A 57289-nucleotide genomic window follows, 5' to 3' on the forward strand; every position below is an offset into this window, starting at 1 on the left:
CGGTGATCATCGATGACGGCTCGACGGCAGGAGGCATTGCGCGCCATCTCACCGATCTGCGGCCGCTGACGGTGATCTCCAACAATCTGGCCGTCATCCAGGAACTGGCCGGCGCCGGGGGGATCAACCTGATCGCGCTCGGCGGCCAATACAGCAAGAAGTTCCACGGCTTCTTCGGCCTGCTGGCCGAGGCTTCGCTCAAATCGCTGCGCGCCGACGTCGCCTTCCTGTCGTCTTCGGCCATCCATGGCGCTTCCGCCTTCCACCAGGATCAGGAGGTGGTGCAGGCCAAGCGGCTGATGATGGCGGCGGCGACTCGCAAATATCTGCTGGTCGACCACGGCAAGTTCGGCCGCACGGCGCTGCATTTCCTGACTGATCTCAGCGCATTCGACGCGGTCTTCACCGGCCGCGCGCCGGAGCCGGGCGTGCGCGCGGTGCTGGATGCCGGCGGCGTCTCGCTGACGGTCATCGACAAGGGATCATGATCCCGGCATCGGGAGATCGTGATCAGCAAAATTAAGGAGCAGTACGCGTGGTCTACTGGGTCGGTACAAGCTGGAAGATGAACAAGACGCTCGCCGAGGCGCTGGATTTCGCGCAGCGCCTGGCCGGCTTCATTCCCGGTTTCGATGACCGCATCCAGCCCTTCGTCATACCGCCCTTCACGGCGGTGCGCGAGGTCAAGCAGGCGCTGTCGTCGACGCACATCAAGGTCGGTGCCCAGAATATGCATTGGGCCGACGCCGGCGCCTGGACCGGCGAGATCTCGCCGCTGATGCTGAGGGATTGCGGGCTCGATCTGGTCGAACTCGGCCATAGCGAACGGCGCGAGCATTTTTGCGAGACCGATCGCACGGTTGGCCTGAAAACGGCGGCGGCTGTGAAGCACGGGTTGATCCCGTTGATCTGTGTCGGCGAGACGCTGGCCGAGCGCGAAAGCGGGCAGGCCGATGCCGTGCTGGGCGCCCAGGTCGAGGGCGCGCTGCAATTCCTTGAAGGCGAGGCGAAGGGCGCGAAAATCCTCTTCGCCTACGAGCCGGTCTGGGCGATCGGCGACAAGGGCATTCCGGCCAGCGCCGACTATGCCGACAAGCAGCAGGCATTGATCAAGACAGTGGCCGGCGCCGTGCTGCCGTCGCTGCCGCCGGTGCTTTATGGCGGCAGCGTCAATCCCGGCAATGCCGCCGAGCTGGTCGGCCAGCCCAATATAGACGGCCTCTTCATCGGCCGCTCCGCCTGGCAGGCGGACGGTTACATTGGCATTCTCGGCCGCGCCTCGGCGGCGATCTGAAACCATCCGAACCGCAAAGGGAAAACCATGAAAATAGCCATTGGAGCCGACAGCGCCGGCAAACCGCTGCTCGACGTCATCGCCGCCCACCTTGCCACCAAATCCGGCCTGACGGTCAGCGATCTCAGCCAGGCCGGCTACTATGCCGACCTGTCGCAAAAACTCGCCCAGACCATCGTCGACGGCGAGAACGATCGCGGCATCCTGTTCTGCGGCACCGGCATCGGCGTCTCCATCTCGGCCAACAAGGTGCCGGGCATCCGCGCCGCGCTCACCCACGACACCTATTCGGCCGAGCGCGCGGCGAAATCCAACAACGCGCAGATCATCACCATGGGCGCCCGCGTCATCGGCCCCGAACTGGCCAAGGCGATCGTCGATACGTGGCTCGCCTCCGAGTTCGACGAACAAGGTCCCTCGGCCGGCAATGTCCAGGCGATCGACAGGCTCGATGCGGCGAAGCGCTAGCTCAAGCTCTTGCGCATCGCGCCGATCACGGTGACGGCCGACGCCGCGCCGGGGTCGATATGCCCGAGCGATCGCTCGCCGAGCCGCGAGGAGCGGCCCTTGGCGGCAATCATGTCCTTGGTTGCTTCCGCCCCACGCGCGGCGGCGGCAAGGGCCGCCTCGAGACACTGAGCCAACGTCTTGCCGGCTACACTGGCCGCGGCGGCCGCTTCGGCCGCCGGTTGCCAGGCATCGACCATCGTCTTTTCGCCCGGTTCGGCCTTGCCGCGATCCTTGATGCCTTGTGCCATGGCCTGGAACAGGGCGGTGAAGTCCGCGTCCGCCAGCGCCGCGTTGCCCTTGACGGCAGCACCGGCGCGCATGAAGGCCGTCGCATAGAGCGGGCCAGAGGACGCGCCGACGGCGTTGAGGAACGATTTCGCCGCCGTGTTGAGCAACGCCGTCGGCTCGGTCGCCGCGAGGTCGAGCGAGGCCAGCGCATCGCGCACAGCATTGAAGCCGAGCGCCATGGCAATGCCGTGATCGGCGTCGCCAATGACGCCGTCGAGCTGGCAGAGCCGGTCCTTGTCGGCCTCGATCGCCACCGCGATCGTATCGAACATTCTTTTCAGGTCAGCGGTGTCGATGGTCACGGGAACGCTCTTTCGTCAGCCGGCACGGAACATGGCGCAGTCGCAGGGGTGGTCGAGCATGGTCTGCAAATCCTCGTCGAGATGAAAAAGCGTCACCGAGGCGCCGGCCATTTCCAGTGACGTGCAGTAATTGCCGACCCAGGTCGCGTGGATGGAAACGCCGATGTCGTCGAGCCGCTGCTTGACCCGCCGGTTCATGACGTAGAGCTCCATCAGCGGCGTCGAGCCGAGCGAATTGACCAGCACCGCGACCTTGTCGCCGCGCTTCGGCGCCATCTCGGCGAAAATCTTGTCCAGCATCTCGTCGGTGATCGCGTCGGCGGTCCCGAGCTTGCCGCGGGCGATGCCGGGTTCGCCATGGATGCCCATGCCGATCTCCATTTCGTCCGCGCCGATCTCGAAATTCGGCCGCCTTGTCTGCGGCAGCGAGCAGGGCGACAGCGCAACACCCATGGTGAAGGTGTGGTCGTTGGCCTTGCGGGCGACGCGCTCCACCTCGTCCAGCGAGAACATCCGGTCGCAGGCCGCACCGGCGGCCTTGAAGATGAAGAAATTGCCGGCGACGCCGCGCCGCTTCTGCCGCTGGTCGCGCGGCGCCGAGGCGACGTCGTCGGTGGTCAGGACGGTGCGCACCTCGATGTCGTCCATCGCTGCCATCTCGGCCGCCATGTCGAAATTCATCACGTCGCCGGCATAGTTGCCATACATGAACAAGACGCCGGCGCCGCCGGTGACCGCCTTGGCGCATTCGAGGATCGGATCGGGCGGCGGCGAGGCAAAGACATTGCCGATGGCCGCCGCATCCGCCAGTCCCTTGCCGACAAAGCCGAGAAAGGTCGGCTCATGGCCGGAACCGCCGCCGATCACCAGCCCGACCTTGCCGGGCCGTGGCCCGTCGCGGGCGATGATCGAGCGCGGGCTGCCGTCCGCGCTCCTGAGGTGGCGAGGATGCGCGGCGAGGATTCCTTCGAGCATTTCGTCGACGGCGCGGTTGCCGTCATTGATGATCTTCTTGGTCTGCACCGGCATCCTCCCCGAACTCGGTATTTCGCAAATACTACCGGGTGTTATCGCGATTTCCACCCGGCCGGGAAGATTTCATGCCGCGATCTTTTCCCGCGCGGCGAGAATTTCCACGCAGGCCCTGGCCGCTTCCTTGCCCTTGACGGTGAAGTGCTCGAAGAAGAAGCGATGGTGGTCGGCGCTGTCGTGATAATTGTGCGGCGTCAGCACCGCCGAAAGCACCGGAACGCCGGCTGACAGCTGCACGTTCATCATGCCGTCGATAACGGCGCTGGCGACGAACTCATGCCTGTAGATGCCGCCATTGACGACGAAAGCCGTGCCGAGGATCGCGCCATAGCGGCCGGTCTCAGCCAAGGTCTTGGCGTGCAGCGGGATTTCGTAGGCGCCGGGCACATCGAAGACATCGACAGCGAACCGGTCGCCTCCGATGCCGGCCAGTTCCGCTACGAAGGCGTTGACGCACTGATCGACGATATCCGCATGCCAGCGCGCGCGGATGACGGCGATGCGAACAGTTTCATAGTCTTTGCGGGAATGCTGATTCATGGGTCCATCCTTCCGTTTCGAACCAGAATCAGGACGCACGATACGCAATCCGGCCCGCCGGAGCGGCCCGTTTTCCGTTTCGTTCTCTTTCATCCGGACTGTAACCGTCGGCTCCGGAATCACACCGGATCTGCTGACCTTTCCGATTTCGGAAAGCGCTCGCGGGCTTTGGCCGAAACCATTACCGCCGGTGGGGATTTTCACCCCGCCCTGAGAACATTAACGCCTCTGTATGGAAGGGCAGGGGTGCCGCTGTCAACCAGGCGACAGGCCGGTGGCCAATCACGTTCTGTCGACTGGCGCAATTCTGTGAAGAGCCGCTCTATCGCGTGCGCCACGCCGCAGCCGCTGCTGCAACCAGCATCAGCAGCGCCGCAACCATCGCGCAGACGGCAAAGCCGAAGCTGGAATAGATCGGCCCGAAGCCGGTGGTGCCGATAAAGACCGCGAGATAGGTCACGGCGCTGTTCAGGCCCATGATCGTACCGCGCTGTGAGGGATCGAGCGCCGCCAGCCGCATCACCAGAACATTCAATCCGAAATGATTGGCAAGCCCCCAGATAGCCACCATGGCGAGCGTCAGGCCGAAACTGTTGCTCGTCGCGGCAATGGCGACATAGACGGCCGCGACAAGAAGATAGGCGAACGGCATGACGCGGCGGGCGCCCAGGCGATCGATCGCGCCATCGAGGAGAGCAGCCGTGCCGAAGCCAATGCCGTAAGCGAGCGCGGCCCAGCCATTGGCGCTCACCGGCTTGCCCAGTCCGCTGTGCAGGTGGTCGCCGAGATAGCCATAGACACCGTAGAAGGCGGTCATGAAGGCTGCGCAGGCGATGAGAAGCGGCACAATGCCGGGAATGCCGAGCGCCGCCAGCGGCGTTGGTGCCGGGCCGCTCTTCCTGATGTCGCTCAGCGACGTCATGCTGAGGCTGGTCAGCGCCAGCACTGCCAGCACCGCGACGGCGGCGAACACGGCGCGCCAATGCACGAGATCAGCAAGCACGGCCGAGAGCGAAACGCCGGCCACCATGCTGAGCGTCCATCCGGTCAGCACCACGCCGATAGTGCCGCTTTCGCGGCCGGGCGGCGCGATCGCCGCCGAACTCGCATAGATCGCCGGCATGGCGACGCCGGCGGCGATGCCGGCGATGAATTGCGCCGCGACAAGCATGATCAGTACCGGTGCGGCCGCGCTGGCGACGAGAGCAATGGCCAGCAACAGCAATGCCCCTTGCAGCATCCGGCGGGCGCCGAGCCGGTCGATGTAACGGGCGAGGAACAGGGCGCTCGCCGAGGTGCCGAGGCCAAAGGCGGCCGCCGCGATCATCACGGTCGGGACGCTGCTCGAGAAGGACGATGCCACGGCCGGGGCTATGGGCCCCAGGACCAGCGAATTCGAGCCGATCACGGCGATGCATCCGGTCAACAGATAGGCGAGGGCCGGGATCGCCGGCCTGGCGTCTGCTGCTAGGGCGGTGGCTTGATTGCTGTTCGACATATCGTCATAATGGCCGTATTAAATTCCGTGGCAATCAGGATTATCGACATGGATGAAGAAACAGATGGCATTCTGCAGAACAGGCCGGCGCCCCGCGATGTCGATGCAATTGACCGAAAAATATTAGGTGTTCTCGTTGACGACGCGACGGTCAGCTACGCCGAACTCGGCGATCGGGTCGGGCTTTCACCGCCAGCCGCGCATGAGCGGGTCAAACGTCTTCGGCGCAGCGGCGCCATTCGCGGCACGGCAGCGATCATCGACCCCAAGGCGGTGAAGAAGCCGCTGCTCGCCTTCGTGCATATCGACACCAGGGGCTGGGGCAAGACCCCGGAGCTGATGGCGGTTTCGCAATATCCGGAAGTCGAGGAGATCCACACAGTCGCCGGCGATACCTGCATGCTGCTGAAGGTCCGCACGGAAGACACGAGGGCGCTGGAAGGGCTGCTTGCTCGCCTCTACGAAACGCCCGGCGTTACCTCGACGCGCAGCTATGTGGTGCTGTCGACCTATCTCGAGCGTCCGGTGCAGCCCGGCATCACCGACACGTGGCCGACGCCGGGGCACATGAGCAAGCCGTTGTACTAGCCGGCATCGGTGCTATGCCCGTTCGGGGAACATCGCCTTCAGGCCGTCGCGCGAGGCCTTGGCGATGCCGCGTTCGGTGATCAGCCCGGTCACAAGCCGTGCAGGCGTCACGTCGAAGGCCGGGTTCCTCGCCGGCGTCGCTTCGGGCGACACGCGCACCTGGGCGATCTCGCCCTTGGCGGTCTTGCCCCAGACCAGCGACACCTCGTCGCCGGAGCGTTCCTCGATCGGGATTTCGGCAAGGCCGTCACGCACCGTCCAGTCGATGGTCGGCGAGGGCAGCGCGACATAGAACGGTACGTCATTGTCGGCGGCGGCGAGCGCCTTCAGATAGGTGCCGATCTTGTTGCAGACATCGCCATCGGCGGTTGTGCGGTCGGTGCCGACGATGACCATGTCGATCGCGCCGCGCTGCATCAGATGGCCGCCGGCATTGTCGACGATCAGCGTGTGCGGCACGCCGTGGCCGGCCATCTCCCAGGCGGTAAGCTGGGCGCCCTGGTTGCGCGGCCGCGTTTCGTCGACATAGACATGGACCGGGATGCCGGCTTCGGTTGCCAGATAGATCGGCGCGGTGGCGGTGCCGTAGTCGACGGTCGCCAGCCAACCGGCATTGCAATGGGTCAGGATATTGACCGTCTCGCCCGGCTGCTTGCGCGCCGCGATCGCCTGGATGACGGCAAGTCCGTTCTCGCCAATGGCGCGGTTCAGTCCGACATCCTCGTCGGCGATCTCGGCGGCGCGACGATAGGCGGCTGCGGCGCGTTGTTCCGTCGGCAGCGGCTTGAGGAAGCGCCGCATCTCGTCCAGCGCCCAGCGCAAATTGATCGCCGTCGGGCGCGTCTCGTGCAGCGTCTCCCACACGGCATCGAGCGCTGCGTCGGACGGATCATCCGCCATCTGCATGGCGACGCCGTAGGCCGCGGTGACGCCGATCAGCGGCGCGCCGCGCACCCACATGTCGCGGATGGCGGTGGCGATGCCGGCAACCGTGCCGATCGTTTCGATGCGGAAATCATGCGGCAGCCAGCGCTGGTCGATGATCTCGACCGAACGCCCGTCATCGCTCAGCCAGATGGTGCGGTAGTGGCGGTCGCCGACGTTCAAATGCTGCTCTCCTGTTCGATCAGCGCGGCCAGGGTGTTGACCTCGTCGATGCTGTGTATCTGGCGCCGGTTGACGGCGATGTGACGGCCGAATTTTAGCGCCTTTGCCTCACAACTGGCGCGAAGCTCTTCATCGGCAATGGTCTCAAAATCGGCATTGTGGGCGAGGCCGAGGATACGCCTGTGCACCTCGATGCCGGCAAAGCCGAGCAGGTCGGTCCAGATCTGGTGCAGCACATGGTCGAGCGCCTGTTCCGCACCCAGCCTGTCGCCCTGATCCTCGAACAGGCTTTTTTGATAGAGCATGCCGCTGCGTTCGCTGCGCCACAGATGCGAGAATTCGGCGCGGAACACCGCCCATGTCTCTGCGGTAACCCCGAGCAGATAGGCGCGCATGGCATCGCGCTTGCCCTTCTCCTCATGTCCACGCTGCGAGAAGAAAGACATCCAGAAATTGGCGAGCAGCATGCCGACATCGAAGGCCATTGGTCCGTAGAAGGCGAACTCCGGATCGATCATCCGGGTCTCCGTGTCGGTGACCATGATCGAGCCGGAATGCAGATCGCCATGCAGCAATGTCTCGGCATTGGCGGCGAAAATGTGCTTCAGCCGCTGCGCCTCGACCTTCAGGTCGCGATCGGCGCGCAGTTCGGCAACGACTCCCTCGAGCTGCGGCGTATGCCGATTCATCTTGGCGTCGAAATAGGGATCGGAGAACACCAGGTTCTCGGTGATGTCGCAGAGCTCGACATTGTCGGCGAACAGCGCCAGATCGGCCTTGCGATCCTTGGCCACCATCGACAGGTCGGAACCGCGAAACAGCGTGCGGGCCATGAACAGGCCGATATCCCTGGCAATGTTGGGAAGCTGGCGCCCGTCGATCAGGGCACGCCTGAGAATGACGTGTGGCGGCGCCAGATACTCCATGATGATCAGCGCCTGGCCTTCATCGAAATGATAGATCGCCGGCACCGAGCCCGGCGCGCGCGCCTCTTGCCTTGTCAGCGCGTGATACTCGAAGAAGGAACGTTTCAGCGGCAGCGGCCAGCTATCGCCGACCAGGCGGACATAGGGCAGGGCCTGCTTGACCACGGCCGCGCCGCCGGCGCCCTCGACGATGAAGACGAGGTTGAGATTGCCGTCGCCGACCTCGCGTACCTCCCAGTGTATCGTGTCCCTGCCGATCTTGGCGCACAGCGCCGCGTTCGTGCCGAGGCGCGTTGCAAGCGTCTCCACCGACAGTGCTTCGAACGGCAATTTCCCGGTCATTCGTGTCCCTCCCGCCTGTGCGCTCCGATCATAAGGGAGCCCTGACGGCGGGGCCAAGCTAGGAAGCGATCTGGCAATTGTCAATCGTGTTGACAATTGCCGATGTAGCCCATAGCGTCATGGTCAGGGAGGAACGCATGGTCGGCAATGCCGTGTTCCGTGTAGAGGGACTGAGGAAATCCTTTGGCCGCAACGAGGTGCTTGGCGGCATCTCGCTCGAGCTGCATTCCGGTGAAGTCACCGTGCTGATGGGCGCCAATGGCGCCGGCAAATCCACCCTCGTCAAGATCATCAGCGGCGTCTACGAGTGCGGCGGCGGTACGATGACCCTCGCGGACCAGGATTTTGCGCCGAACACGCCGGCGGAGGCGATCCGCGCCGGCGTTGTCACGGTGCACCAGAATATCATTGACGGCGTGGTCGCCGACCTCGATGTCGCCACCAATTTGACGCTCGACAGGCTCAGCGGCAAGGGCGTGCCGACCCTGTTCAATCCGGCCCGGGTGCGCCGCGAGGCCAAGGCCGTCGCCGACCGCATGGGGTTGGCCATCGATCTCAAGGCCCGAGTGAACGACCTTTCGCTGGCCGATCGCCAGATGGTGGCGATCGCGCGCGCCTTGGCGCATCAGCCGAAGGTGCTGATCCTCGACGAGCCGACGTCCTCGCTCTCCAGCGCCGAGGCCGACCGGCTGTTCGCGCTGGTCGACAGGCTGCGCGAGCAAGGCGTGGCGATCCTCTATATCTCGCACCGCATGTCCGACATCAGGCGGCTTGCCGATCGCATCGTCTCGATGCGTGACGGCATTATTTCGGGTGTCTTTGACACCAAGCCGCTCGACTATGAAGGCGCGGTCAATGCCATGCTCGGCCGCAAGATCCATCTCGACCAGATCGTTGCCAGGAGTTCCGCTAAACCGGTCCTGACGGTCGAAGGCCTGCGCTTCGGGCATGGGGCCAGGCCGATTTCGCTGACGCTTGGCGATGGCGAGGTCGTTGCCATCACCGGCCTCGTCGGCGTCGGCAAGACCGCGTTTGCCGAGACGCTGTTCGGCGTGCGCAAGCCGCTGGCCGGCACGATGACGATGAACGGCAAGCCCTATGCGCCGCGATCGGCCGGCGATGCGATCGCCGCCGGCGTGTTCCTCGTCGCCAAGGATCGCGCGACCAGCGGCATCGTCGGCGGCTTCAACATCGAGCGCAATGTCAGCCTGCCGTTCCTCAAGCGCATGTCGAATCTTGGTGTGCTCAAGCGCCGCCTCGAACGCGCCACCGCGCGCCGGCAGATCGAGGAACTCAGCATCGTCTGCCGCTCCGAGAAGGACGAGATGTCGGCATTGTCCGGCGGTAACCAGCAGAAGGTCATGGTCGCCCGCTGGATGGCGCAGAATGCAGCGCTGTTCATCCTCGACGAGCCCTTTCAGGGCGTCGACATCTCGGCCAGGCGCGACATCGCCGCCAAACTGAGGGCAAGCGCCAATGGCCGCGCGACGCTGTTGTTCGTCACCGAACTCGACGAGGCGCTGGAGACGGCCGACCGCATCCTGGTGATGTCGGAACACACGATCGTCGGTGAACACCGCAACGCCGAGGTCGATCTCGATCGCCTGCTGGCCGAGGTCGCCGGCGGGCCGCTGCATAGCGCCGCCTAAGCCGCGCGGCGGGTAGAATTGGAATGGAGAGACTATGGGTCCGAGTTGGATAAGAATGGCTGCGTCGCGCGGGTGGGCTGAATGACGCTGCGCGACTACGCCATCCGCTATGGGTTCATCGTCCTCTTGTTCGGGCTGGTCGCCTATTTCGCGATCGCCGCCGACGGGTTCGTCTCGCCGCAAAGTGCCGTCTTCATCTTCCAGTCGGTGGCCATCACCGGCGTGCTGGCGCTCGGCGTCACCGCCACGCTGGTCGTCGGCGGCTTCGACCTGTCGATCGGTTCGGTCGCCACATCGGCCATGATGGCGGCTGCCTATGTCATGGTGGTGCTCGAGCAGAACGCTGTCGTGGCGGTCGTCGTCTGCCTGCTGATCGGCGCCATTGTCGGCCTGATCAATGGCTGGCTGATCGTCTATATGCGCGTGCCCGATCTCCTGGCGACGCTCGGCATGATGTTCCTGCTCGTCGGCCTGCAGCGCATCCCGACCGAAGGCCGCTCGATCGCCACCGGCATGACCATGCCAGACGGTTCGGTCGCCAATGGCAAGTTCGGCGACGCCTTCCTGGCGCTCGGCCGCCACCGCTTCGATTTCTTTATCCCGAACCTCATTCCGGTGTCGGTGGTGGTGCTGCTGGTTCTGGCCGTGCTGATCTGGTTCTTCCTCGAATACACCCGCTTCGGCCGCATGATGTATGCGGTCGGCTCCAATGAGCGCGCGGCCGAACTCGCTGGTGCGCCTGTCAAGGCATACAAGATCTGGGCCTACGTTATTTCAGGAGTTTTTGCCTCGATCGGCGGCATTTTGCTCGCCGCACGGCTTGGACGCGGCGATATCGCCTCGGGTAATAATCTGCTGCTCGATGCGGTTGCCGCGGCGCTGATCGGCTACGCGGTGCTCGGTGCCGCCAAGCCGAACGCCTTCGGCACCGCCGTCGGCGCGCTGTTCGTCGGCATCTTGCTGCAAGGCCTGACGATGATGAACGCGCCTTACTACACGCAGGATTTCGTCAAGGGCGTGGTTCTGGTCGTCGCCCTTGTCTTCACCTTTGCCCTTTCGGGCAGGGGCAGGGGGTAGTCTCGACCGGACAGGATTTTTGGGTTCAACAAGAGTGGAGGAAACAAGGTGAACATCACGAGAAGACTTCTGGGGAAGGTGGCGCTCGGGCTGGCCGGCGCAACCATGCTGATGCAGGTCCCGGCTTTTGCCGCGGACAAGCCGGCCCCGTTCGACAAGCCCGGCGTCAAGATCGCGCTGGTGCGCTATCTCTCGACCGGTGACTTCTTCCAGGCCTATCTCTCGGGCGTCGAGGCGCAGTCCAAGGCGCTCGGCATCGACCTGCGCGTGCTCGACAGTCGCCAGGATGCCGCCCTTCAGTCCGACATGGTCGACCAGGCCATCGCGCTCGGCGTGCAGGGCATCATCATCCAGCACGGCCTGACAGAATCGATGAAGGATGCGGCCCAGCGCGCGGTCGACGCCGGCATCAAGGTCGTGGCCTTCGACGTCAATGTCGAAAACCCGAAGATCCCGCAGATCGAGCAGTCGGACAAAGACCTTGCCCGCCTCGCGCTCGAACAGGCGGTGAAGGACAATGGCGAGAGCTGGAATGCCGGCTATGTCTACGTCGCCGGTATCGCGCCGCTCGACCGCCGCAACGAGACCTGGGTCGACGTCAAGAAGAAATATGCGGGTGTCAAGGAAGTCGCGATGTTCGGCACGCTCGACAACCCGATCGCCAACTCGGTCGCCAACCAGGCGCGTTCGGTGCTGTCGGCTCATCCCGACATCAAGGTGATGTTCGCCCCCTATGACGAGTTCGCCAAGGGCGTGAAGATCGCCGTCGACGAAGCCGGCCTGAACAAGGGCATCAAGATCTATTCGGCCGATATCTCGACATCGGACATATCGGCGATGCGCGAGCCCGACAGCGCCTGGGCGGCGACCGCCGCCACCAACCCGGCCGTCGTTGGCCAGGTCTCGGTGCGCGCGCTGGCGCAGTTGCTCGCCGGTGAAGACCCTGGCCACAACGTCATCGTGCCGCCGACGCTGATCACCCAGAAAGAGCTGATCGACAAGGACATCAAGAACATGGAAGACCTGTCGGCCAAGCTGCCGCAGTTCGCCCATGCAGATGTCGCCATGCCGGCCTGGATGCCGAACCCGAACGCGAAGTAGGGGTCGTCGTAGCACATATGAAAAGGGCGGCCTGCGAGCCGCCCTTTTTGTTATCTGCCGGAAACCCTACCGCAGCGCCGCCGCGATGTTGCCCCCATCCACCGTTGTCACGTCGGCGGTGGTGCGCTCGGCCAGCGCGTGATGCAGGAAGGCCTGCGCCACGTCCTGCGCCGTCACTTCCTGGCCGAGCAGGTTGCCGGACATGTATTCCTTCTCCGATACGCCGCGCGCGCCGGAGCGGCTGGCGATCATGGCGTCGGTCAAAAGGCCGGAGCGGATGCGGTCGGCGTTGACGGCGTTCGAGCGGATGCCATGGGCGCCGTAGTCGAGCGCATATTGCCTGGACAGGAACAAAGTCGCCGCCTTCGGCACGCCATAGGCGCCGAATTTCGGACCGGGATTGACCGCCTGCTTGGAGGTGTTGAACAACAGCACACCGCCGGTGCCCTGTTCCAGCATGATGCGCACGGCGTTCTGCGCCACCGACTGGTGGGCGAAGAAATTGAGCTCGAAGCTCTTGCGCAGCAGCGCATCGTCGAGCTCGCCGATCCGGCCTTCCCAGGCCGCGCCCGCGTTGGAGACAAGGATGTCGACGCCGCCGAACACGGCCACAGCTTTGTCGAAGGCCGCGCGCACCTGGGCCGGGTCGGTGATGTCGGCGGCGACGCCGATCGAATTGTTGCCGGCTTTCTTGGCGGCATCGGCGGCCTTCTCGGCATCGAGATCGACGACGACCGCATGGGCGCCATTGTCGGCGAACAGCTTTGCCGCTGCAGCCCCGATCGCGCCGGCGCCGCCGGTGATCAGCACCACCTGGCCGGTCAGCGGCTTCTGCTTGTTGGAGGCAAGCTTGGCCTGTTCGAGCGACCAGTATTCGAGCGGGAACAAATCGGCCTTGGACAGCGGATGGAAACGGCCGACGGCTTCGGCGCCGCGCACCGCCTCGATCCACATCTCGCCGACATCGGAGGCGATCCTGGCATCCTTCAGCGTGCGGCCGTGGCCGAACATGCCGAGCCCCGGCACCAGCGTCAGCCGCGGCATCGGGTCGAGCATGGTGCGCTTGACGTCGTCGAGTGCGTCATTGGTCTCGAAATAGGCCCGGTACTCCTTGGCGAAGGCGTCGACATGGCTCTTGATGACGGCCTTGTAGTCGCCGACCTTGTCGGCATCGGGCGCCGGCACCGCCATCGGCCCGGTCTTGATGCGGATCGACAGATCCGGTGTCGACACGCCGCGTCCGGCATAGTCGGCGATGGCGGCCGAATTGATGAAATCGACGATCCCGTCGGAGGTGCGGAAGTCAGAGATCATGCGGTCGAAGCGGCCTTCGCCGCGCGCCACCGCAACGGCGCCGCGCAGCATCGGCGCGATGGACGCCGGCGTCGCGAGCCTTGCCGGCAACGCCGCCTTGGCAGCCTTCGGCTTGGCGTTCCTGGCGACGTACTCCTCGGCGACGTTCACATAGTGGATCATCCGGTCATAGGCCTGTTTGGCATCGTTACCAAAGGTGAAGATGCCGTGCTTGTCGAGGATCAGTCCTTCCACCGTCGGGTCGGCATCGAAGACGTCGGCCGCCGCCTTGGCAAGGTCGAAGCCCGGCATGATGTAGGGCACGTAGCCCATCTTCTCGCCGAAGACCGTCTTTACCAGCGGCTTCGAGTCTTCCTGGTCGACGATGGCCAGGATAGCGGTCGAATGGGTGTGGTCGACGAATTTATGCGGCAGGAAGGCATGCAGCAGCGTCTCGACCGAGGGATTGGGCGAGGACGGATCGATGAGGTTTGCCCGCTGCAGCGCCACCATGTCCTCGTCCGCGAGCTTGTCCAGCGCGCGCGCCTTGAGCAGGGCGCCCATCTTGACCGCCGGCAGTCCCTGCGGCTCGATGACGGCCATGTCCCAGCCGCTGCCCTTGACGCACAGCACATCCCATTCATCGCCGACGAGGTCGGTCGCCTTGATCTTGCAGGACGTGTTGCCGCCGCCATGCAGGACCAGCTGCGGCACGCCGCCCAGCAGCCGCGTCGTGTAGACGCGCAGCGCGAGGTCGCGGCCGACGCCCTTCTTGGCATAGTCGGCGACGAGTTTCTCGGCCGTGTCGTCGTTCCACAAATTCTTCATGTTCGCTTCGTCCAGTTGCTGACTTGGGTGGTGAAACAGGAATGCCGCGACGCCTTGATGACAATGCGCCGGCGAAGGGTGCCTTTTTCAGGATGCTTTATGTGGTGTCGCTCCGGCATGATCGAGCAGCCGTTGCGCCATATGCGCGCCGACCACGAGATGCGTGCAAAGCCCGCCCGCAAGCGCCGCGAGCAATGGCTCGAACTTGCTGTCCTCCTGCACCACCATCAAGCGTTTTTCGATGGCGCGCAGCGAGCCGAGTTCAGCCGAAATGACCCGGCGGTTGTAGCTGCAGTCGAGTGCCTCGCCCCTGGCGTCGATGATCTGTCCGGCAATCACCCCGGCGGCGCCGATGCCGCGCAGCGCGGCCATTTCGTCCGGGTTGAGCGCGCCGCATTTGACGACATGGCTGTCTGCATCGACGGTGCCGACGGAGAAAAGCGCGAGATTGCAATCGCTGATGCCGGCCAGCTGTTCGCGGATCACCGGCTCGGCGCGCAACGCACGCGCCAGCTCTTCCGTCGACAGCACCAGCGGCGCATAGAAATTAAGCCCCTTGGCGTTGAGCCGGCGCGCGATTTCCATGGTGCACTGGTCGGGCCGATAGGAGTAGGGCGCGCCAAGATTGCCGCAGAGCTGCACCACCGTGACATCCTGCAGGTCGGCATAGGACATGATGTCGGCGATCGTATAGACGGTGCGGCCCCAGGCGACGCCGATGCGGTCGCCCTTCTTGACCAGTTCGAGAAAGACGCTCGCCGCCAGCACGGCGATATCAGTCGACTGGTCCGGGTTATAGCCGTTCTCCGGCGCGATCCAGACCGCGTCGAGCTTCAAGGCATCCTCGAGCCTGCGCGCCATCACGTCATCGGTGAACAGCTGCGTCGAGGTCGAGATGTTGACGATGCCGGTCTCGCGCGCCTTGCGCAGATACATGGCCACCGAAGCACGCGAAATGTTAAGCTGGCTCGCAACCTGGTCCTGCCGCAGGCCATGCGCATAGTAGAGCCAGGCGGCTTTGTGAATGAGTTGTTCTGCCGGTCGGATCGCCATGCCGTCTCCTCGGCTGACATTAGTCATGGCTCTCGACAAAAGTCAAATTGGCATGCGTGAGTGCGATCGCCTCTAAGCAAAACGCATCCGGGATGGTCGTTCTACAAAGTCCGGACAGCATAGCATTTTCGACCATTCAGGGGGATGGCCTGACGAGAGCCCTAAGGTTAGAAAGCTCGAAAAGGACTTGGGGAGGACGGGATGGGCAATTCCTATGAACAGGATCTGGACAGGAACGCGGCCAACCACCAGCCTCTGACGCCGCTCACCTATCTGGAGCGCGCGGCAAAGACCTATCCCGACCACATCGCCATCATCCACGGCCGCCAGCGCATCAGCTACCGCGATTTCTGGCACCGCTCGCTGAAGCTCGCATCGGCGCTGCAAAAGCGCGGCATCGGCAAGGGCGACACGGTCACCGTGATGCTGTCCAACACGCCGCCGATGCTGGAGGCGCATTTCGGCGTGCCGATGACCAAGGCGGTGCTGCATTCGCTCAACACCCGCCTCGACGCCGCGGTCATCGCCTTCCAGCTCGACCATGCCGAGACCAAGGTGCTCATCGTCGACCGCGAATTCTCCGGCGTCGTCCGGCAGGCGCTCGATCTGGCCAAGGTCAAGCCGCTGGTCATCGACTATGACGATCCCGACTACGCCGCCGACGCCCCCTATCCGAAGGGCGAACGGATTGGCGGGCTCGACTATGAGGATTTTGTCGCCGGCGGCGACGAGGATTTCGCCTGGTCGATGCCCGACGATGAATGGGACGCCATCTCGCTCAACTACACCTCGGGCACGACGGGCAATCCGAAGGGCGTCGTCTATCACCATCGCGGTGCCGCCCTGATGGCCTACACCAACACCATCCATGCCGGCATGGCCAAGCACGCCGTCTATCTCTGGACGCTGCCGATGTTCCACTGCAATGGCTGGTGCTTTCCGTGGACTCTGGCCGTCCAGGCCGGCACCCATGTCTGCCTGCGCTGGGTGCGGCCGAAGCCGATCTACGACGCCATCGCCGATCACGGCGTCACCCATCTCTGCGGCGCGCCGGTCGTCATGTCGGTGCTGATCAACGCCCGGGATGAGGACAAGCGCACGTTCGCGCAGACGGTGACCTTCAACACCGCGGCCGCGCCGCCGCCGGAAGCCGTGCTGTCGGGGATGGCCGATGCCGGCTTTGCCGTCACCCATCTCTATGGCCTGACCGAGACCTATGGCCCGGCCGTGGTCAACGAATGGCACGGCGAATGGGACGATCTCGCAAAGGGCGAGCGCAGCGCCAAGAAGGCAAGGCAGGGCGTGCGCTACGCCGCGCTCGAAGGCCTGACCGTCATGGACCCCGAAACGATGCAGGCGACGCCGGCCGACGGCGAGACCATCGGCGAGGTCATGTTCCGTGGCAACATCGTCATGAAGGGCTATCTCAAGAACCGCAAGGCCAGCGACGAGGCCTTCGCCGGCGGCTGGTTCCATTCCGGCGATCTCGGCGTCATGCATCCCGACGGCTACATCCAGCTCAAGGACCGCTCCAAGGACATCATCATCTCGGGCGGCGAGAACATTTCCTCGATCGAGGTCGAGGATGCGCTCTACAAACACCCGTCCGTCGCTTCCTGCGGCGTTGTGGCGCGCCATGACGACAAATGGGGCGAGGTGCCGGTCGCCTATGTCGAGCTGAAGCCCGGCAAGACGGCGAGCGAGGCCGAGATCATTGAGCACTGCCGTGCGCTGCTTGCCCGCTTCAAAGTGCCGAAAGCCGTGATTTTCGCCGAGATTCCAAAGACCTCGACCGGCAAGATCCAGAAATTCCGGCTCCGGGAAATGGCCAAACTCGCCTGAAGAGCGACTGCCTCTCAAAAAATATTTCGAGTTGCCCGCATCCTTGGGCCGCTTGGTGACGTCTGTTGGATGTCACCATCTGTCACGATATTGAACGCGTACGTCGATTTCGCGTTGACATCCCACCTTCTTCAATTTACGACTGACGAAAATTGAAATTCGTCACTTGTCAAACGAAAGAGCCATGTCCGAAGCCGCCAACATCATGGTCGATACCGCCAGACAGGAGAATGTGACCCGCATTCTCGACTGCGCCGAGCGCCTGTTCCGGCACTATGGCTACGGCAAGACCAATGTAGCCGACATTGCCCGCGAGCTTGGCATGTCGCCGGCCAACATCTACCGTTTCTTTGCCTCCAAGGTCGAAATCCACCAGGCGGTGTGCGGCCGGATGCTCGGCGCCAGCTACAAGATGGCTTACGAGATCATGCACCTGCCGATCGGCGCGGAGGAGCGGCTGCGGCGCTACATTCACGCCCAGTACAAGATGACGCTGGAGACCATGCTCGATGCGCAGAAGGTCCATGAGATGGTCATCGTCGCGCTTGAGCGCGATTGGGGCGTCATCGACAAGCACGTCGACAGCATCCACGATCTCTTCGCGGAAGTGATCCGCGAGGGTATCGAGGCCGGCGAGTTCGCCAAGCAGGACCCGGTGACCGCGTCACGCTGCTTCGGCGCCGCTACAATCATCCTTTGCCACCCGCAGATGGTGGCGCAGTGCCTTGCCAAGACCAACCGGGCAATGCCCGACGAACTTATCGACTACGCCATCAGAGCCTTGAAATAGCCGCCGGTCGCCGGTGTCGGCAGTCCGCCTCCAGTCGGGAGTATTACTATGTCCTTGTCCCATTCCATCATCCGCGGGTTGCCGGTCGCGGGCCTGGTCGTCGCGGCGCTCGCGCTTGCCGGCTGCAGCCAGGAGAAGGCCGAGGTCAAGGAGATCATCCGCCCGGTCAAGGTCGTCGAGATCGCCCAGGCGCATGACTCCCGCACGCTCTCCTATTCGGGGTCGGTGCGGGCCCGCACCGAAAGCGCCCTGGCTTTCCGCGTCAACGGCAAGATCACCGAACGTCTGGTCGACATCGGCCAGCATGTGGTGCCGGGCGATGTGCTCGCCCGCATCGATCCCACCGACTACGATCTGTCGGTCAAGAGCGCGCAGGCAGCGCTCGATGCCGCCGAACGGCAGGTCGAGACGACAGAGCTTGCGCGCAAGCGCGCCGAGCAGCTTTTCGCCAAAAACTTCGCGCCGAAATCGCAGCTCGAACAGGCGACGCTGACCCATGACCAGGCGGTCGCCACGCGCGACTCCGCCCGTTCCTCGCTCGACCAGGCCAAGAACCAGGTCGGCTATACCGACCTCAAGGCCGACAGGGACGGCATCGTCACGGCTGTCAACGCCGATGTCGGCCAGGTGGTCGGCTCCGGCACGCCTGTGGTCACTGTCGCGGTCGACGGCGAAAAGGAAGTTCTGATCGCGGTGCCGGAAATGGAGATCGCCGAGTTCAAGCCCGGCAAGTCGGTCAAGGCCGGGTTCTGGTCCGACAGCGCGCTGGCGCTGGACGGCAAGGTCCGCGAGGTTGCCGGCAGCGCAGATCCACAGTCGCGCACTTTCGCCGTCCGTGTCAGCCTGCCCAATGATCCACGTGTGCTTCTCGGCATGACCGCCAATATCGAGGCCTCGGCCGCCAACGAAAAGCAGCTGGTTTCGATCCCCTTGAGCGCGTTGGCGGAGAAAGACAGCCAGTCGATCGTCTGGACCGTCGATCGTGACGCCGACACCGTTCATGCCCGTCCGGTGAAGGTTGCCAAGTTCGCCGCCGATGGCGTGCGTGTGGCCGAAGGATTGAAACCCGGCGATGTCGTGGTCGCCGCCGGCACCCAGTTCATGACCGAGAATCTGAAGGTCAAGCTCGCCGGCGGCGTGGCGCAGCAATCCGCGTCCGCCGAGGGCGACGACGCCAGCCGGCTGCGCTGAGGACAGATAGGTCGGCCGCGCGTTGCCGCGGCCGCAGGTTTCCGGGCGGCGTGCGCCCGAAGGTTGAGACGTCACGGCCGATGTACCCCCGCATCGACCTAGCGTCCCACCGCGATGAGTGTCTCTCCGCTCGGAAAGCCTCGCCGCCCGGAAGCCAGATTGAACACGGATGATTTCGTTTCGCGCGCCCTGCTTCTTCGAAGCGCCAGGCGCCGGCAAACAAGCAAAGTGGACCTGCAACGATGACGACCTCCACTGAAGAAAAGCGGCCCTTCAACCTGTCGCGCTGGGCCATCGGTCATCCCTCCATCGCGCGCTTCCTGTTCGGGCTGATCATCATCGCCGGTGCGCTCGGCCTGATGCGCATGGGCCAGAAGGAAGACCCCGATTTCACCTTCCGGGTGATGGTCGTCCAGGCGATCTGGCCGGGTTCCTCTATCCAGGAGATGGAGGACCAGGTCGTCAACAAGATCGAGCGCAAGCTGCAGGAAACGCCGCATCTCGACTTCGTGCGCTCCTTCACGCGCGCCGGCAGCGCCATCATCACCGTGCAGATCAAGGGCGACACCAACGCCGCCGAGGTGACGGACGCCTTCTATCAGGTGCGCAAGAAGGTCGGCGACATTTCCGGCGACCTGCCGCAAGGCCTGCTCGGCCCCTATTTCAACGACGAGTTCGGCGACACCTTCATCACCCTGCATTCGATCAGCGGTGACGGCTTCTCCTATCCAGAGTTGAAGAAGTTCGCCATCCAGGCGCGCGACATGCTGTTGACCACGCCAGGCGTCGAGAAGGCCGTCATCATCGGCGACCAGCCGGAAAAGCTCTATATCGATGTCTCGTCCAAGGCGCTGGCCGAGCGCGGCCTGACGCTGACAGACCTGCAGAACGCCATCAAGGGCCAGAACAATGTCGATCCGGCCGGTGCCGTCGACACCGGCGTCAATTCGGTGCGCATCTCCGTCGAAGGCGACGTCACCAAGGCCGCCGACATCAGGGAATTGCGCCTGCGTGCCGGTGGGCAGGTAACCCGTCTCGGCGACATCGCCACCGTGACCTCCGGGCTCGAGGATCCCTTCCAGCGCAAATACCGCTTCAACGGTCATGACAGCGTGCAGCTTGGTGTCGTCATGGCGAAGGGTTTCAAGGTCACCGATGTCGGCAAGGACGTCGAGGCGACCTACAAGCGCTTTGAAGAAGCGCTGCCTTATGGCGTGTCGGTCGACCAGATTTCCGACCAGCCGGGCGTCGTCACCGATGCAGTGGCCGAATTCATGCATGCGCTCGGCGAGGCGCTGCTGATCGTGCTTGTCGTCTCGTTCCTGTCGATCGGCTGGCGTTCAGGGCTGGTCATCGCCATCGCCATCCCGCTGGTTCTGGCCGCTACCTTCGCCATCATGTACGAGCTCGGCATCGACCTGCAGCGCATTTCGCTGGGCGCCCTGATCATCGCGCTCGGCCTGCTCGTCGACGACGCCATGATCGTCGTCGAGATGATGGAGCGCAAGCTTGAGGAGGGGCTGGTCAAGATCGAGGCGGCTAGCTTCGCCTATACATCGACCGCTTTCCCGATGCTGACCGGCACGCTCATCACCACCGCCGGCTTCATCCCGGTCGGCTTCGCCGCTTCCACGGCTGGCGAATATGTGCGCACGCTGTTTTATGTCGTCGGCATCGCGCTGATCGTCTCGTGGTTCGTCGCGGTCTATTTCACGCCGTGGCTCGGCAACATGATCCTCAAGCAGCGCAAGCATGCCGGCAGCCATCACGATGTCTTCGACACGCGCTTCTACCGCCGGCTGCGCTCGACCGTCGGCTGGGCCGTGCGCCACCGCATCATCGTTCTCGTCATGACGCTGGTGACTTTCGGCACCAGCCTGTGGGCGTTCCAGTTCATCCCGCAGAACTTCTTCCCGCAATCGTCGCGGCCGGAAATCCTCGTCGACCTCTGGCTGCCGGAAGGCACCAGCATCAAGGAGGTCGAGACGCAGGCCAAGGCGCTGGAAGCCAAGATGATGGACGACAAGGACAAGCGCTTCATCGCCACCTATATCGGCGAGGGCGCGCCGCGCTTCTTCCTGCCGCTCGACCAGCAGCTGCGCAACCCGAACTTCGCCCAGATGCTTGTCATGGCCAATGACGAGCCTGCGCGCGAGCGGCTGATCGTCAAGCTGCGCACGGTTCTGGCCGAGGATTTCCCCTCGATCCGCGCCAAGGTCGATCGCCTGTTCCTCGGACCGCCGACCGGCTGGCCGGTGCAGATGCGCGTCATGGGTCCCGATCGCCAGGAGGTGCGCCGCATCGCCGACCAGGTGAAGGCGAAATTCCGCGAGGATCCGCTGCTGGGCGCGGTGCATGACGATTGGCTCGAGCCGGTGCCGGCAATGAAGCTGGTCATCGACCAGGATCGTGCCCGGGCGCTCGGCGTTACCTCGCAGCGCATCCGCCAGATGCTGCAGGCGACCATGGCCGGTGCGCCGCTCGACGACTTCCGCGACGGCGAGGAGACGGTCTCCATCGTTGCCCGCGAGCCGGATGCCAGCCGCAGCCTGCTGTCCTCGGTCGATTCGGTCTACATCCCGACCGATTTCGGCGGTTTCGTGCCGCTGTCGCAGGTGGCCAAGGTGGTGCCGGTGCTGGAGCAAGGCATCGAGTGGCGCCGCGACCGCCTGCCGACGATCAGCGTGCGTGCAACGCTTCCCGATGGCGTGCAGTCCAACGACGTCGTCACCAAGATGTACAAGGACATGCAGGGCCTGCGCGACGGCCTGGCGCCCGGCTACAAGATCGAGATCCAGGGCGGTGCCGAGGATTCGGCCGAAAGCCAGGCGTCGATCGCCGCCAAGGCGCCGGTCATGCTGGCCATCATCGTCGTGCTCCTGATGATCCAGCTGCAGAACTTCGGCAAGGCGATGCTGGTGCTGGCCACCGGTCCGCTCGGCATCATCGGGGCTGCCGCCGCGCTTTTGATCAGCGGCGCGCCGTTCGGCTTCGTCGCCATTCTCGGCGTCATCGCGCTGCTCGGCATCATCATGCGCAACTCGATCATCCTGGTCGACCAGATCGACCAGGACATCGCCAGAGGCATGGAACGTTCGGAGGCCATCATCGGCTCGGCCGTGCGTCGTTTCCGGCCGATCGTGCTGACGGCGATGACGGCGGTGCTGGCGCTCATCCCGATCTCGCGCGCCGTGTTCTGGGGGCCGCTCGCCTACGCCATGATGGGCGGCATCGTGGTTGCCACCGTGCTGACCATCCTGGTGCTGCCGGCTGGCTACGCCCTGTTCTTTGGCCGCGAGCCGAAGAAGGTGGTGAACAATGAGCAGGCGCCCGAGCCAGAGTTGGCGACCGAGCGGCCGCAACTGGCCCTGGCCGCGGAATAAGGAGGTTTCATCGCATCATCCGCCGTCAGCTATGGCGGATGATGCGGTGTGACGGCTGGTCCGTCGCACCGATGAAAATGCTCCCCGCTGCCGATTTTGCAAAACAGAATTCCTTCCCAGGGCCGCAATGCGGTTCCATGTTGAGCGACACCGGAGCGGCAACGCTCGTCCTCATCAGGATGTCTTCCATGGCAGAAAAACGGCAATTGCGGCTTGGCGCCTTCATGCGCCCGGTCAGCTTGCACACCGGCGCCTGGCGCTATCCCGGCGCCTATCCTGACGCCAATTTCAACTTCGCGCATCTGAAGCGCTTCGCCCAGACGCTGGAGGCGGCGAAGTTCGACGCCTTCTTCATGGCCGACCATCTGGCCGTGCTCAACATGCCGATCGAGGCGCTGCGCCGCAGCCACACCGTGACCTCGTTCGAGCCGTTCACGCTGCTGTCGGCGCTGGCCGCCGTCACCGATCACATCGGGCTGGTCGCCACTGCGTCGACGACCTTCGACGCGCCCTATCACATTGCTAGGCGCTTCGCGTCTCTCGACCATATCAGCGGCGGACGCGCCGGCTGGAACATCGTCACCACGTCCAACCCCGATGCGGCGCTCAACTTCGGGCTGGACGAACATGTCGAGCATGACGAGCGCTATCACCGGGCGCGGGAATTCTACGATGTCGTGACCGGCCTGTGGGACAGTTTTGCCGACGACGCCTTCATCCGCGACGCCGAAAGCGGGCTCTATTTCGATCCCGCCAAATTGCACGTGCTGGACCATAAGAGCGAACACCTCTCCGTGCGTGGCCCGCTCAACATTGCGCGGCCGGTGCAGGGCTGGCCGGTCATCGTCCAGGCCGGCGCCTCGGAAGCCGGGCGGCAACTGGCCGCCGAGACGGCCGACGTGATTTTCGCCGCCCATGGCGATCTTGCCGCCGGGCAGCGCTTTTTTGCCGACGTCAAGGGCAGGGCACAGAAGTTCGGCCGCTCCCGCGACGACATCAAGATCCTGCCTGGCGCATTCGTCATCGTCGGCGACAGCGTCGAGGATGCGCGGGCCAAGCGGGCGAAGCTCGACAGCCTGGTCTATTACGAGAGCGGCATTGCCTCACTGTCGATCGCGCTTGGGCATGACGCGTCGGCCTTTGATCCCGATGCAACGCTGCCGGACATACCCGAGACCAATGCCTCGAAGAGCAGCCGCGAGCGCGTCATCGAGCTTGCCCGGAACGAAAACCTGACCATTCGCCAGCTTGCCCAGCGGCTGGGCGGTTATTCCGGGCTCGCCTTCGTCGGCACGCCGCAAACCATTGCCGACGAGATGGAGGAATGGCTGGTCTCCGAGGGATCGGACGGCTTCAACATCATGTTTCCCTATCTGCCCGCCGGGCTCGACGATTTCGTCGAGAAGGTGGTGCCCGAGCTGCAGCGGCGCGGCATCTTCAGGCGGCAGTATGAGGGCTCCACGCTGCGCGAGAATCTCGGCCTGAAGCGGCCGCCCAACCGGTTCTTCGAGAAGACGACGATCCGCAAGGCCGGTTGACGAAAAGCATCGGGCGCGCCGAAGCGCGCCCGATGCTTCATAAATCGGCCTGTCAGATGACGAATACCCAGTTTGCGATCAGCATCACCGCCACACCGGCGATCAGCGTCAGATAGGGCAGCATGCCCGCTTTCTTAACCGCGAGGTCAGCTCCCGTCATGCCGAGATCGGCCAGCATGTGGTCGGGGAATTTGCCCTTGTCCTGGATGTAGTGGCGGTAGCAGAACACTGGGATAATCAGTGCCGCGGTGATCAGCCCGGCCCACAGCGCCATCGGGTTCCATACCTTGGCGCCGGCGCCCATGAAGATCGCGTTGACATAGGCGAAGATCGCCCCGATCCCGAGAAGCCAGGTCGGCGCTTTCCACGGCCGCGCGATATGGCCGTTGTCGATGCGATGGATCCAGCCGGCATTGAGGTTGAGGAAGTTGAAGATGATGTAGCCGCAATTCGACACGGCGAGGATGAAGAAGAAGCTCGTCGCGTCGGCCGAGGCGATGGCCAGCACGATCAGGTTGAAGCAGAGGTCGGTCCACATCGCGCGCGTCGGCGCGCCATGTTCGTTGACGTGGCTGAGATAGCGCGGCAGCCAGCCGTCGACCGAGCCCTGGTAGAGTGTGCGCGAGGAGCCGGCCATCGCCGTCATGATGCACAGCACCAGCGCCAGGATCATCAGCATCACCAGCAGGCTGTGGATAATCTTGCCGCCGCCGACCATGCCGGCCAGCGCATCCGCCACACCCGAGCCGTCGACGATCGGTGTCGCCAGCATGCCGTTCAAGCCCAGCACACCCTGGAAGGTGAAGGGTACCAGGATGAACAGAAGCATGCAGAGCAGGCCGGAATAGAAGATGGCCTTGAACGTGTCGGTGCCGGGGTTCTTGAACTCGGAGGTGTAGCAGACTGCGGTTTCAAAACCGTAGGTCGACCAGGCGGCGATGAACATGCCACCGAGCACCAGCGTCCAGCCGGCGATGTTCCAGGCGCCCGGGTCCGGCGCATAGGCGGCCGCCAGCGGCACCAGCGGCGAGAAATTGGCCCAGTTGATCTGTCCGGTGAAGATCGGCACGACGCCGACGATCAGCATCGGGATGATGACCAGCAGGCCAATATATTTCTGCACATTGGCCGTGCCGAGGATGCCGCGATGCTGGATCGAGAAGATGATCAGCATCAGCACCGCGCCGATGAAGAAGGTGGCGTTGAGCGTGAAGGAGACCGGACCCAGCGTGTGGCTGTACAGCGTCCAGTTGCGGATCGCCGGTGTCGCGGCCGCGGTCACCGCCGTGATGGCGTCCGCGGGCGCCGTTCCGGCATGCGCCGCTATATAGGCGACGACATCAGGCGAGGTCTCGGTGAACAGCGGCACCGGCGCCAGCGCGTTGAGGATATAGGCGGCGGCTATCGAGCAGCCGAGAGACAGCACCGGCGACCAGGCGAACCAGTTGCACCACACCGACAGCGGCGCGATGAACTTGGAATAGCGCAGCCAGGCGGTGGCGCCGTAGATAGAAGCGCCGCCAGACTTGTTTGGGAACAGGCCGGCGATCTCGGCATAGGTGAAGGATTGCAGGAAGCCCATGATCATGGACACCGTCCAGATCAGGAAGGCCAGCGTCCCGGTCGTGCCGGCGATGCCGCCGATCGAAAACAGGACCAGTGCCGGAACGCCGCTCGCCACCCAGAAGGCGCCGCGCCAGTCGATATGCCTGAGCAGCTTGCTTTCGGCAGGCTGCTCGAGGGCCGTGCTTATGGTGCTCATGTCAGTGACTTCCCCTTTTTCTCGTGTTCCCCGCCAGCGATGCCTCGGCTTTGCGAAGCTTGCTCCCCGGCACATGACCTTACGACTCCGGTGTTTCCACTCAGTCGTATTTTTTTCTTAGGAGTGAAGATTGATCCGGCGCGCTTTCACGTCAAGCGTTTTGTGGCGCCGTGCACATCACGCTTGCGCGCGCAGGCGGCAATACGTCTCGCGGCACCTCTGACGCGCGCGGTTTTACCTGTCCGGAGGGCAGCAATCAGGAGCGCGGCCGGGTCTTCTGCGGATCGTAATGGGCGAAGGCGACGACACGCGCCGGCAGCCGTTTGGCGTGGCCGTCGAGCTTGCCGATCTCGACCTCGGTACCAACAGCCGCGTGGGTGACGTCGAGCCTGGCCAGCGCGATGTTCTTGCCAAGCACCGGCGACCGCATGCCCGAGGTGACGACGCCGATCTGGGCGCGGCCGACATGCACGCAATCGCCATGGCCGACCGCGACATTGCTGTCGATGTCGAGCCCGACCAGTTTGTTCTGCGCGTTCTCTTTGCGGCGGATCAGCGCCTCGCGGCCGATGAAATCGTCGGTCTTGCTTTTCAGCGGCACGGTGAAGCCGATGCCGGCCTCGAACGGATCGGTCTGGTCGGAGAATTCGTAGCCCGCGAAGATCAGCCCGGCCTCGATGCGCACCATGTCGAGCGCTTGCAGGCCCATCGGCTTCAGCCCATGCGGCTGGCCGGCTTCCCAGATGGCGTCGAACACTTTTTCGGCGTCGCGCGGATGGCACCAGATCTCATAGCCGAGCTCACCGGTATAGCCGGTGCGCGAGACGACGACCGGAATGCCGTTGCCGCCGCCGATGCGGGCGACCGCGAAGCGGAACCATTCGAGCTCGTCGATCGAAGGCTGCAGCGGCGAAGTCCAGATCACTTCTCTGAGGATATCGCGGCTTTTTGGGCCCTGTACGGCGACATTGTGCATCTGGTCCGTGGAGGAGCGCACCAGGACATTAAGCCCAAGCTTCTTGGCGGTCTCTCGCAGCCATTCGCCGGACAGATCGTCGCCGCCGACCCAGCGGAAATTATCCTTGCCGAGCCGCAGCAGCGTGCCGTCGTCGATCATGCCGCCATGCTCGTAGCACATGGCGGAGTAGACGACCTGGCCGACGCCGAGTTTTTTCACGTCGCGGGTCAGCGTGTATTGCAGCAGCGCTTCGGAATCCGGGCCGGTGACCTCGAATTTTCTGAGCGGCGACAGGTCCATGATCACGGCGTCCTGTCGGCAGGCCCAGTACTCGGCGATGGGGCCCTCCTTGGCGAAGGAGTTGGCCAGCCAGTAGCCCCTGTATTCCGAGAAATTGCGGGTGTGCTTGGCAAAGGACGAATGGAAGGAGGTCTCGCGGGTCATTTTCGGTTCCGAATCGGGCGTCATGCGTCTGGCGATCGCTCGCGAGAATTTGTGCTGGCCGGAATAGGTCCGCACATGGATGTCGGTGAGATCCCAGCCATTGGCCGGCGTCGTGTCGTCGGGGCAGGCGGAGGAGACGCAGACGATGTCGGTCAGCGCCCTGAGCAGCACATAGTCGCCCGGCCGCGACCATGGTTCGTCGGACACCATCACGCCATGCGCGTCGATGGCGGTGTTGAAGAAGAAGTTGATCGCCATCCACCCGGTGCGGGGATTGATGCCCTTGCCGGCCAGGGCGCCATTGAAATTCTCCGAGCAGTTGGTGTGGCCGGGATAGCCGATGTCGTCGTAATATTTCGCAGCACAGGCCAGCGCGAAGGCATCATGCCGGCCGCATGTGTCCTGCACCACCTCGACCAGCGGCTCCATGTCCTGGTCGTAATATTTGGAATGCAGGCCAGGCATCGGATAACTCGACCCCATCAGCGTGCGCGTCGTCGTCACGTCGAGCGGATGGTCGAGGCCCTTGTCCAGCTTGCGCGCCGAAAAGCACTGGAAGTCGGTGCATTGCCGGCCGTCGACATCGATGATCTGCAGATAGTCGCCGGCCTTGACGAAATAGGATTCCGCCGTTGCTGAATGGACGCGCAGGTCAAGCACCGGATCGGCGAGGGGATCGGCCACCTGCGATTTTGTTTTCAGGCGGATCGTGGCGCGGCGCACGATGACGGTGAGCGGCGTCGCCGTGTCATGGCTGTCGACCAGCATCGGTCCGCCGGGCGCGGCGATGACCATCGAGCCGTCGCGCGTGACGGTGAAAGCCTGTTCGGTCCCGGCGGGCGTTGTGCTGCCGAACACGCGCAGCGCCTTTGCCTGATCGAGCACCACTTGCCGGCGCGCCAGCCCGCGGCGTAGGGACGCGAGACTGTCATCGCCCTCGGCGAGGAGCGCCTTGATGCCGGCGGCATTGCTGTTGGATTTTTCGCCGAAGATGCCGGGATCGGTGGTGCCTGTGGTGTCCCAGGCCAGAACTTCGCAGGCCTGGCCGCCTTCGACATTGCGTACGGTGATGATATCGCCGGCCTCGACCTCGATCAGCAAAGCCCCGTTGCCTTGGATCGTGTAGCGCTCCATGCCCGGCGGCAGCGCGATCTGACCGGGCCTCAGGATGAGGCTCGGGCGCGGCGGTCCGGCCATGACGGTTGGGTAGGGCGACTGGCTCATCTCAGCCTTGCGGTTCGAGAAACAAGTTTGCCTGTGTGTAAAATTATTTTAGCAGCAAGAATAGCAGCGCGGTTGCGTTTGGCAAGGCAGACCACCCCTTCTTCCTTCTCCCTTGTGGGAGAAGGTGGATCGGCGCGCAGCGCCGAGACGGTTGAGGGGTGGGTGACGGAGTGCCGCCTGTGCCAAGCTGGAGCACCCCTCATCCGACCTCGCTTCGCGAGGCCACCTTCTCCCGCAAGGGGAGAAGGGAAAAGCGCGCAAGGGCTACGCCAGTTGCTCTGAATGCGCGATCGCCAGGCCGTACTCCGCAGCCGAGTCCAGCATCGTGTGCCACAGGCTCTCGGCGAAGGTCGCGAACACCAGAACGTTGAACACCGCCAGCCCATCCGCCAGGTCATTCCCACGCCAGAGCGTGACGCTAGTGTGATCCATCGACGTGGCCGCCGCCGCGCCGACGGCGAACACACCCGAATGCAGATCGATCGACGACAGCTTGGCCAACATCGCCCGCGCCTTGACGCCAGAAACGCTGATCAGCACACGGGCATGCGACTGGTCCGAGAGCGAAGCCGATTGCGCGAACGCTTGGCCAAGCGCCCCAATCGCGTGCTTGCCGCCCTTCGACAGGACAAAAAACTGATCAGGTCCCGACCAGATCAGCGTGGCATCCGAGCCTTGCACCGCCTGCGGCGTTTTCGGAGCCGCACTGCCGAAGCGTGCCTTCGCGGCCTTGGCCATCTCCGCCGCCTTGCCGCGCCGCGCCATCACCTGGACGAGGTCGAAATTGCGGATCTCGGTCAGCGTCACGCCGGCATCGCCACGCGCACCATACCGCCCCACCGCGAGCGCGCGATCGAGCGGACTGCGGACGTCCCAGGAAAACTCAGCCACGCTGGCGCCCTCCATCTGGATCGTAGAAGACGGGATTGCAGAGCTCGACGTCATAGTCCTCGGCGCGTATCGGGTCATGCGCATGGACGATCTCGCCGATGCGCTCGCGTCCGCGCTCGACAAGCGCGAGCCCAATCCACTGGTCTGATGTCGGCGAGAAGCAGACCGAGGTGACGTAGCCCTGGTCGTTGCCTGGCCCGGGCGTCTGCCCCTTCGGGATGATGTGCGCGCCCGAGCGCAGCCGGCGCGCTCTGTCCGTCGGCTTGACGCCGACGACGACCTGCCGGTCAGGCGCGACAAGCGCCTCGCGACCAGCCATGACGCGGCCGATGAAATCTTTCTTGGTCGACGTCATCTTGCCGAGGCCAAGATCGGCCGCCGTCGTCGTGCCGTTCAGTTCCGGTCCGGCTACGTGGCCCTTTTCGATGCGCATCACGCCGAGCGCCTCGGTGCCGTAAGGCGTGACGCCGAACGGCTCGCCGGCCAGCATCAGATTGCGCGCCATCGCCTCGCCGTAGCGTGCCGGCACGGAAATCTCGAACGCCATCTCACCGGAGAAGGAGATGCGGAACAGCCTTGCCTTGATGCCGCCGCGCAATGCGACTTCCCGCGCGCCCATGAAGGGAAAACCTTCATTGGAAAGGTCCTCCGCCGGGTCGACGATCTCCTTCAGCAGGTCGCGGGTTTTAGGGCCGGCGATCGAGAATTGCGCCCACTGGTCGGAGACGGAGGTCAGCTGCACGTCGAGTTCGGGAAACAGCACCTGCCGGCAGAATTCGAGGTGCTGCATCACCAAACCGGCCTTGGCGGTGGTGGTGGTCAGGAAATAGTGGTCCTCGGCCAGCCGCGACGTCGTGCCGTCATCATAGACGATGCCATCCTCGCGCAGCATCAGCCCGTAGCGCGCCTTGCCGACGGCGAGGTTGGAGAAGGTGTTGATGTAAACGCGGTCGAGGAAGGCGCCGGCATCGAGACCGTGCACGTCGATCTTGCCGAGCGTCGAGACATCGCAAAAGCCGACGCCGCTTCGCACGGCCTTGACCTCACGGGTCACCGATTCCAGCCAGTCCTTCTCGCCAGCGCGCGGATACCATTGCGCGCGTTTCCATAGGCCGGTGTCGACGAAGACAGCCCCCTGTTCGGCGGCCCAGTGATGCGACGGCGTCAGCCGCGTCGCGTGGAACGTCTCGTCGCGATGATGGCCGGCAAAGGCGCCGATGGCGACCGGCACGTAAGGCGGCCGGTAGATGGTCGTGCCAGTCTCTGGAATGGATTTTCCGGTCACCGCTGCCATGATGGCTAGGCCGGCGACATTGGACGTCTTGCCTTGGTCGGTCGCCATGCCGAGCGTCGTATAACGCTTCAGATGCTCGACCGATTCAAAACCCTCGCGCTGCGCCAGTTCGATGTCGGAGGCGGTGACATCGTGCTGGTAGTCGACGAAGGCCTTGCCCTTGCCGGCGACGTGCCAGAGCGGCGTCAGCGAGAATGCCTCGTCGTTGGCAACAGGCGCGGTGCCTGCCTTGCCACTATGTCCGGCACCATGTGCCGCTGCCACGCCGGCGGCAAACCCTTTGGCGAGGCAGGCGCCAAGTCCGAAGTCGCCGTTGGCCGCACCGGCTGCGACCATGCCGGGAGGCGCGCCGTCGGGCACGAAGGCAGCAATGTCGTCGCGCCATTTCGGTCGGCCGCGATGATAGGAGGTGAGCCCGACCGCCGGATTCCAGCCGCCGGAAACCGCGAGCCCGTCGGCCTCGACTTCGGCGCGCGCGCCGCCGGTGAGCGACACTGCGATTTTCCGAACACCGTCCTTGCCGCCGTCAACGCCGCTGACGGAGCCGTGCAGCACCGTGAAGCCATTCCTGGAGGCCAGCGATCGATGTGACGGCGAAACGTCCGGCCGCGCGTCGATCACCGCCGCGATCTGCAGCCCGGCACCAAGCGCGGTCTCGACCGTGCGCCAGCCATCCTCATTGTTGGTGAACAGCGCGATGCGCTTTGCTGGAACAGCGGCATAGCGTCCGACATAGGTTCGCATCGCCGAAGCCATCATCACGCCGGGCGTGTCGTTGCCGGCGAAAACGATCGGCCGCTCAAGGGCGCCGGCCGCGACCACATAGCGCTTGGCCACGATGCGCCACATCCGCTGGCGCACTTGATGTTCGGGCGGCGAGGGCATATGGTCGTTGACCCGCTCCAGCGCGCCGTAGGTGCCGCCGTCATAGACGCCGAACAGCGTCGTGCGGGTCAGGATGCGGACATCGGGCATTGCCGCCAGTTCAGCTAGCGCCCGCGACAACCATTCGGCGGCCGGCAGGCCATCGATCGTGCCGCCATCCGACAGCAACCGGCCACCGAACGCAAAATCCTCTTCGCACAGGATGACGCGGGCGCCGCTGCGGCCGGCGGCCAATGCTGCCGCCAGACCGGCCGGACCGGAGCCGGCGATCAGCACATCGCAATGCGCCCAGGCCTTGTCGTAGTGGTCCGGGTCGGCAACACCGGCGGCACGGCCAAGACCGGCGGCGCGGCGGATCGCCGGCTCGTAGATGGCTTCCCAGAATTTCGCCGGCCACATGAAGGTCTTGTAGTAGAAGCCGGCGACGAAGATCGGCGAGAACAGCTGGTTCACCGACATCACGTCGAAGCGCAGCGACGGCCAGCGATTCTGGCTGGCGGCCTCGAGGCCTTCGTAAAGCTCGGCCGTCGTCGCCTTGGTGTTCGGCTCGCGCCGGGCACCGGTGCGCAGTTCGACCAGCGCGTTGGGTTCTTCCGAGCCCGCGGTCAGGATGCCGCGCGGGCGATGATACTTGAACGAGCGCCCGACCAGCTTGACGCCATTGGCAACCAGCGCCGACGCCAGCGTGTCGCCCTCGAAGCCGGAAAAGCTCTTGCCGTCGAAGCGGAAGTTCAGCGGCGCCGAGCGGTCGATGAGGCCGCCATTGTTCAGCCGGTTTGTCTGCCCACCGGCCATCACGCGCCAACCTTCGCCGCTCCGGCACCCGCTGCCGGTTCGATCGCCGAAATCTCATGCGTCAGCGTGTTGCGGGTGACCTTCAGCCAGGCCCGGCAGCCGCCGCCGTGATACCAGTTCTCGCTCATCACGCCGGCGATGTTGTCGCGCAGATAAACATAATCGTAGACGGCATCTGCACCGGCCCCCGCCGCCGGCCGCACCGGTTTGGCGTCGCCGAGATAGGTGAACTCACCGAGTTCGCGTTCGCCGCAGAAGGGACAGACAATGCGCATGATTTTCCGGCCGTCCTCAGTGCAGGTTCGGTTGGGCGCCCTGGCCCTTTTCGTCGATCATGGCGCCAGTCCGGAACCGGTCGAGGCGGAACCGTACAGCTTCCTCATGCGGCGTGTCGCGGGCCAGCAGATGGGCGAAGACGAAGCCTGAGCCTGGCGTCGCCTTGAAGCCGCCATAGCACCAGCCCGCGTTGAGATAGAGGCCGTCGACCGGCGTCTTGTCGATGATCGGCGAGCCGTCCATCGACATGTCCATGATGCCGCCCCACTGGCGCAGAAGCCGCACGCGGCCGATCATCGGCATCAGCGCCATGCCGCCCTCGCAGACATCCTCCATCACAGGCAGATTGCCGCGCTGGGCGTAGGAATTGTAGCCGTCAATGTCGCCGCCGAAGACAAGGCCGCCCTTGTCCGACTGGCTGACATAGAAATGGCCGGCGCCGAAGGTCATGACATTGGGGATCAACGGCTTGATCGCCTCGGAGACGAAGGCCTGCAGCACATGGCTTTCGATCGGCAGGCGCAGGCCCGCCATTTCAGCGACGCGCGACGAGGAGCCGGCGACCGCCATGCCGACCTTGCCGGCGCCGATCCTGCCGCGCGAGGTTTCGACACCGGTCACCTTGCCGTTGGCGTCCCTGACAAAGCCGGTCACCTCGCAATTCTGGATGATGTCGACGCCGAGCCCGCTCGCCGCATGGGCGTAGCCCCAGACCACGGCATCGTGCCGCGCCGTACCGCCGCGCCGCTGCAGCAATCCGCCTTGCACGGGAAAGCGCGCATTGTCGAAGTTCAGGAACGGCATCATCTTCTTGACCGCAGCGAGGTCGAGCAGTTCGGCGTCGATGCCGTTGATGCGCATGGTGTTGCCGCGCCGCGCATAGGCGTCGCGCTGCGCGTCGGAATGGTAGAGGTTGATGACGCCGCGCTGGCTGACCATCGCATTGTAGTTGAGGTCCTGCTCCATCCGCTCCCACAGCTTCATCGACAATTCGTAGAAGCCGGTGTTGCCGGGCAGGCCGTAATTGGAGCGGATGATGGTGGTGTTGCGGCCGGCATTGCCCGAACCGATCCAGCCTTTTTCCAGGACAGCGACGTTCTTGATGCCGTATTCGCTGGCGAGGAACCAGGCGGTGGCCAGGCCATGGCCGCCACCGCCGATGATCACCACGTCGTAGCGATCCTTCGGCGTGGCGTCGCGCCAGGTGCGCTGCCAGTTCTTGTGGCCGGAAAGGGCGGCACGGGCGAGCGAGAAGATCGAGTATTTCATACGTTCATTCCGAGGTCGCTCGCACCGGCAGGACGGCTATATGTCCAGCGTGTGGTCGCGCTCCCATTGCGTGAAGTGCGAAGCATAAGAATTCCATTCCTGGTGCTTCAGCTTTAGGTATGCCGACGAGAATTCCTCACCCAGCGCCGCCTTGAGTGATTTGTCCTTGTCGAACTCGCGCAACGCATCGAGCAGGTTCAGCGGCAGTTTCGGCGCGCCCTTGACCGTGTGGCCGTGCTGGTACATGTCGATGTCGTAGCGCTTGCCGGGATCGGCCTTCGAGCGGATGCCGTCGAGGCCGGCGGCAATGATCACAGCCTGCAAGAGATAGGGGTTTGCGGCACCGTCGGGCAGGCGCAGTTCGAAGCGGCCGGGGCCGGGCACGCGCACCATGTGGGTGCGGTTGTTGCCGGTCCAGGTCACCGTGTTCGGCGCCCAGGTCGCGCCCGAAATCGTGCGCGGGGCGTTGATGCGCTTGTAGGAATTGACCGTCGGGTTGGTGATCGCGGCAAGCGCGGAGGCATGCTTCATGATGCCGCCGAGGAAGTTCTTGCCCTTGGCCGACAGCCCAAGCTCCATCGAATTGTCGGCGAAGACATTGGTCTTGCCCGCCTTGTCCCACACCGAGATGTGGGCATGGCAGCCATTGCCGGTCAGGCCCTGGAAGGGTTTCGGCATGAAGGTGGCCCGCAGGCCGTGCTTCTCGGCCACCGACCTGACCATGAACTTGAAGAAGGAGTGCTTGTCGGCGGTGGCGAGCACGTCGTCGAAGGCCCAGTTCATCTCGAACTGGCCGTTCGCGTCCTCATGGTCGTTCTGGTAGGGCCCCCAGCCGAGCGCCAGCATGTGATCGCAGATCTCCGCGATGACGTCGTAGCGGCGCATCACCGCCTGCTGGTCGTAGCAGGGCTTTGAGGCCGTGTCGTATTGGTCAGAGATGACGCCGCCGTCCGGCGAGATCAGGAAGAACTCGGCCTCGACGCCGGTCTTGACATGCATGCCGTCGCCGGCGGCCTCCGCGATCAGCCGCCTCAACGTATTGCGCGGCGTCTGGTCGACCTCCTTGTCGTCCATGACGCAATTGGCGGCGACCCAGGCCACCTCCTTTTTCCACGGCAACTGGATGACCGAGTCTGGATCCGGCACCGCCAGCATGTCGGGATGCGCCGGCGTCAGGTCCAGCCAGGTGGCGAAACCGGCAAAGCCGGCGCCATCCTTCTGCATGTCTGATATCGCCTGCGCCGGCACCAGCTTGGCGCGCTGGCCACCGAACAGGTCGGTGTAGGAAATCATGAAATATTTGACGCCGTTCTTTTTGGCGAAAGCGGCGAGATCGTTCCCCATTATAATTCCTCGCTTATGTCTTTGGATGCTGTCTTAGAAGCCGTTCTTCCCCGGTATCCAGTTGGTGCCGGCCAGCGGCACGCCGGCCATGGCGGCTGCCTCGATCGTCAGCGCGACGAGGTCCTCGGGTTCGAGATTGTGCAGGCTGTTCTTGCCGCAGGCGCGGGCGATCGTCTGAGCTTCCAGCGTCATCACCTTCAAATAGTTCGCCAGCCGGCGCCCGGCGGCGACCGGATCGACCCGCTTCATCAGCTCCGGGTCCTGCGTGGTGATGCCGGCCGGATCGCGCCCCTCGTGCCAGTCGTCATAGGCGCCGGCCGTGGTGCCGAGCTCGTTATATTCCGCCTCCCAGCGGGGATCATTGTCGCCGAGCGCGACGAGCGCCGCCGTTCCGATGGAGACCGCGTCGACGCCGAGCGCCAGCGCCTTGGCGACATCGGCGCCATTGCGGATGCCGCCCGAGACGATCAGCTGCACCTTGCGGTGCATGCCGAGATCCTGCAATGCCTGCACTGCCGGCCGGATGCAGGCGAGCGTCGGCTGGCCGACATTCTCGATGAACACTTCCTGCGTGGCGGCCGTGCCGCCCTGCATGCCATCGACGACGACGACATCGGCGCCGGCCTTCACAGCAAGCGCGGTATCGTAATAGGGGCGGGCGCCGCCGACCTTGACGTAGATCGGCTTTTCCCAGTCGGTGATCTCGCGCAGCTCGAGGATCTTGATCTCGAGATCGTCCGGGCCGGTCCAGTCGGGATGGCGCGAGGCGGAGCGCTGGTCGATGCCTTTCGGCAGGGTGCGCATCTCCGCGACGCGGTCGGAAATCTTCTGGCCAAGCAGCATGCCGCCGCCACCCGGCTTGGCGCCCTGGCCGACGACGACTTCGATGGCATCGGCACGGCGCAGGTCGCGCAAATTCATGCCGTAGCGCGACGGCAGATATTGATAGACCAGTTGCTTGGAATGGCCGCGCTCTTCCTCGGTCATGCCGCCATCGCCCGTCGTGGTCGACGTGCCCGACAGCGTCGCGCCACGGCCGAGCGCCTCCTTGGCCGGACCGGAGAGCGAACCGAAGCTCATGCCGGCAATGGTGATCGGAATCTTCAATTCGATCGGCTTCTTGGCATGGCGCGAGCCGAGCACGACGCTGGTGTCGCAGCGCTCGCGATAGCCTTCGAGCGGATAGCGCGAGATCGAGGCGCCGAGGAACAAAAGGTCATCGAAATGCGGCAGCTTGCGCTTGGCGCCGGCGCCCCGGATGTCATAGATGCCGGTCGCCGCGGCGCGGCGGATTTCGGAAAGCGTGTAGTCGTCGAAGGTCGCGGATTTGCGCGGCGTCGTCGGCGGGTTGCGATAGGTCATGCTGCCTCAATACGCGTCGGCGTTGTCGATATTGAAATTGTAGAGGGTGCGCGCCGAGCCGTAGCGCTTGAACTCCGATGGCTTGACGCCGGTGACGCCGGCGCGGTCGAGCAGGCCCTGCAGCAGTTCCAGATGCTCGGGCCGCATCTCCTTGGCGATGCAGTCGGCGCCGAGGCTGTCGACCTTGCCGCGCACGAACAGCCGCGCCTCGTAGATGGAATCGCCCAGCGCATCGCCGGCATCGCCGAGCACCACCAGATTGCCGGACTGCGCCATGAAGGCCGACATGTGACCGATATTGCCGTGCACGACGATGTCGATGCCTTTCATCGAGATGCCGCAGCGCGACGAGGCATTGCCTTCGATGACCAGCAGGCCGCCCTTGCCGGTGGCGCCGGCATATTGGCTGGCATCGCCTTTCACGATGATCGAGCCTGACATCATATTCTCGCCGACGCCGGGACCGGCCGAGCCGTGCACGGTGATGGTGCTGCCGGAATTCATGCCGCCGCAATAGTAGCCGACACTGCCGCGCACATCGATGGTCACGGGCTGGTCGACGCCGACGGCGACCGAATGACTGCCCTTCGGGTGCAGCACTTCCCACGCCGTTTCGTTCGAGCCGGGCGTCAGATTGTGCAGCGCCTGGTTGAGCTCGCGCAGCGACGACACATCGAGATCGAAGATCCGCGAGGCGTGGTCGTGGGTCGCCGCCTTTGAAAGTTTGGTTGCCGTCATGAACTCAATGCTCCCAGAAATAGACGGTTGCGGGTTCCGGTTCCCAGACCCTCGCATTGTCTATGCCGGGCAGTTTGGTCAGCGCGCGATATTCCGAGCCGAAGGCGACATACTGGTCGGTTTCGGCCATGACGGCGGGCTTGCAGGCGATCGGGTCGCGCACCACGCCAAAACCGTTCTTGGTGCCGACGACGAAGGTGAAGAAGCCGTCGAGATCCGAGAGCGTGCCTTCCAGGGCTTCGCCGAGGTTCTTGCCATGCGCCATCTGGGACGAGAGATAGGCGGCGGCGACCTCGGTATCGTTCTCGGTCTCGAATTTCATGCCTTCGCGGATCAGCTCACGGCGGACATTGTTGTGGTTCGACAGCGAGCCATTGTGCACCAGGCACTGGTCGGCGCCGGTCGAGAAGGGATGAGCGCCCATCGTCGTCACCGCCGATTCCGTTGCCATGCGGGTGTGCCCGATGCCATGCGTGCCGGCCATCTTGCGGACGTCGAAGCGATCGACCACCGCTTCCGGCAGGCCGACTTCCTTGTAGATCTCGACGACGTCGCCGGCGCCCATGATGCGGATGTCGGGGCGAAGTGCCTGGATGGTCTCGCGCGCTTCGTCGATCTTGGCCGGCGTCGTCCGCACGACGGCGTGCGTCGACTTGACCGCAATGCTCACCGGCGCACCGATGGCCTTGGCAAGCTCGGTATCGAGGTCGCGAAAATCGCGCGCGGGCTTCGCCGACTGGATGGTGATCTTGGCTTCATTCCTGGAAGGCGCGCCATAGATGGCAATGCCTGCGCTGTCGGGCCCGCGATCGCTGAGCGATACCAGCATCTCCGACAGCATCGCGCCGAGCTTCGGCTCCAGCGACTTGTCTTTCAAAAACAGTCCGACAATTCCACACATGTCAGCCTCCCGGCATTTGTAGCTAGAAGATGATGTATCGAATGAGTCCCGCAAATTCAATCATATGAAAAAAATTTTCCTCTAGTTACGTATGGGGCGTAATGCCGCCATGCGAGTTATCGCTGCCCTGCGTGGCATTGTGAACCCACGTGGCATGGCGGATACGGGCGAGCTTGTAGGCGTCCAGGATGGATAGCGCATAGATCAGGAAGCCGCCGGCGTGACGGCCGATGAAGCTAGCGTCGGGCAGCGCGATCTTGGCGGTCACCCATGCCAGGATAACCATGAAGAAAAGGAACTGCAGCCCGCGCACCGGAACGCCCAGAATGACATGGCCGCTCGCCGGCAGCACGATTGACGCGCCGAGGACGAGATAAGGGCTCACCGGCGCCGGCTGCGTGTTCGAACCGGTCATGCGGCTTGCCGTTCGCTTCGGTTGATGGCGTCGCGCAGCGCCGAGAGCGAGGTGAGCAGCCGGTCGATCAGCGCTGGATCGATCTGTGCCTCACCGAACGCGGCCTGCCGGAAAACGCCGTAGCGCGCCCGTTCGGCCTCGGCCAGCAGCCACACGATGCGCACCCCGTTTGGCGTGATCAGCAGCTCCTTGGCGCGCCCTTCCGAAAAGGGTTCCAGATGTTCGGCGATGATGCCCTGCGGGAACCGCGTGCCGCGGCGGTCGGTCCGCAGCACCGCCTCGGGGGGAAATCCCGGAGCCTTGGGCAGCGTATGCTGGAGATGGTCGAAATTGGAGAAGGTCGTCGGCGAGCCCGGCCGCATCATCATGTCGAAGGTCGCTGGGACGGCGACCTTTTCGGTGATCGAAACGCTGAGCCAACGCGCCGGCAGTTTTCGTGTCGCCAGCGTGTCGACGATGGTACGCAACTGAACGCGTTGGCCGTTCCACGACCCTTCCCAGGTGACGACACCGGCGGTGCCGTCCGAAACATCAGCGGCGTCGGCGACAATGGTGCGTATGCCGGCCTCCTCGGCGGCGAGCGCCGCCAAGGCCCTGTTGCGGCTGCGCCGTGCCAGCCACGCAAGATGGAGAGCGAGAACCAGGACAATGGCCCCGGCGAACAGTGCTGATGTCACGTCGGACATTTTGTCATGTCCGGCCCGCCAAGGATCGGGGCGGGCCGTCTCCCATCAATAGCCCTGCGGTTTCGGCCACGGCATGGTGAACTGGTCGCCGCGCCGTACGAATTTGTAACGGTAGAAATGGAACCACAGCGAGATCAGGAAATAGAAGATGGTCATCGCGATCAGCTGTGAGCCGAACCCGAGGAAGATGGCGAAGAAGGTCACCACGCAAAGGCAGAACAACACGATCGCCGGCAGCGGATGGAAGGGATGCGTGTAGCCGCGGCGGATCGTGCCGAGCGGCCACTTCTTGCGGAACATCATGATGTTGATGCTCATGAAGGTGTATTGCAGCACGCCCGACAGGATCGAGAACGTGATCGCCTGGTTGAGGTCGGCAATGAAGGCGAAGGCGAGCCCGATCGGCAGCAGGAACAGGATCGAGCGGTAGGGCGTGCGATATTTCGGGTGCACGGCCGAGAACCAGCTCGGCAGATAACGGTCGCGGCCGAGCGAGAACCATGCGCGCGCCGCATCGTTGATGCAGCCATTGGCGGAAGCCAGCGCAGCCAGCAGCGTCGCGATGAACAAGAGGTTTTCCAGCAGCGGACTGCCGGTGAGCTTGCCGGCGTCCCACAGCGGATAATAGGTGATGCCGAGATATTCCCAAGGCATCAGCGAGGCGCAGACATACCAGGTCATGGCGGCGGCGATCAAAAGCGTGATCATGCCGGCCATCGTGCCGTAGGGCAGCGAGCGGGCCGGCGAACGCACTTCCTCGGCCGCCTGCGTGGTGCCTTCGATGCCGAGATAATACCAGATGCCAAACTGGAAGGCGGCGATGACGCCGATCCAGCCATAGGGCAGCGCATTGCCCGGCGTCACCAGCTCGTTGAGCTTCAGCACCGCGCCTTGCGTCCACGGGCTGACCGAGAAGAACAGGATGACGATCGAGATATAGGCAATTGCGGTGATGACGAAGTTGACGTTGAGCGTCATCAGCACGCCGCGATAGTTGAGCCAGGCCAGCACGACGATGGTGGCGGCGATGAATGAATTGTGGGTGAGCCCTTCGACGCCGGCCTTGGCGACGATGGTGTCGCCGAGCAGGATGGCGTCGGAGACCTCCAGCATCGTGTACGCGAAGACCAGGAACAGCGCGACGTTGAAGGCCATCAGCGGCCCGACAATATGCTTGGCCTGCGCATACTGGCCGCCGGCAGCCGCCACCGTCGACGTCACTTCGGAATCGATCATGGCGACCGAGGTATAGAGCAGCCCGACGATCCAGCAGACGATCAGCGCGGCGAGCGCGCCGCCCTTGTCGGCCGAAAAATTCCAGCCGGTGAATTCACCGACCAGAACGATGCCGACGCCGAGTGCCCAGACATGGGCCGGGCCGAGCACCCGCAGCAGTGAAACCCTGTCGCCGTGAATTGCCGGTTCAAGTACGGTCGTCGTCATTGTTCGTCCCCACTCAAATCCGGTGTTTCTCGGAAACGGCTTCAAGCTCGCCTTCGCGTGACGAGGTCAGAACGTCTTCGGAATAGGTCGTGTCGACCTTGAACCAGTCGTAGAGCATCCACAGGGCGAGCACGATCGAGATGCCCCAGCATGCGTAAGAGAGTGAAATCCACATGGTGCGTCCCCGATTGCTTGCCTTCGGAACTCTTACTTGTCGTTGAATTTTTCGTTGATGACGTCGCGATATTCGCGGTCGGAGGCTCGGAACAGGAAGACGAAATAACCGATCAGCACCGCCGCCATGATGATCAGCGTCGGCCAGTCGATGACATAGTGGAAGCGATTCTGGATGATGTCATGCGCAGTCTCGGGTGTGTAGCCGAGCTTCTCCCAGATGGCTGCCATGGTCGGGTTCTGGCCAAGCGCTTCCCAGGTCTTGGCATCGAGCGCGTCGATGGATTTGGCGGCTCCGGCAAGGCCGAGCTTCAGCGGCAGCCACAACGCCACGAAGATGGCGACAACCACGACGACGATATCGAAAACCTGGCCGGCCTTGCTCTGCTCCGGCGGCGTATAGCGGGACATTTCTTGTACCCCTCAGGACTGGCGGTTGCGGGATGCGTCGGCGTTCTTGATGTCGAGGCCGTAGATGAAGTCCTTGTCTTCCTTGTAGTGTTTGACCATCGCCAGGATCGCGGCCGTGTTGAAGATCAGCACGGCGGCGGCGGCAATCGCGACGACGGCCTTGATGCCGGCGTGCGGGATGTACGGCCATGTCATGAACAGGACGAAGAGGATCGTCGCCCACAGGCAGACGATCAGCAACGCGGATCCGCGCAAATCGGAACGGTACAGCGCCTCGATGCGCTGCTGCAGGTCTGACATCGGTTTGTCCCCTTTTTTCGACGCCCGGTTCCGAATCCACCTTGCGTCGCTCTCTTTCAAGAGAGTGAAATTTTTTTCATAAATTCAGGCCGTTTACCGCAATTGTCAAGACGAATTTACGCTGAGTTAACTGTTTGCTTGGGGCGGTCAATTTTGCCTGACAATGAAATTATTTGCTTTCAGGGGATTGCGGCTCTCCCGCGTTTGCGGTCAATATTCGCTCCAAAGCTCCGGCCACCGCGCCAAGGAGCGGGGAACAGTGGATTTTTGAACGGAGGACGAGCGGATGACGGCATCCTGGAGATTTTCGACCCTGGCGGATCGCCATCGCGCGCTGGGTTCGAAGCTCGAAGACTGGAGCGGCATGGGCACCGCCTGGACCTACGACAAGGATGCCGACGAGGAGTACATCGCCATCCGCACCAAGGCCGGGCTGATGGATGTGTCGGGCCTGAAGAAGGTGCACATCACAGGGCCGCACGCCTCGCATCTCATCGATCTCGCGACCACCCGCGACGTGGAAAAGATCTACCCCGGCAAATCGGCCTATGCCTGCATGCTGAACGAGGCGGGAAAATTCACCGACGACTGCATCCTCTACCGCACCGGCCCGAACAGCTGGATGGTCGTGCATGGCTCGGGCACCGGCCATGAGGAATTGCAGCGCGCCGCGATGGGCCGCGATGTCTCGCTACGCTTCGACGACAATCTGCACGATCTGTCGCTGCAGGGACCGACCGCGGTCGACTATCTGGCCAAGCATGTGCCGGGGATTCGCGACCTGAACTATTTCCATCACATGCAGACGCAGCTGTTCGGCTTGCCCGTCATGATCTCGCGCACCGGCTACACCGGCGAGCGCGGCTACGAGATCTTCTGCCGTGGCCAGGATGCTGGCACGATCTGGGACAGGATCCTCGAAGAGGGCAAGAGCGCCGGCATCATTCCGTGCCGTTTCACCACGCTCGACATGCTGCGGGTCGAAAGTTATCTGCTGTTCTATCCCTACGACAATTCGCAAAAATATCCGTTCGAGAATGAAGGCCCCGGCGATACGCTGTGGGAACTCGGCCTCGACTTTACCGTCAGTCCCGGCAAGACCGGCTTTCGCGGAGCCGAGGAACACTACCGTTTGAAGGGCAAGGAGCGCTTCAAGATTTTTGGCGTGCTGCTCGACGGCAAGGAGCCGGCCGACGAAGGCGCGCCGGTCTATCGCGACGGCAAGAAGGTCGGCGTGGTGACCTGCGCCATGTATTCGCCGCTGGTCAAGAAATCGATGGGCATCGCCCGCCTCGACGTCGACTGCGCGGTCAAGGACACCAAGCTCGAAATCCGCAACAAGAGCGGGTCGATCAAGGCGACGGCGCAGCCATTGCCGTTCGACGATCCCAAGAAGACCAAGCGCACGGCGAAAGGCTGAGGCATAATCAACAGCGAGGGGTTCGAGGCACGAAGATTTAAATGGCAGCAAAAAGCATCATCAGCCGGCCGGTCTACGGAACGCTCTCTCCGCAGCCCGGCAAACACCATCTTTTCATCGCCGATGCCGAAGGTGCGCTCGCTATTTCAGACATGGCCGCAAAAGCGCCTGCCGGGTTTTTCGATGGCGCCGAAATCGACTTTATCCCGGGGCCGGACAACAAACACGTCGCCGCCCTCGAAGCGCTGAGGCCGGCGCAGTTTCATCAGGCGCCATCCTTCGCCAGCCTGCTGCCGAGGCTGAAGCAGACGCTGGGCAATGCCCATATGGGCTTGCGCCTCTACCTCGCCGGCACCGAGGGACTGATCGGCCAGGCCATGCAGGTGGCGCTCGAAGCCGGCATCGACCACACCTCCATGCAGACGGAGCATCGTGGCTCGCTGGCCAGGCGCATGCAGTGCGTTCACTGCAAGGGCATCACCGAGAACGTCACGACACAGCCATCGACCTGTTCGCATTGCGGCTTGCTGCTTCTGGTGCGCGATCACTATTCGCGGCGCCTCGCCGCTTTCCAGGGCGTCTGCATCAATGCCGAGGATCGCTCGGAGATTCCTCCAATGGAGGAGGCCTTCCCATGAGCACCGGCACCACAAAACTCGATGTCGTCGTCAGCGACGTCGTTCCGGTCAACGAACTGGTCACCCGCTTCCATTTCCGCAGGCGCGACGGCGAGCTGTTGCCGACCTTTTCCGGCGGCGCCCATGTCGTGGTCGAGATGCGCGACGGCGACCGCACCCGGCTCAATCCCTATTCGCTGATGGGTTCGCCGCTCGACACGCGCGAATACACGATCTCGGTGCGCCGCGACGATGTCGGGCGTGGCGGCTCGCTGTTCATGCACCGGTCCGTCAAGCCGGGCCTGGAGATGGTGATCAGCTATCCCGTCAATCTGTTCTCGCTCGACTTGCGTGCCAAGAAACACCTGATGCTGGCCGGCGGCATCGGCATCACGCCCTTCATGGCGCAGACAGCGCAACTGGCGGGCGAGGGCGGCAATTTCGAACTGCACTACACCTGCCGGACCGCCTCTCTGGGTACCTATGCCGACGTACTGCGAGAGCGCTACGACAGGCGCATCCGGCTCTACCATGACGACCGCGACGAGCGCATCGATCTCGACCGGCTGCTGTCGACGCAGCCGCTCGGCACGCATCTCTATGTCTGCGGCCCGGCCGGCATGATCAACTGGGTGCGCGACCGCGCGGCCGCCTTGGGCTGGCCGTCCGAGGCCGTGCATTTCGAGCATTTCGCCGCGCCCCAGCCCGGCCTGCCTTTCGATGTGACGCTGGCAATCAGCGGCAAGACCATCCGCGTCGATGAACAGCAGAGCCTGCTGGAAGCCATCGAGGCGGCCGGGGTCGACCCGCCCTATCTCTGCCGCGGCGGCGTCTGTGGCCAGTGCGAAACCAATGTCATCTCTTACGATGGCAAGTTCATCCACAACGACCACTGGCTGAGCGAGGAAGACCACCGCTCGGGCTGCAAGATCATGCCGTGCGTGTCGCGCTTCGAGGGCCGGTCGCTGGTGCTGGAAAGATAGGAGGCGAGCTTGGGCATCACCTTTCGCAAGGAAACCTTCCGCGACGACTTCACCTTCAGGAACAGCCCGGAGCACATCAGGCGGTTCCCGTTCCCGTTCCATGAAGACGCCTACATGTATGCGGTCAACATCGAGCCGCATGTCGTCGGGCCGAGGGGCAGCGTGCTGGAGAATCTGATCGATGTCGACGAGCACTACGTCGCCGAGATGCAGGACCGCGCTTTGGTGCTGGCCGAGGATCCGCTGCGCTGCCAGTCGCTGCCGCATATGACGCTGGCCGGCTGGGATCTGCTCGAACTGCTGATGGAACAGCAGGCGCTGGGCTATCCCGAGCATTTCACGCTGACGCGGGACGGCGACCGCTGGCGCTGGATCAACCGGCCGCTCGGCATCGACGACACCTTCACCTTCGGCGACACCTCGACCCTGCCTTATGGTCCGATGGAATACATCACCCGCCAGAGCCAGGGCGATTTCTGCATCCTCGACCAGCGCGACGGCAATCTGTGGATGGATGCCGGCATGGTCACCACCCAGGCCGACTGGTCGCTCGATTTCGACATCGGCATGAATTTTTTCGAGTGGCACGCACCGGTGCCGCTGGCGCATGAGAAGGGCATTTTCACCAGGGCGCTGAAATTCCTCACCAACATCCAGCAGGGTAAGCCGGCGCGGCGCCTCAACTGGACGATGACCATCAATCCGCGCCTCGATACCAGCCCGGAAAATTACCACAAATGGGGTCCGGACCGGACAACCGTGACGCCCGAAAATGTCGGCGACAAGGTGCATCTGCGCGTCGAGCTGCAAAGCTTCTGGCGGCTGCCGCGCTCCAACGGCATCGTCTTCCCGATCCGCTGCTACCTGATCAAGATGGACGAACTCGTGACGCAGCCGAAATGGGCGCGACGCCTGCACCGCGTCATCCGCGACCTGCCCGAGGAACTCGCCACCTACAAGGGCCTCACGCGCTATCGGCCGACGCTGGTCGAATGGCTGTCGAAGCTGGACGACGGGAGCGCGACCAGCCCGGGCTTTGGGCCTGATTAGCCCGCGCTGTTCTGCGGATAGCAGATGATCGACAAATACCGCATTGGCAGTTTCGTCAGTTGCTCCGGCCCGTGCGGCGCGTCGGCATCGAAGAACAGGCTGTCGCCGGGCTTCATCGGGTAGAGGTTGCTGCCGTGCCGGTAAACGACTTCGCCCTCCAGCATATAGAGGAACTCCATGCCCTCATGCTGGAAAGTCGGGAACACGTCCGAATCTTCGGTCAGGGTGATCAGGTAGGGTTCGACGACGACGCCGCTGGTGTTCGACCCGATATGGCCGAGCAGATTGTATTGATGGCCGGCGCGCGTGCCGCGGCGCTCGACATCCAGCCCTTCGCCGGCCTTGACGAAGACGGCGCTGCGCTCCTCCTCGAAGCGGCGGAAGAAGGCGGTGACCGGAACGCCGAGCGCCCGCGACAGCGCCTGCAGCGTGGTCAGCGACGGCGAGGTGATGCCGTTCTCGATCTTCGACAGCATACCCAGTGAAATGTCGGTCGCGACGGCGAGATCGGCGACGGTGATGCCGAGCTTCTTGCGGAACGCCCGCACCTCGCGGCCGATGGCCACCTCCAGCACCTTCTCGCGTGTGTCGCGGATGGCGTGCGGGTTCTGCGTCAGTGGTGCGCGGATGGTCTTGCCGTCCGCCGAGACCTTTGGCTGGGGCTTCGGCTTGGCGCCGGCAAGCCCGGCCTTGGAACTGTCTTTCGCCATGTCGCCCCCGGACTTCGCGGATTTATTTCACTCAAGGTGAACATGTCAGGTGGCGATACAGCAGCGCGGCTGTGTCGGCAAGCTGTCTTAAGTCCATCGGACGATCCCATGGATTCTGTCCGCGAAGGTTTTTTCGCCAGGAATCCTTTGCGGGCAAACGCCGTTCCCGCAGATGTCTGTTGACAGCACCGAAGGGCCAATTAGTGTCACTGTCAGTGAAATTTGTTTCGCTGGGGAAATCAAAAATGAGGAGGCCCTGGAAATGAAAACTCGTGTTGCCGTCATCGGCGCCGGACCGTCCGGCCTGGCACAGCTCAGGGCCTTCAAGTCGGCTGAAGACAAGGGCGCCGACATCCCCGAAATCGTCTGCTTCGAAAAGCAGTCGGACTGGGGTGGCCTGTGGAACTACACCTGGCGCACCGGCCTCGACGAGCATGGCGATCCCGTGCATGGCTCGATGTACCGCTACCTCTGGTCGAACGGCCCGAAGGAATGCCTGGAATTCGCCGACTACACTTTCGAGGAGCATTTCGGCCGGCCGATCGGCTCTTATCCGCCGCGCGCAGTGCTGTGGGATTACATCAAGGGCCGCGTCGAAAAATCGGGCCTGCGCAAATGGGTGCGCTTCAACAGCCCGGTGCGCATGGTGACCTTCTCGGACGAAACCAAGAAATTCACCGTCACCGCGCATGACCGCGCCAACGACGTCACCTATTCCGAAGAGTTCGACAACGTCGTCGTCGCCTCAGGGCATTTCTCGGTGCCCAACGTTCCCTATTTCGAGGGTTTCGCCACCTTCAACGGCCGCATCCTGCACAGCCATGATTTCCGCGACGCCATGGAATTCAAGGGCAAGGATATCCTGATCATTGGCCGCTCCTATTCGGCCGAGGACATCGGCTCGCAATGCTACAAATACGGCGCCAAGTCGATCACCTCCAGCTACCGTTCGAAGCCGATGGGCTTCAGATGGCCGGAGAATTGGAAGGAAGTGCCGCTCCTGCAGAAGGTCGTTGGCAAGACCGCGTACTTCAAGGACGGCACGTCAAAGGATGTCGACGCCATCATCCTGTGCACCGGCTATCTCCATTCCTTCCCCTTCCTCACCGACGACCTCAAGCTCAAGACCGCCAACCGCATGTGGCCGCTGGATCTCTATGAAGGCGTGGTGTGGGAAAAGAATCCGAAGCTGTTCTATATCGGCATGCAGGACCAGTTCTACACCTTCAACATGTTCGACGCGCAGGCCTGGTTCGCCCGCGATGTCATCATGGGCCGCATCAAATTGCCGTCGGCCGAGGCGATGGCAGCGCACGGCGCGAAGTGGCGGGCGCGCGAGGAAACGCTGGAAGACGCCGAGCAGATGATCTGGTTCCAGGGCGACTACACCAAGGAACTGATGGACCAGACCGACTATCCCGGCTTCGATGTCGAGGCGGTCAACCAGACCTTCATGGAGTGGGAACACCACAAGGCGGAAGACATTATGGGCTTCCGCGACCATGCCTACCGCTCGCTGATGACCGGCACCATGGCGCCGTTGCATCACACGCCCTGGCTGCAGGCGCTGGACGATTCCATGGAGAGCTATCTCGAGGTGAAGGGCGTCGCGGCGGAGTAGCCGCGACGCATCTTCTGCCTATCCCAGCCTTGCCCGCGCCTTCGCCGTCCAGGCGTTGAACAGCCGGTCGGCGACGATGCCGATGAAGGCGATGGCCAGGCCCGCGACGATGCCGCGGCCGGAATCGGCCTTGGACAGCGCGATGAACACCTCCTGGCCGAGATCGCGCGTGCCGACCATGGCGCAGATGATGATCATCGCCAGCGCCATCAGGATGGTCTGGTTGACGCCGAGCATGATCTCCGGCAGCGCCAGCGGCAATTGCACGCGAAAGAAGGTCTGGCGCGGCGTGCAGCCCGACACCTTGGCCGCCTCGATCAGAGCCGGCGGCACCTGTCTTATCCCGTGATTGGTGTAGCGGATCGCCGGCACCACGGCGAAGGCTATTGTTGCAATCATGGCGGTCACGTCGCCGACGCGGAACAGCATCACCACCGGGATGATGAAGCAGAAGGACGGCAGTACCTGCAGTGTGTCGATGATGGGCGTGACGATCTTCTCGAAGCGGTCGCTGCGCGCTGCCATCAGCCCGATCGGGATGCCGATCAGGCAGGCGATGAAGGCCGAGATGCCGCAGAGATAGACCGTCGCCATGGTCTTTTCCCACAGCCCGGTGATCGCGCAGAAACCTGTCAGCGCGGCGACCAGGGCGGCCAGCCGCAGGCCGCTAAGCTGATAGCCGGCAAGGCCGAGCAGGAACACCGCGCCTAGCCACGGAAAGCCTTCGCAGAAGGCGCGCACCGGGTTGAGCACGTTGAGGATCAGCGCAACGCGAAAGGCTTCGATCGCATCGAAGAAATTGATCGTCACCCAGTTCACCGCCGCCTTCCACAGCGGCGCGGTGGTGAAGGTGATCGCCTTCGGCACCGCCGCGAAGGCCGGCACGAACAGGCCGAGCAGCGTGGTGACGGCAAGGATGGCGATGGCCAGCGACAGATTGGGATGGCGCCGCCAGAAGCTCGGGCTCACCGCCTGATGAACATGGCCCTTCGCCTGCTTATGCGCGATGGCCTGGCTCAGCCGGTCAAGCGCGATCGCCAGCGCCACAATGGCGAGACCAGCCTCCATCGCCTCGCCAACCTTCAGCGCCCGCAGCGCCAGAAGCACGTCGTAGCCGAGGCCGCCGGCGCCGATCATCGAGGCGATGATGACCATGTTGAGCGCCAGCATGATCACCTGGTTGACGCCGACCATCAGCGTCGGCCGCGCCGAGGGCAACAGCACCCGCCACAGTTTCTGCCGCGCCGTGCAGCCGGCCATGTCGCTGAATTCGCCGATCTCCAGCGGCACGCGGGTGAGGCCGAGCATCGTCGCCCGCACCATCGGCGGCGTGGCGAAGATGGCGGTGGCGATCATCGCCGACACCGGACTGTTGCCGAACAGGAGCAGCATCGGGATGAGATAGGCGAAGGTCGGGATCGTCTGCATCAGGTCGAGGGCAGGGGAGAGGATAAGCCTCTCCGCCCAAGGCTTGCGCCAGGCCCAGATGCCGGCGAACAGGCCGGTGACGATGCAGAACGGCACGGCGATGGAGATCAGCGCCAGCGTCAGCATGGCGCTGGTCCATTGGCCGAACAGCGCGATGTAGAGGAAACAGCCGCCGACCAGCAGGCTGAGTTTCCGGCCGCCCACGGCATGCCCGGCGAGGAAGGCGACAGCGCAGACGCCAACCCAGGACAGGCGCGGCAGGACATAGGCATCCGCGCCGTGGCCGATTTTGAAGTTCTTCGCCAAGAGATTGAGCGCGAAATCGAGCGGCACGCCGAGGACCGCGGTGATCGAGCGGGTCAACCATGACAGGTTCGACTTGATCCAGCCCATCAGCGCGCTGACCCAGTCGGCGACGGGCACGACGGCGTTGGCCGGATAGTCGACAGCCCAAGGGACGCTGTCCTGCAACAGGAACACCAACAGCACGGCGGCAAGGGCCGCCGCCCAGACCAGCAGCCAGCGCTGAAGCGGCGGCCTCGGCTCGCTGGCGCTTGCCGTCACCGTCATGCGTCGGCTCTTGCGTGCTCGATGCCGGCCAGCAGGTCGATGACCGCTTGCGGCGTCACTTCGCCGATCGGCTTGCCGGTGCCGTTGACCACGGCGAACGGCTTGCCGGCTGAAACGATGCTTGCCGAGAAACTGGCGATCTTGGCATCCGGCGAAACCGTGCCACCATGCTCCGAACCATCGCAGGCACGCATCAGGCTGTACGCGGAAATCACCTTGGCGCGGTCGACGTCGCGGGTGAATTCTGCGACATAGTCGGTCGCCGGATTGACCACCAGCTCCTCCGGCGTGCCGATCTGGATGACCTCGCCATCCTTCATGATGGCGATACGATCGGCCAGCCGGATGGCCTCGTCGAAATCATGGGTGATGAAGACGATGGTCTTGTGCAGCATGGTCTGCAGCCGCATCAGCTCGTCCTGCATTTCGCGGCGGATCAGCGGATCGAGGGCGGAGAACGGCTCGTCGAGGAACCAGATCTCCGGTTTGGTCGCCAGGCTGCGGGCGATGCCGACGCGCTGCTGCTGGCCGCCGGACAATTCGCGTGGGTAGAAATGCTCGCGGCCGCGCAAGCCGACCAGATCGATGACCTCGCGGGCGCGCGCCTCGCGCGTTGCCCGGTCCTGCCCCTGGATGCTGAGCGGAAAGGCGATGTTGTCCAGCACATTGAGATGCGGCAGCAGCGCGAAATTCTGGAACACCATGCCCATGCGGTGGCGGCGCAATTCGATGAGCGCCGCATCGGAAATCTTGAGCAGGTCCTTGCCCTCGAATTCAATCTTGCCATGGCTCGGCTCGACCAGTCGCGACATGCAGCGCACCAATGTCGATTTGCCGGAGCCCGACAGCCCCATGATGATGAAGATCTCGCCCTGGCGGATTTCGAGATCGACCGCGCGCACGGCGCCGACCAGTCCGGCAGCAGTGACATCGGCCATGCTGGCCTTGCCGTCGCGCTCGCGGATGAAGCTGGCTGCGTTCACTCCGAACAGCTTCCACACATTGCGGCAGGCAAGCTTTACCGGGCGATCGTTGGTGCCTGGTTGTGTCGATCCCTGTTCAGTCGTCATCCAATCATCCTTCTGGAACATCAAGACCTGAGACCCGGCCGATCAACGGCCAGGCCCCATTTTTCCAGTCGGAACGATCACTGCGCCCAGGCTTTCCAGTCTGCCTCATGCGCGGCGATCCAGGCGGCGGCGACATCTTCCGGCGTCTTGCCGCCGAGATCGATATCGCCGCTCATCTTGTTGAGCTCGTCGGTGTCGATCGTGAAGGCCTTGGCCACCTTATAGGCGACCGGCCATTTGTCCTTCATGCCGGACCAGGAGTATTTCCAGATCTCGCCGTGCGGCTTGCCGCAATCATATTTGGCGTCGGGGTTCACGCCCCACTTCGGATCATTATAGCATTCGGGCGTGTATTCCGGGAATTGCACCCACTCGCCCTTGTACTTGGCCGGCGCCCAATGCGGCGAATAGATCCACAGCATGATCGGCGCCTTGCGCTGATAGGCGGAATCGAGTTCGGCGAACATTGCCGCATCGGTGCCGGCGTGGATCACGGTGAAGGGCAGTTTCAGCGCCGCGACACGCTCGTCGTCAAAGCCTTCCCAGGTCACCGGGCCGCCGAGATAGCGCCCTTTCGGTGCGGTCTCCGCCGTCGAGAACGACGCCGCGCATGTCGGGTCGAGCAAGGCATGCCAGTCCGGCAGTGTCGGGCATTTCTCCTTCATATATTCGGGAAACCACCACTCTTCCTTGGCCTTGGGTCCAAGCTTGCCGAGGCGCTCCGTCTGGCCAGTCGCATCGGAGGCCTTCATCGCCTCGCCGGCAGTCGTGTCCCAGAATTCCAGACCGACATCGAGGTCGCCATTGGTGAGGCCTGTGGTCAGGCTGGAGAGATAGTCGGCGGTCGGGTATTCAACGGTATAGCCGAGCTTTTCCAGGATGCCGCCGAGGATCTTGGCGTTGAGATTGACGCTGGTCCAGTCGAACAGCGCGATCTTTATCGGGTCATTGGATTCCGGTGCGGCGGCCCGGGCGGAAGGTGTGAGCAGGCTTAACGTTGCGAGCGCGACGGCGCCAATCGATAGTTTTGAAACTCGACTGCGAAATGACATGCTTGTTCTCCTTCAAGCTGTGACGGTTATCGGTCGTTCCCTTCTTGCGGCTTTTCTTGATTGTGTTGGAAAGGCGGTTCGCTGCGCAAGGCCGTCGGCGCCAAAATTGTCGCCCTGGCTTGGCCAGCGCAGGCAAGATGGTGCTCAATTCTCGTGATGATGGAATATGGCGTCCGCGTCATGGCTGCCGACGGACCGCTGGTGGAGCGACCATCCGCGGATCAATTGCCAGTCTTGCGGCGCCCTGCAAGGTGCAAGCCATCAAGGTCCCATGATCTCGGCTGTCGGCATGGCAAGCCCCATCTCGCCAAGCCCTTTCATGGGATGAAATTATATATACCAACGTTCATCTTACGCAACGACTAACGCTTCGCAGATGCACAAATTGAGACTGCAGGCGAAGTTCGGCGAGATGCGGCCCTACCAGCAGACGTAGCCGCCATCGACGATCAGGTCGAGGCCGGTGACGAAGCTCGACGCGCGGCTGGCCAGGAACACCGTCGGCCCGACCATTTCCTCAGGCGCTGCCATGCGTCCCATCGGCGTGTCGCGCTTGAAGATCTTGATCTCCTCCGCCACTTCCGGCCGCTTGTTCATCGGTGTCAGCGTATAGCCGGGGCTGATGACATTGACGCGCAAGCCCCGGTCCGCCCATTCCATTGCAAGGCTCTTCGACATGTGGATGACGGCGGCTTTCGACGAATTGTAGTGCGCCTGCGTCAATCCCCGATTGACGATGGTGCCGGACATCGAGGCGATGTTGATGATCGAGCCTTTGCGGCGCGCCAGCATCTTGCGGGCTTCGGCCTGGCAGGACAGGAAAACGCCGGCGACGTTGACCTCGTGCACCTTCTGCCACTTATCGAGCGACAAGGTCTCGGCCGGTTCCGAACCGGCGATGCCGGCATTGTTGACGGCAACGGTCAATGCACCGAGTTCGACCTCGACGCGATCGATTGCCGCCGCCAGATCGCTCTCCGAAGTGACCGTGCCGGTCAGCACCAAAGCCTTGCGCCCGAGTGCCGTGATTTGGTGCGCGGTTTCTTCCAGCCCGCCTTTCGATGCATGACCGAAACACGCGACGTTGGCTCCTGCCTCGGCCAATCCAATTGCGATTGCCTGGCCAATGCCGCTGCCGGCACCGGTAACCAGCGCGACATCGCCGTCCAGCTTGAAAAGATCCATCGATAGCCCTCCCGTTTCAGGGAAGGTATGCGCTGCGCCATGTTTCGATCAAGCGCTCAATGCGCAAGCCGGCAGGGGCAGCGATGCCTAGAAATAGCCGTCCGACGCAGCGGTGGCTTCCTTCGGGATCTCGACGCCGTCGACCAGGATCTTGTCGACCAGTTCGTGGTGGAAGCAGACCAGTCCCTTGATGCGCTCGGCCTCATGCACCGGCTCGGGATAGTACCAGACGAGATTCTCGTGCCGCTTCTTGGGCGTCGTCACGTGATAGTAGTTGGAGATGCCCTTGTAGGGGCAGCGCGAAATGTAGCGGCTGGGCGCGAACATATCGAGCCGCGTGTCCGAGATCGGCAGATAGTGGCGCACCGGATGGCCGGTTTCGAACAGGAACATGCCGCGGCGTGAATCGGCGACCTGTTCGCCGTCTAGGATGACCTGCACCCGTCGCGAGGAGGGCAGGCAGTCGACCCGGCGGAACGGATCGCGGGCGTGGACGAAGATCTCTTCGTCTTCCTCATACCAGTGCGTCATCTTGGGCCAATAGAAGGACATGTGGTCCGAAAGCAGGGGCGATCCCTTGACCGGATCCAGATAACGCCAGGCGGCATCCTCGACCAGCGTGATGCCGGTGTTCAGCGAATAATGCGTGGCGACGCCCTTGAACGGGCTCTCTGTCGTCGTCCTGCTCGGCAGCAGGAACTCCTCGCGCACGTCACTCACCGGAAAGTAGTAAACCGGCAGATGATCGGATTCGTAGAGCACCAGCGCCTTGGTCGTATCGGCGACGATCATCGATCCCACCTGCACACGCAGCCGCTTCTGCATCGGCATGGTGAAGGCGACATAGCCCGGCTCGAACTCATACTGCACGATATTGTCGAGCAAGGGGAAATGCGGTCCGCGACCGCGCAAATGAGGCTTGCGAATGATAGTCTCCCGTTTCTTGTCTTTTGTCATCGAGCGTTGGCGCACAGCGAGATGAACCTGCATTGAGCCATGGTGCCGCTGAGGGTTTCCGGACGGCGGGTTTTCCGTGCATCGAGCCGCTCGAACGATGGCCCCCCATCGCTCTTCGCAGCCTTGCCAGCGGATAGCCTCGCCGCCCGAAAGCGGAATTGTCCAATCCAGTCTCTATCCCAGCGACACGCGATCGAGCAGCAGGCCGGCGGCGATCGGCGGCAGGCCGCTGACATTCTTGCGCACCGGCACCAGCAGATCCGGGAAATAGCTGAAAATGACCGGCGTCTCGTCGAGCAGCAGCTTCTGGATGTCGGAGGCCGCCGCGCGCTGTGCGCCGATATCGAGTGCCTTGAGGTAGGAGGCGACCATGCCGTCATAGGCAGTGTTTTTGAAATGCGCCGCGTTCCACGGGCCATCGCCGACCAGCGGGCTCTTGAGGAAGACGTTCGGCACACTGCGATGGGCGTAGTCGGTGATCCCCAACGGGCTGTCCAGCCAGTCCGACTGGCCGAACACCGCCTTGCCGTAATATTTGTCCTGGTCCTCGATGTTGAGCGCGATGCGGGCACCGATCTCCTTGGCGAAATTCTGGAACAGCTGCGCGTAGCCTGGAATGTCGGAATAGCGCAGCGTCGTCAGGGTGATGTCGAAGCCCCTGGCGAGGCCGGCCGCCTCCATCAGCTGCTTCGCCTTGGCGATGTCCTTGACGCGCTGCGGCACGGACTTGTCGGTCGCGGGGAAGGCCGGCGCGAACGGGCTGTCATTGCCGGTGGCCGCCATGCCGCGGCACAGGCCATCGACAAGCTTGGAGCGGTCGATGCTGAGCGCCAGCGCCTGGCGCACGCGCTTGTCGGTGAAGGGACCGGTGTCGCAGCGCATGTGCAGCTGGCGATGCGCGGTCGAGGCGACACGCAGCACCGTGATGTCGGGGCTGTTCAGCACCACCTGGCTGACGTCGAGCGGCACGGCGTCGAGGACGTCGACCTCGCCGGCCTGCAGCGCCAGGATGCGCGGCTGCACGTCGCCGTAGAATTTGAACTCGAGCCGGTCAGGCAGCGCCTTGTCGCCCCAATAGTCGGGGTTGCGCACGAAGGTCGCGCCGACCTTCGGCGTATAGCTCTCCAGCCGGAACGGCCCGGTGCCCTCAAAGGTCTTTTCGTAATCGCCCTTGTAGCTCACCGGCAGGATGACGGCGTTGTAATTGTCGATCGACACCGAATAGGGAAAGCTGCCGTTCGGCGCGTCGAGATGGAAGGCGACGGTGTGGTCGTCAACTTTCTGCGTGCCGCCCTTCGACAGCAGGCCCTTGAATACCGAAAGCGCGTTCGAGGCGCCGTTGGGATCGGCGAGGCGGTCGAAGGTCGCCACCACGTCGTCGGCTTTGAAGTCCTCGCCATTGTGGAATTTCACGCCCTTGCGCAGCTTGAAGGTCCACACACTGCCGTCCGCGTTCGGCGACCAGCTTTCCGCCAGCACCGGCTTCAAGGTGAGATCCGGCTGCGTGATGCAAAGGAATTCGGCGGTCTGGAAAACCAGCTGGTAGCTGCCGCTGTCATAGTAGGTGACCGGGTCGATGGCGCCGCCCGGTGTCGCCACGCCCGCGCGCACCGTGCCGCCCGGCTTGCCCTCGGCGCGGACTTGTTGCGTGCCGAGGCCGGCGGCCGCGAGAAGGCTGCCCAGGAACGGCAGGGAAAGGCCGAGCACGCTGCCGTGGCGCAGGAAATCGCGGCGGTCGAGCCTACCGGCCAGCAAGTCGTCAACAGCGGAATTTTCGATTGCCGTCAGGTTCTTGCGAGCGGCGTCGATCGTCATGAAATGCCTTGGCATGGCTGCATTCCTCGCTTGCTCTTCGGGGTCGGCCATTTAGGTCATTCTTGACCGCGACCGGAAAGCGATATTTTTTGATAGGGTCCATCGAAATTCTCGATGCAAGGTGTAAGCCATGGATACCGAGAACCTGCGCAGTTTCCTGGAGGTCGCCGAACATGGCAGCTTCACCGTCGCCGCCAGCCGGCTCAACCTTGCGCAGTCCACTGTCAGCGCGCGGATCAGGGGGTTGGAGGAACAGTTGGGGCGCCGGCTTTTCGACCGCGACCGCGACGGCGTCACGCTGACGCCGGCCGGCCGGCAATTCCTGCCGCACGCCTCTTCCATCACCCGCACCTGGGAGCAATCGAGGCAGGACATCGCCGTTCCCGACGGCTATGACAGCCTGCTGCGGCTGACCGCTCCCGCCTATCTGTGGGAGCGCATCACCTCGCCATGGGTCGAGTGGATGCGGGCCAGGCGGCCGAACGTGGCCCTTCGGCTCGAAGGCAGTTTTCCGGATCTGGCCATCGACCAGCTGGCGGAAGGCCTGCTCGACATCTGCATCCTCTATCTGCCGCGCCCGCATCCGGGCATCGTTTATGAGACGCTGGCCGTGGATCAGGTCGTGCTCGTCCAGCATGCGGCGCAGACCAAGCCGTGGACTGAAAACTACATACTGATGGACTGGGGGCTCGAATTCCGCATCGAACACGACCGCGCCTTTGCCGGCATGGTCAAGCCGGCGATTTCCGCCGGCCTGGTCTTCATCGGCCTGCAGCATGTGCTGTCGCGTCAAGCGGCGGCCTATCTGCCGCTCAGCGCCGTCAGCGGCCATATCGAGCGCGGCGAGATGCGGCGTATCGACAACACACCGGTGTTTCAGCGGCCGATCTATCTCGCCTATCCATCGAATCCCGTCTCGTCGGATGTTCTGGATGTCGCGCTGACGGGCTTGCGCTCGCTGGCCAGGGACTGGACCAGCGAACAGGGTTTTTCGGAAGGCGACCGTTCCCTGGGCATGGCCGGCCTGAGCTAACCGGCCGGCGATGCCTTGCTATGCCGGTTCAGTC

The 57289-nt window shown here is 63.5% G+C and carries 51 protein-coding genes and 1 riboswitch (2 of these 52 running past the window's edge); of the genes, 18 read left to right on the forward strand and 33 right to left on the reverse strand.

The window, feature by feature from the left end:
* The 3 genes in view from CK226_RS05145 to CK226_RS05155 are tightly spaced (at most 47 nt apart) and all read left to right on the forward strand, a layout consistent with a single transcriptional unit that may run on beyond the window.
* Positions 1-488, forward strand: partial view of a DeoR/GlpR family DNA-binding transcription regulator gene (locus CK226_RS05145; protein WP_095791235.1) — the 3' portion only. 283 nt of this gene lie to the left of the window's left edge; 488 of the gene's 771 nt are visible here — the last part of the coding sequence; its start codon lies off the left edge, out of view; the stop codon is at positions 486-488.
* Positions 489-535: 47 nt separating this feature from the next.
* Positions 536-1294: a triose-phosphate isomerase gene (locus CK226_RS05150; RefSeq protein WP_095791236.1), complete on the forward strand. Its 759-nt coding sequence runs from the start codon at positions 536-538 to the stop codon at positions 1292-1294.
* Between the two features lie 27 nt (positions 1295-1321).
* The gene (locus tag CK226_RS05155; protein WP_095791237.1) at positions 1322-1762 is read left to right on the forward strand and encodes an RpiB/LacA/LacB family sugar-phosphate isomerase; all 441 of its coding nucleotides are present in this window, start codon (positions 1322-1324) and stop codon (positions 1760-1762) included.
* Here the strand turns inward: CK226_RS05155 and dhaL are convergent.
* The 4 genes from dhaL to CK226_RS05175 all read right to left on the reverse strand — a co-directional run bounded on the left by dhaL (position 1759) and on the right by CK226_RS05175 (position 5464).
* A complete protein-coding gene (gene dhaL / locus CK226_RS05160; RefSeq protein ID WP_095771159.1) occupies positions 1759-2394 on the reverse strand; it encodes a dihydroxyacetone kinase subunit DhaL in 636 nt (211 codons plus the stop codon). The two genes, CK226_RS05155 and dhaL, sit on opposite strands and share 4 nt — an antisense overlap.
* Before the next feature lie 15 nt (positions 2395-2409).
* Entirely contained in the window at positions 2410-3423 is a 1014-nt protein-coding gene (locus CK226_RS05165; RefSeq protein WP_179300970.1) for a dihydroxyacetone kinase subunit DhaK, read from the reverse strand.
* Positions 3424-3492: 69 nt separating this feature from the next.
* The gene (locus CK226_RS05170) at positions 3493-3966 is read right to left on the reverse strand and encodes a 6,7-dimethyl-8-ribityllumazine synthase (RefSeq protein WP_095791238.1); all 474 of its coding nucleotides are present in this window, start codon (positions 3964-3966) and stop codon (positions 3493-3495) included.
* A 77-nt stretch (positions 3967-4043) separates the two neighbouring features.
* Positions 4044-4188: riboswitch (FMN riboswitch) on the reverse strand.
* A gap of 100 nt (positions 4189-4288) precedes the next feature.
* A complete protein-coding gene (locus CK226_RS05175; protein WP_095791239.1) occupies positions 4289-5464 on the reverse strand; it encodes an MFS transporter in 1176 nt (391 codons plus the stop codon).
* A gap of 48 nt (positions 5465-5512) precedes the next feature.
* Here CK226_RS05175 and CK226_RS05180 point away from each other — a divergent pair, with 48 nt between their 5' ends.
* Positions 5513-6052, forward strand: a complete 540-nt coding sequence (locus CK226_RS05180) for an Lrp/AsnC family transcriptional regulator (RefSeq protein WP_095791240.1) — start codon at positions 5513-5515, stop codon at positions 6050-6052.
* A 12-nt stretch (positions 6053-6064) separates the two neighbouring features.
* Here the strand turns inward: CK226_RS05180 and mtnA are convergent, their stop codons facing one another.
* Positions 6065-7159 carry an S-methyl-5-thioribose-1-phosphate isomerase gene (gene mtnA / locus CK226_RS05185; RefSeq protein ID WP_095791241.1) on the reverse strand — a complete coding sequence of 365 codons (1095 nt, stop codon included), beginning with the start codon at positions 7157-7159 and terminating at the stop codon, positions 6065-6067.
* Positions 7156-8427, reverse strand: a complete 1272-nt coding sequence (gene mtnK / locus CK226_RS05190) for an S-methyl-5-thioribose kinase (RefSeq protein WP_095791242.1) — start codon at positions 8425-8427, stop codon at positions 7156-7158. Before mtnK ends, mtnA begins: the two co-directional genes overlap by 4 nt.
* A gap of 137 nt (positions 8428-8564) precedes the next feature.
* On the opposite strand from mtnK, the gene CK226_RS05195 reads away from it, so the two are divergent.
* The 3 genes from CK226_RS05195 (at position 8565) to CK226_RS05205 (ending at position 12254) form a co-directional block, all read left to right on the forward strand.
* A complete protein-coding gene (locus tag CK226_RS05195; RefSeq protein ID WP_095791439.1) occupies positions 8565-10076 on the forward strand; it encodes a sugar ABC transporter ATP-binding protein in 1512 nt (503 codons plus the stop codon).
* A gap of 81 nt (positions 10077-10157) precedes the next feature.
* Entirely contained in the window at positions 10158-11153 is a 996-nt protein-coding gene (locus tag CK226_RS05200) for an ABC transporter permease (protein WP_095791243.1), read from the forward strand.
* A 48-nt stretch (positions 11154-11201) separates the two neighbouring features.
* Entirely contained in the window at positions 11202-12254 is a 1053-nt protein-coding gene (locus tag CK226_RS05205) for a substrate-binding domain-containing protein (protein ID WP_095786894.1), read from the forward strand.
* A gap of 66 nt (positions 12255-12320) precedes the next feature.
* Here CK226_RS05205 and CK226_RS05210 read toward each other — a convergent pair whose 3' ends face one another.
* A complete protein-coding gene (locus CK226_RS05210) occupies positions 12321-14375 on the reverse strand; it encodes a bifunctional aldolase/short-chain dehydrogenase (protein ID WP_095791244.1) in 2055 nt (684 codons plus the stop codon).
* An 87-nt stretch (positions 14376-14462) separates the two neighbouring features.
* Positions 14463-15428, reverse strand: a complete 966-nt coding sequence (locus CK226_RS05215; protein ID WP_095791245.1) for a sugar-binding transcriptional regulator — start codon at positions 15426-15428, stop codon at positions 14463-14465.
* Between the two features lie 201 nt (positions 15429-15629).
* Here CK226_RS05215 and CK226_RS05220 point away from each other — a divergent pair, with 201 nt between their 5' ends.
* The 4 genes from CK226_RS05220 to CK226_RS05235 all read left to right on the forward strand — a co-directional run bounded on the left by CK226_RS05220 (position 15630) and on the right by CK226_RS05235 (position 22634).
* Entirely contained in the window at positions 15630-17270 is a 1641-nt protein-coding gene (locus tag CK226_RS05220) for an acyl-CoA synthetase (RefSeq protein ID WP_095791246.1), read from the forward strand.
* Positions 17271-17454: 184 nt separating this feature from the next.
* A complete protein-coding gene (locus tag CK226_RS05225; RefSeq protein WP_095771150.1) occupies positions 17455-18060 on the forward strand; it encodes a TetR family transcriptional regulator in 606 nt (201 codons plus the stop codon).
* Positions 18061-18108: 48 nt separating this feature from the next.
* Positions 18109-19251, forward strand: coding sequence for an efflux RND transporter periplasmic adaptor subunit (locus CK226_RS05230; protein ID WP_095786692.1), 1143 nt, complete (start codon positions 18109-18111; stop codon positions 19249-19251).
* A gap of 242 nt (positions 19252-19493) precedes the next feature.
* Positions 19494-22634, forward strand: a complete 3141-nt coding sequence (locus tag CK226_RS05235; RefSeq protein ID WP_095786691.1) for an efflux RND transporter permease subunit — start codon at positions 19494-19496, stop codon at positions 22632-22634.
* A 25-nt stretch (positions 22635-22659) separates the two neighbouring features.
* Here the strand turns inward: CK226_RS05235 and CK226_RS35325 are convergent, their stop codons facing one another.
* The gene (locus CK226_RS35325) at positions 22660-22824 is read right to left on the reverse strand and encodes a hypothetical protein (RefSeq protein ID WP_210202223.1); all 165 of its coding nucleotides are present in this window, start codon (positions 22822-22824) and stop codon (positions 22660-22662) included.
* On the opposite strand from CK226_RS35325, the gene CK226_RS05240 reads away from it, so the two are divergent.
* Positions 22823-24172 carry an LLM class flavin-dependent oxidoreductase gene (locus tag CK226_RS05240; protein ID WP_095791440.1) on the forward strand — a complete coding sequence of 450 codons (1350 nt, stop codon included), beginning with the start codon at positions 22823-22825 and terminating at the stop codon, positions 24170-24172. The genes CK226_RS35325 and CK226_RS05240 overlap by 2 nt on opposite strands.
* A gap of 52 nt (positions 24173-24224) precedes the next feature.
* Here the strand turns inward: CK226_RS05240 and CK226_RS05245 are convergent, their stop codons facing one another.
* The 16 genes from CK226_RS05245 to CK226_RS05325 form a co-directional block, all read right to left on the reverse strand.
* Complete coding sequence (locus CK226_RS05245) at positions 24225-25934, reverse strand: APC family permease (RefSeq protein ID WP_095771146.1); 1710 nt, start codon at positions 25932-25934, stop codon at positions 24225-24227.
* A 256-nt stretch (positions 25935-26190) separates the two neighbouring features.
* Complete coding sequence (locus CK226_RS05250; RefSeq protein WP_095791247.1) at positions 26191-28560, reverse strand: aminomethyltransferase family protein; 2370 nt, start codon at positions 28558-28560, stop codon at positions 26191-26193.
* Positions 28561-28824: 264 nt separating this feature from the next.
* Positions 28825-29466: a sarcosine oxidase subunit gamma family protein gene (locus CK226_RS05260; RefSeq protein WP_245437662.1), complete on the reverse strand. Its 642-nt coding sequence runs from the start codon at positions 29464-29466 to the stop codon at positions 28825-28827.
* Positions 29444-32425: a sarcosine oxidase subunit alpha gene (locus CK226_RS05265; RefSeq protein WP_095791249.1), complete on the reverse strand. Its 2982-nt coding sequence runs from the start codon at positions 32423-32425 to the stop codon at positions 29444-29446. The genes CK226_RS05260 and CK226_RS05265 overlap by 23 nt, the downstream gene beginning before the upstream one ends.
* Entirely contained in the window at positions 32425-32700 is a 276-nt protein-coding gene (locus tag CK226_RS05270) for a sarcosine oxidase subunit delta (protein ID WP_095791250.1), read from the reverse strand. Before CK226_RS05270 ends, CK226_RS05265 begins: the two co-directional genes overlap by 1 nt.
* A 16-nt stretch (positions 32701-32716) precedes the next feature.
* Positions 32717-33970, reverse strand: a complete 1254-nt coding sequence (locus CK226_RS05275) for a sarcosine oxidase subunit beta family protein (protein WP_095791251.1) — start codon at positions 33968-33970, stop codon at positions 32717-32719.
* A gap of 36 nt (positions 33971-34006) precedes the next feature.
* Complete coding sequence (glnT, locus tag CK226_RS05280; RefSeq protein WP_095791252.1) at positions 34007-35314, reverse strand: type III glutamate--ammonia ligase; 1308 nt, start codon at positions 35312-35314, stop codon at positions 34007-34009.
* A 33-nt stretch (positions 35315-35347) separates the two neighbouring features.
* The gene (locus CK226_RS05285) at positions 35348-36676 is read right to left on the reverse strand and encodes a glutamate synthase-related protein (RefSeq protein WP_010914750.1); all 1329 of its coding nucleotides are present in this window, start codon (positions 36674-36676) and stop codon (positions 35348-35350) included.
* Positions 36677-36682: 6 nt separating this feature from the next.
* On the reverse strand, positions 36683-37414 hold the full coding sequence (locus CK226_RS05290) for a GXGXG domain-containing protein (protein ID WP_095791253.1): 732 nt from the start codon (positions 37412-37414) through the stop codon (positions 36683-36685).
* A 4-nt stretch (positions 37415-37418) separates the two neighbouring features.
* Positions 37419-38315, reverse strand: coding sequence for a glutamine amidotransferase family protein (locus tag CK226_RS05295; RefSeq protein ID WP_095791254.1), 897 nt, complete (start codon positions 38313-38315; stop codon positions 37419-37421).
* Positions 38316-38400: 85 nt separating this feature from the next.
* On the reverse strand, positions 38401-38730 hold the full coding sequence (locus tag CK226_RS05300; RefSeq protein WP_095786682.1) for a hypothetical protein: 330 nt from the start codon (positions 38728-38730) through the stop codon (positions 38401-38403).
* Positions 38727-39416, reverse strand: coding sequence for a hypothetical protein (locus tag CK226_RS05305; RefSeq protein WP_179295774.1), 690 nt, complete (start codon positions 39414-39416; stop codon positions 38727-38729). The genes CK226_RS05300 and CK226_RS05305 overlap by 4 nt, the downstream gene beginning before the upstream one ends.
* Before the next feature lie 45 nt (positions 39417-39461).
* Positions 39462-40859 carry an amino acid permease gene (locus CK226_RS05310; protein WP_095791255.1) on the reverse strand — a complete coding sequence of 466 codons (1398 nt, stop codon included), beginning with the start codon at positions 40857-40859 and terminating at the stop codon, positions 39462-39464.
* A 13-nt stretch (positions 40860-40872) separates the two neighbouring features.
* Positions 40873-41034: a hypothetical protein gene (locus CK226_RS05315; protein ID WP_019856863.1), complete on the reverse strand. Its 162-nt coding sequence runs from the start codon at positions 41032-41034 to the stop codon at positions 40873-40875.
* 32 nt (positions 41035-41066) lie between these two features.
* Positions 41067-41444, reverse strand: a complete 378-nt coding sequence (locus CK226_RS05320; protein WP_095771135.1) for a hypothetical protein — start codon at positions 41442-41444, stop codon at positions 41067-41069.
* A 12-nt stretch (positions 41445-41456) separates the two neighbouring features.
* On the reverse strand, positions 41457-41744 hold the full coding sequence (locus CK226_RS05325) for a hypothetical protein (protein WP_095771134.1): 288 nt from the start codon (positions 41742-41744) through the stop codon (positions 41457-41459).
* A 286-nt stretch (positions 41745-42030) separates the two neighbouring features.
* On the opposite strand from CK226_RS05325, the gene CK226_RS05330 reads away from it, so the two are divergent.
* The 4 genes from CK226_RS05330 to CK226_RS05345 are packed head-to-tail and all read left to right on the forward strand — an operon-like array spanning position 42031 to position 45814.
* On the forward strand, positions 42031-43164 hold the full coding sequence (locus tag CK226_RS05330) for an aminomethyltransferase family protein (RefSeq protein ID WP_095771133.1): 1134 nt from the start codon (positions 42031-42033) through the stop codon (positions 43162-43164).
* A 41-nt stretch (positions 43165-43205) separates the two neighbouring features.
* Complete coding sequence (locus CK226_RS05335; RefSeq protein ID WP_095791256.1) at positions 43206-43802, forward strand: dimethylamine monooxygenase subunit DmmA family protein; 597 nt, start codon at positions 43206-43208, stop codon at positions 43800-43802.
* Positions 43799-44764: a PDR/VanB family oxidoreductase gene (locus CK226_RS05340; RefSeq protein WP_095791257.1), complete on the forward strand. Its 966-nt coding sequence runs from the start codon at positions 43799-43801 to the stop codon at positions 44762-44764. The genes CK226_RS05335 and CK226_RS05340 overlap by 4 nt, the downstream gene beginning before the upstream one ends.
* Positions 44765-44773: 9 nt before the next feature.
* Positions 44774-45814, forward strand: coding sequence for a DUF3445 domain-containing protein (locus CK226_RS05345; RefSeq protein ID WP_095791258.1), 1041 nt, complete (start codon positions 44774-44776; stop codon positions 45812-45814).
* Here CK226_RS05345 and CK226_RS05350 read toward each other — a convergent pair.
* On the reverse strand, positions 45811-46524 hold the full coding sequence (locus tag CK226_RS05350; RefSeq protein WP_064983208.1) for an XRE family transcriptional regulator: 714 nt from the start codon (positions 46522-46524) through the stop codon (positions 45811-45813). The genes CK226_RS05345 and CK226_RS05350 overlap by 4 nt on opposite strands.
* A gap of 262 nt (positions 46525-46786) precedes the next feature.
* Between CK226_RS05350 and CK226_RS05355 the strand changes: the two genes are divergently transcribed.
* On the forward strand, positions 46787-48145 hold the full coding sequence (locus CK226_RS05355) for an NAD(P)/FAD-dependent oxidoreductase (RefSeq protein WP_095786678.1): 1359 nt from the start codon (positions 46787-46789) through the stop codon (positions 48143-48145).
* An 18-nt stretch (positions 48146-48163) separates the two neighbouring features.
* Here the strand turns inward: CK226_RS05355 and CK226_RS05360 are convergent, their stop codons facing one another.
* From CK226_RS05360 to CK226_RS05385, 6 genes are all read right to left on the reverse strand, one after another.
* The gene (locus tag CK226_RS05360; RefSeq protein ID WP_095791259.1) at positions 48164-50143 is read right to left on the reverse strand and encodes an ABC transporter permease subunit; all 1980 of its coding nucleotides are present in this window, start codon (positions 50141-50143) and stop codon (positions 48164-48166) included.
* The gene (locus tag CK226_RS05365) at positions 50140-51213 is read right to left on the reverse strand and encodes a glycine betaine/L-proline ABC transporter ATP-binding protein (RefSeq protein ID WP_095791442.1); all 1074 of its coding nucleotides are present in this window, start codon (positions 51211-51213) and stop codon (positions 50140-50142) included. The genes CK226_RS05360 and CK226_RS05365 overlap by 4 nt, the downstream gene beginning before the upstream one ends.
* Before the next feature lie 77 nt (positions 51214-51290).
* Positions 51291-52265, reverse strand: a complete 975-nt coding sequence (locus CK226_RS05370) for an ABC transporter substrate-binding protein (protein ID WP_095791260.1) — start codon at positions 52263-52265, stop codon at positions 51291-51293.
* 420 nt (positions 52266-52685) lie between these two features.
* Complete coding sequence (locus CK226_RS05375; protein ID WP_095791261.1) at positions 52686-53450, reverse strand: SDR family oxidoreductase; 765 nt, start codon at positions 53448-53450, stop codon at positions 52686-52688.
* Positions 53451-53537: 87 nt separating this feature from the next.
* Complete coding sequence (locus tag CK226_RS05380) at positions 53538-54407, reverse strand: DUF427 domain-containing protein (protein ID WP_095791443.1); 870 nt, start codon at positions 54405-54407, stop codon at positions 53538-53540.
* A 174-nt stretch (positions 54408-54581) separates the two neighbouring features.
* Positions 54582-56237: an ABC transporter substrate-binding protein gene (locus CK226_RS05385; RefSeq protein WP_095791444.1), complete on the reverse strand. Its 1656-nt coding sequence runs from the start codon at positions 56235-56237 to the stop codon at positions 54582-54584.
* A 115-nt stretch (positions 56238-56352) separates the two neighbouring features.
* Between CK226_RS05385 and CK226_RS05390 the strand changes: the two genes are divergently transcribed.
* Positions 56353-57255, forward strand: a complete 903-nt coding sequence (locus CK226_RS05390) for a LysR family transcriptional regulator (RefSeq protein ID WP_095791262.1) — start codon at positions 56353-56355, stop codon at positions 57253-57255.
* Between the two features lie 18 nt (positions 57256-57273).
* Here the strand turns inward: CK226_RS05390 and CK226_RS05395 are convergent, their stop codons facing one another.
* A protein-coding gene (locus CK226_RS05395) for an ABC transporter ATP-binding protein (protein ID WP_095791263.1) crosses the window boundary here: on the reverse strand, positions 57274-57289 show its final stretch. Its footprint extends 2027 nt past the window's final position; 16 of the gene's 2043 nt are visible here — the last part of the coding sequence; the start codon falls outside the window, past its right edge; it ends in the stop codon at positions 57274-57276.

It is taken from the genome of Mesorhizobium sp. WSM4311, assembly GCF_002295115.1.
In the GTDB taxonomy this organism is placed as follows: Bacteria; Pseudomonadota; Alphaproteobacteria; order Rhizobiales; family Rhizobiaceae; genus Mesorhizobium.

What these genes read in the sequence shown, in the direction of transcription:
- CK226_RS05370 (WP_095791260.1), bottom strand. Translation starts at nt 52,265, where the DNA reads ATGTCATTTCGCAGTCGAGTTTCAAAACTATCGATTGGCGCCGTCGCG.
- glnT (WP_095791252.1), bottom strand. Translation starts at nt 35,314, where the DNA reads ATGGGGAACGATCTCGCCGCTTTCGCCAAAAAGAACGGCGTCAAATAT.
- CK226_RS05310 (WP_095791255.1), bottom strand. Translation starts at nt 40,859, where the DNA reads ATGACGACGACCGTACTTGAACCGGCAATTCACGGCGACAGGGTTTCA.
- CK226_RS05245 (WP_095771146.1), bottom strand. Translation starts at nt 25,934, where the DNA reads ATGAGCACCATAAGCACGGCCCTCGAGCAGCCTGCCGAAAGCAAGCTG.
- CK226_RS05350 (WP_064983208.1), bottom strand. Translation starts at nt 46,524, where the DNA reads ATGGCGAAAGACAGTTCCAAGGCCGGGCTTGCCGGCGCCAAGCCGAAG.
- CK226_RS05290 (WP_095791253.1), bottom strand. Translation starts at nt 37,414, where the DNA reads ATGACGGCAACCAAACTTTCAAAGGCGGCGACCCACGACCACGCCTCG.
- CK226_RS05250 (WP_095791247.1), bottom strand. Translation starts at nt 28,560, where the DNA reads ATGAGCCAGTCGCCCTACCCAACCGTCATGGCCGGACCGCCGCGCCCG.
- CK226_RS05220 (WP_095791246.1), top strand. Translation starts at nt 15,630, where the DNA reads ATGGGCAATTCCTATGAACAGGATCTGGACAGGAACGCGGCCAACCAC.
- CK226_RS05340 (WP_095791257.1), top strand. Translation starts at nt 43,799, where the DNA reads ATGAGCACCGGCACCACAAAACTCGATGTCGTCGTCAGCGACGTCGTT.
- CK226_RS05330 (WP_095771133.1), top strand. Translation starts at nt 42,031, where the DNA reads ATGACGGCATCCTGGAGATTTTCGACCCTGGCGGATCGCCATCGCGCG.
- mtnK (WP_095791242.1), bottom strand. Translation starts at nt 8,427, where the DNA reads ATGACCGGGAAATTGCCGTTCGAAGCACTGTCGGTGGAGACGCTTGCA.
- CK226_RS05295 (WP_095791254.1), bottom strand. Translation starts at nt 38,315, where the DNA reads ATGTGTGGAATTGTCGGACTGTTTTTGAAAGACAAGTCGCTGGAGCCG.
- CK226_RS05175 (WP_095791239.1), bottom strand. Translation starts at nt 5,464, where the DNA reads ATGTCGAACAGCAATCAAGCCACCGCCCTAGCAGCAGACGCCAGGCCG.
- CK226_RS05305 (WP_179295774.1), bottom strand. Translation starts at nt 39,416, where the DNA reads ATGTCCGACGTGACATCAGCACTGTTCGCCGGGGCCATTGTCCTGGTT.
- CK226_RS05195 (WP_095791439.1), top strand. Translation starts at nt 8,565, where the DNA reads ATGGTCGGCAATGCCGTGTTCCGTGTAGAGGGACTGAGGAAATCCTTT.
- CK226_RS05335 (WP_095791256.1), top strand. Translation starts at nt 43,206, where the DNA reads ATGGCAGCAAAAAGCATCATCAGCCGGCCGGTCTACGGAACGCTCTCT.
- CK226_RS05200 (WP_095791243.1), top strand. Translation starts at nt 10,158, where the DNA reads ATGACGCTGCGCGACTACGCCATCCGCTATGGGTTCATCGTCCTCTTG.
- CK226_RS05360 (WP_095791259.1), bottom strand. Translation starts at nt 50,143, where the DNA reads ATGACGGTGACGGCAAGCGCCAGCGAGCCGAGGCCGCCGCTTCAGCGC.
- CK226_RS05155 (WP_095791237.1), top strand. Translation starts at nt 1,322, where the DNA reads ATGAAAATAGCCATTGGAGCCGACAGCGCCGGCAAACCGCTGCTCGAC.
- CK226_RS05265 (WP_095791249.1), bottom strand. Translation starts at nt 32,425, where the DNA reads ATGGCCGGTGGGCAGACAAACCGGCTGAACAATGGCGGCCTCATCGAC.
- CK226_RS05170 (WP_095791238.1), bottom strand. Translation starts at nt 3,966, where the DNA reads ATGAATCAGCATTCCCGCAAAGACTATGAAACTGTTCGCATCGCCGTC.
- CK226_RS05380 (WP_095791443.1), bottom strand. Translation starts at nt 54,407, where the DNA reads ATGACAAAAGACAAGAAACGGGAGACTATCATTCGCAAGCCTCATTTG.
- CK226_RS05260 (WP_245437662.1), bottom strand. Translation starts at nt 29,466, where the DNA reads ATGGAGGGCGCCAGCGTGGCTGAGTTTTCCTGGGACGTCCGCAGTCCG.
- CK226_RS05385 (WP_095791444.1), bottom strand. Translation starts at nt 56,237, where the DNA reads ATGCCAAGGCATTTCATGACGATCGACGCCGCTCGCAAGAACCTGACG.
- CK226_RS05315 (WP_019856863.1), bottom strand. Translation starts at nt 41,034, where the DNA reads ATGTGGATTTCACTCTCTTACGCATGCTGGGGCATCTCGATCGTGCTC.
- CK226_RS05320 (WP_095771135.1), bottom strand. Translation starts at nt 41,444, where the DNA reads ATGTCCCGCTATACGCCGCCGGAGCAGAGCAAGGCCGGCCAGGTTTTC.
- CK226_RS05180 (WP_095791240.1), top strand. Translation starts at nt 5,513, where the DNA reads ATGGATGAAGAAACAGATGGCATTCTGCAGAACAGGCCGGCGCCCCGC.
- CK226_RS05235 (WP_095786691.1), top strand. Translation starts at nt 19,494, where the DNA reads ATGACGACCTCCACTGAAGAAAAGCGGCCCTTCAACCTGTCGCGCTGG.
- CK226_RS05275 (WP_095791251.1), bottom strand. Translation starts at nt 33,970, where the DNA reads ATGAAATACTCGATCTTCTCGCTCGCCCGTGCCGCCCTTTCCGGCCAC.
- CK226_RS05355 (WP_095786678.1), top strand. Translation starts at nt 46,787, where the DNA reads ATGAAAACTCGTGTTGCCGTCATCGGCGCCGGACCGTCCGGCCTGGCA.
- CK226_RS05365 (WP_095791442.1), bottom strand. Translation starts at nt 51,213, where the DNA reads ATGACGACTGAACAGGGATCGACACAACCAGGCACCAACGATCGCCCG.
- CK226_RS35325 (WP_210202223.1), bottom strand. Translation starts at nt 22,824, where the DNA reads ATGGAAGACATCCTGATGAGGACGAGCGTTGCCGCTCCGGTGTCGCTC.
- CK226_RS05225 (WP_095771150.1), top strand. Translation starts at nt 17,455, where the DNA reads ATGTCCGAAGCCGCCAACATCATGGTCGATACCGCCAGACAGGAGAAT.
- CK226_RS05240 (WP_095791440.1), top strand. Translation starts at nt 22,823, where the DNA reads ATGGCAGAAAAACGGCAATTGCGGCTTGGCGCCTTCATGCGCCCGGTC.
- CK226_RS05215 (WP_095791245.1), bottom strand. Translation starts at nt 15,428, where the DNA reads ATGGCGATCCGACCGGCAGAACAACTCATTCACAAAGCCGCCTGGCTC.
- CK226_RS05325 (WP_095771134.1), bottom strand. Translation starts at nt 41,744, where the DNA reads ATGTCAGACCTGCAGCAGCGCATCGAGGCGCTGTACCGTTCCGATTTG.
- CK226_RS05165 (WP_179300970.1), bottom strand. Translation starts at nt 3,423, where the DNA reads ATGCCGGTGCAGACCAAGAAGATCATCAATGACGGCAACCGCGCCGTC.
- CK226_RS05300 (WP_095786682.1), bottom strand. Translation starts at nt 38,730, where the DNA reads ATGACCGGTTCGAACACGCAGCCGGCGCCGGTGAGCCCTTATCTCGTC.
- CK226_RS05210 (WP_095791244.1), bottom strand. Translation starts at nt 14,375, where the DNA reads ATGAAGAATTTGTGGAACGACGACACGGCCGAGAAACTCGTCGCCGAC.
- CK226_RS05230 (WP_095786692.1), top strand. Translation starts at nt 18,109, where the DNA reads ATGTCCTTGTCCCATTCCATCATCCGCGGGTTGCCGGTCGCGGGCCTG.
- CK226_RS05285 (WP_010914750.1), bottom strand. Translation starts at nt 36,676, where the DNA reads ATGACCTATCGCAACCCGCCGACGACGCCGCGCAAATCCGCGACCTTC.
- CK226_RS05270 (WP_095791250.1), bottom strand. Translation starts at nt 32,700, where the DNA reads ATGCGCATTGTCTGTCCCTTCTGCGGCGAACGCGAACTCGGTGAGTTC.
- CK226_RS05375 (WP_095791261.1), bottom strand. Translation starts at nt 53,450, where the DNA reads ATGGATCTTTTCAAGCTGGACGGCGATGTCGCGCTGGTTACCGGTGCC.
- CK226_RS05390 (WP_095791262.1), top strand. Translation starts at nt 56,353, where the DNA reads ATGGATACCGAGAACCTGCGCAGTTTCCTGGAGGTCGCCGAACATGGC.